At 72.7% G+C, this 57,061-nt stretch carries 50 protein-coding genes and 2 pseudogenes (1 of these 52 running past the window's edge); 20 read left to right on the forward strand and 32 right to left on the reverse strand.

Annotated elements, in window-relative coordinates; translation table 11 throughout:
• Positions 1 to 479 precede the first annotated feature (479 nt).
• Both AB0G63_RS04490 and pdxH read right to left on the reverse strand, forming a co-directional pair.
• The gene (locus tag AB0G63_RS04490; RefSeq protein ID WP_360744102.1) at positions 480 to 1,889 is read right to left on the reverse strand and encodes a PAS domain-containing protein; all 1,410 of its coding nucleotides are present in this window, start codon (positions 1,887 to 1,889) and stop codon (positions 480 to 482) included.
• 468 nt (positions 1,890 to 2,357) lie between these two features.
• Complete coding sequence (pdxH, locus tag AB0G63_RS04495) at positions 2,358 to 2,987, reverse strand: pyridoxamine 5'-phosphate oxidase (RefSeq protein WP_360744496.1); 630 nt, start codon at positions 2,985 to 2,987, stop codon at positions 2,358 to 2,360.
• A 409-nt stretch (positions 2,988 to 3,396) separates the two neighbouring features.
• On the opposite strand from pdxH, the gene AB0G63_RS04500 reads away from it, so the two are divergent.
• A complete protein-coding gene (locus AB0G63_RS04500; protein WP_360744105.1) occupies positions 3,397 to 4,500 on the forward strand; it encodes a citrate synthase 2 in 1,104 nt (367 codons plus the stop codon).
• Positions 4,501 to 4,644: 144 nt separating this feature from the next.
• On the opposite strand, the gene AB0G63_RS04505 is transcribed toward AB0G63_RS04500, so the two are convergent.
• From AB0G63_RS04505 to AB0G63_RS04540, 8 genes are read right to left on the reverse strand one after another with little or no spacing between them, the layout of a single operon-like run.
• Positions 4,645 to 5,262 carry a TetR/AcrR family transcriptional regulator gene (locus AB0G63_RS04505; RefSeq protein ID WP_360744108.1) on the reverse strand — a complete coding sequence of 206 codons (618 nt, stop codon included), beginning with the start codon at positions 5,260 to 5,262 and terminating at the stop codon, positions 4,645 to 4,647.
• Positions 5,250 to 5,984: an enoyl-CoA hydratase family protein gene (locus AB0G63_RS04510; RefSeq protein ID WP_360744111.1), complete on the reverse strand. Its 735-nt coding sequence runs from the start codon at positions 5,982 to 5,984 to the stop codon at positions 5,250 to 5,252. The genes AB0G63_RS04505 and AB0G63_RS04510 overlap by 13 nt, the downstream gene beginning before the upstream one ends.
• Positions 5,981 to 7,549 (reverse strand): 4-coumarate--CoA ligase family protein, encoded by a 1,569-nt coding sequence (locus tag AB0G63_RS04515; RefSeq protein ID WP_360744114.1) that lies wholly within the window; start codon positions 7,547 to 7,549, stop codon positions 5,981 to 5,983. Before AB0G63_RS04515 ends, AB0G63_RS04510 begins: the two co-directional genes overlap by 4 nt.
• A gap of 21 nt (positions 7,550 to 7,570) precedes the next feature.
• Positions 7,571 to 8,731: an acyl-CoA dehydrogenase family protein gene (locus tag AB0G63_RS04520; RefSeq protein ID WP_360744119.1), complete on the reverse strand. Its 1,161-nt coding sequence runs from the start codon at positions 8,729 to 8,731 to the stop codon at positions 7,571 to 7,573.
• Positions 8,728 to 10,704, reverse strand: a complete 1,977-nt coding sequence (locus tag AB0G63_RS04525) for a biotin carboxylase N-terminal domain-containing protein (protein WP_360744122.1) — start codon at positions 10,702 to 10,704, stop codon at positions 8,728 to 8,730. The genes AB0G63_RS04520 and AB0G63_RS04525 overlap by 4 nt, the downstream gene beginning before the upstream one ends.
• A 5-nt stretch (positions 10,705 to 10,709) precedes the next feature.
• Entirely contained in the window at positions 10,710 to 12,308 is a 1,599-nt protein-coding gene (locus AB0G63_RS04530; RefSeq protein ID WP_360744125.1) for a carboxyl transferase domain-containing protein, read from the reverse strand.
• A complete protein-coding gene (locus tag AB0G63_RS04535) occupies positions 12,305 to 13,981 on the reverse strand; it encodes an acyclic terpene utilization AtuA family protein (protein WP_360744128.1) in 1,677 nt (558 codons plus the stop codon). Before AB0G63_RS04535 ends, AB0G63_RS04530 begins: the two co-directional genes overlap by 4 nt.
• Positions 13,978 to 14,772 carry a TIGR03084 family metal-binding protein gene (locus AB0G63_RS04540; protein ID WP_360744131.1) on the reverse strand — a complete coding sequence of 265 codons (795 nt, stop codon included), beginning with the start codon at positions 14,770 to 14,772 and terminating at the stop codon, positions 13,978 to 13,980. Before AB0G63_RS04540 ends, AB0G63_RS04535 begins: the two co-directional genes overlap by 4 nt.
• Before the next feature lie 150 nt (positions 14,773 to 14,922).
• Between AB0G63_RS04540 and AB0G63_RS04545 the strand changes: the two genes are divergently transcribed.
• Positions 14,923 to 15,687, forward strand: a complete 765-nt coding sequence (locus AB0G63_RS04545) for a methyltransferase domain-containing protein (RefSeq protein WP_360744134.1) — start codon at positions 14,923 to 14,925, stop codon at positions 15,685 to 15,687.
• Positions 15,688 to 15,810: 123 nt separating this feature from the next.
• On the opposite strand, the gene AB0G63_RS04550 is transcribed toward AB0G63_RS04545, so the two are convergent.
• A complete protein-coding gene (locus AB0G63_RS04550; protein ID WP_360744137.1) occupies positions 15,811 to 16,737 on the reverse strand; it encodes an EamA family transporter in 927 nt (308 codons plus the stop codon).
• A gap of 138 nt (positions 16,738 to 16,875) precedes the next feature.
• Positions 16,876 to 19,818: an FAD-binding and (Fe-S)-binding domain-containing protein gene (locus tag AB0G63_RS04555; protein WP_360744140.1), complete on the reverse strand. Its 2,943-nt coding sequence runs from the start codon at positions 19,816 to 19,818 to the stop codon at positions 16,876 to 16,878.
• A gap of 471 nt (positions 19,819 to 20,289) precedes the next feature.
• Here AB0G63_RS04555 and serC point away from each other — a divergent pair, with 471 nt between their 5' ends.
• The gene (gene serC / locus AB0G63_RS04560; RefSeq protein WP_360744143.1) at positions 20,290 to 21,408 is read left to right on the forward strand and encodes a phosphoserine transaminase; all 1,119 of its coding nucleotides are present in this window, start codon (positions 20,290 to 20,292) and stop codon (positions 21,406 to 21,408) included.
• Positions 21,409 to 21,478: 70 nt separating this feature from the next.
• Here the strand turns inward: serC and AB0G63_RS04565 are convergent, their stop codons facing one another.
• A complete protein-coding gene (locus AB0G63_RS04565; RefSeq protein ID WP_360744146.1) occupies positions 21,479 to 23,002 on the reverse strand; it encodes a cellulase family glycosylhydrolase in 1,524 nt (507 codons plus the stop codon).
• A gap of 228 nt (positions 23,003 to 23,230) precedes the next feature.
• Complete coding sequence (locus tag AB0G63_RS04570; protein ID WP_360744149.1) at positions 23,231 to 24,202, reverse strand: WD40 repeat domain-containing protein; 972 nt, start codon at positions 24,200 to 24,202, stop codon at positions 23,231 to 23,233.
• 89 nt (positions 24,203 to 24,291) lie between these two features.
• On the opposite strand from AB0G63_RS04570, the gene AB0G63_RS04575 reads away from it, so the two are divergent.
• From AB0G63_RS04575 to AB0G63_RS04585, 3 genes and pseudogenes are all read left to right on the forward strand, one after another.
• Positions 24,292 to 24,966, forward strand: a complete 675-nt coding sequence (locus AB0G63_RS04575; protein ID WP_360744152.1) for a GDSL-type esterase/lipase family protein — start codon at positions 24,292 to 24,294, stop codon at positions 24,964 to 24,966.
• A 105-nt stretch (positions 24,967 to 25,071) separates the two neighbouring features.
• Positions 25,072 to 25,659 (forward strand): Uma2 family endonuclease, encoded by a 588-nt coding sequence (locus AB0G63_RS04580; protein WP_360744155.1) that lies wholly within the window; start codon positions 25,072 to 25,074, stop codon positions 25,657 to 25,659.
• Positions 25,660 to 25,704: 45 nt separating this feature from the next.
• Positions 25,705 to 25,857, forward strand: a pseudogene (locus AB0G63_RS04585) (aldo/keto reductase); the annotation flags it as partial.
• Positions 25,858 to 26,003: 146 nt separating this feature from the next.
• On the opposite strand, the pseudogene AB0G63_RS04590 reads toward AB0G63_RS04585, so the two are convergent.
• The 5 genes and pseudogenes from AB0G63_RS04590 to AB0G63_RS04610 form a co-directional block, all read right to left on the reverse strand.
• Positions 26,004 to 26,995: pseudogene (locus AB0G63_RS04590) on the reverse strand (aldo/keto reductase).
• A gap of 56 nt (positions 26,996 to 27,051) precedes the next feature.
• Positions 27,052 to 27,180: a helix-turn-helix domain-containing protein gene (locus AB0G63_RS04595; protein ID WP_360744158.1), complete on the reverse strand. Its 129-nt coding sequence runs from the start codon at positions 27,178 to 27,180 to the stop codon at positions 27,052 to 27,054.
• A gap of 239 nt (positions 27,181 to 27,419) precedes the next feature.
• Entirely contained in the window at positions 27,420 to 27,620 is a 201-nt protein-coding gene (locus AB0G63_RS04600; RefSeq protein ID WP_360744161.1) for a hypothetical protein, read from the reverse strand.
• A gap of 633 nt (positions 27,621 to 28,253) precedes the next feature.
• Positions 28,254 to 28,604 (reverse strand): hypothetical protein, encoded by a 351-nt coding sequence (locus AB0G63_RS04605; protein WP_232838906.1) that lies wholly within the window; start codon positions 28,602 to 28,604, stop codon positions 28,254 to 28,256.
• A 257-nt stretch (positions 28,605 to 28,861) separates the two neighbouring features.
• Entirely contained in the window at positions 28,862 to 30,493 is a 1,632-nt protein-coding gene (locus AB0G63_RS04610) for a recombinase family protein (RefSeq protein ID WP_360744165.1), read from the reverse strand.
• A gap of 71 nt (positions 30,494 to 30,564) precedes the next feature.
• Here AB0G63_RS04610 and AB0G63_RS04615 point away from each other — a divergent pair, with 71 nt between their 5' ends.
• Complete coding sequence (locus AB0G63_RS04615) at positions 30,565 to 31,413, forward strand: aldo/keto reductase (RefSeq protein ID WP_360744168.1); 849 nt, start codon at positions 30,565 to 30,567, stop codon at positions 31,411 to 31,413.
• A gap of 147 nt (positions 31,414 to 31,560) precedes the next feature.
• On the opposite strand, the gene thpR is transcribed toward AB0G63_RS04615, so the two are convergent.
• The 3 genes from thpR to AB0G63_RS04630 form a co-directional block, all read right to left on the reverse strand.
• A complete protein-coding gene (gene thpR / locus AB0G63_RS04620; RefSeq protein ID WP_360744171.1) occupies positions 31,561 to 32,133 on the reverse strand; it encodes an RNA 2',3'-cyclic phosphodiesterase in 573 nt (190 codons plus the stop codon).
• Between the two features lie 83 nt (positions 32,134 to 32,216).
• Positions 32,217 to 33,572 (reverse strand): MFS transporter, encoded by a 1,356-nt coding sequence (locus AB0G63_RS04625; RefSeq protein ID WP_360744174.1) that lies wholly within the window; start codon positions 33,570 to 33,572, stop codon positions 32,217 to 32,219.
• Between the two features lie 27 nt (positions 33,573 to 33,599).
• A complete protein-coding gene (locus tag AB0G63_RS04630) occupies positions 33,600 to 34,037 on the reverse strand; it encodes a MarR family transcriptional regulator (protein ID WP_360744177.1) in 438 nt (145 codons plus the stop codon).
• 154 nt (positions 34,038 to 34,191) lie between these two features.
• Between AB0G63_RS04630 and AB0G63_RS04635 the strand changes: the two genes are divergently transcribed.
• On the forward strand, positions 34,192 to 34,374 hold the full coding sequence (locus AB0G63_RS04635) for a CopG family antitoxin (protein ID WP_324783433.1): 183 nt from the start codon (positions 34,192 to 34,194) through the stop codon (positions 34,372 to 34,374).
• Between the two features lie 133 nt (positions 34,375 to 34,507).
• On the opposite strand, the gene AB0G63_RS04640 is transcribed toward AB0G63_RS04635, so the two are convergent.
• The gene (locus AB0G63_RS04640) at positions 34,508 to 35,959 is read right to left on the reverse strand and encodes an NCS2 family permease (protein ID WP_360744180.1); all 1,452 of its coding nucleotides are present in this window, start codon (positions 35,957 to 35,959) and stop codon (positions 34,508 to 34,510) included.
• A gap of 123 nt (positions 35,960 to 36,082) precedes the next feature.
• On the opposite strand from AB0G63_RS04640, the gene AB0G63_RS04645 reads away from it, so the two are divergent.
• Complete coding sequence (locus tag AB0G63_RS04645) at positions 36,083 to 36,406, forward strand: DUF2530 domain-containing protein (RefSeq protein WP_360744183.1); 324 nt, start codon at positions 36,083 to 36,085, stop codon at positions 36,404 to 36,406.
• A gap of 217 nt (positions 36,407 to 36,623) precedes the next feature.
• On the forward strand, positions 36,624 to 39,020 hold the full coding sequence (locus AB0G63_RS04650; protein WP_360744186.1) for an HAD-IC family P-type ATPase: 2,397 nt from the start codon (positions 36,624 to 36,626) through the stop codon (positions 39,018 to 39,020).
• 112 nt (positions 39,021 to 39,132) lie between these two features.
• On the opposite strand, the gene AB0G63_RS04655 is transcribed toward AB0G63_RS04650, so the two are convergent.
• The 3 genes from AB0G63_RS04655 to AB0G63_RS04665 all read right to left on the reverse strand — a co-directional run bounded on the left by AB0G63_RS04655 (position 39,133) and on the right by AB0G63_RS04665 (position 43,591).
• Positions 39,133 to 40,044, reverse strand: a complete 912-nt coding sequence (locus AB0G63_RS04655) for a hypothetical protein (protein ID WP_360744189.1) — start codon at positions 40,042 to 40,044, stop codon at positions 39,133 to 39,135.
• 85 nt (positions 40,045 to 40,129) lie between these two features.
• Positions 40,130 to 40,279: a hypothetical protein gene (locus AB0G63_RS04660; protein ID WP_360744192.1), complete on the reverse strand. Its 150-nt coding sequence runs from the start codon at positions 40,277 to 40,279 to the stop codon at positions 40,130 to 40,132.
• 192 nt (positions 40,280 to 40,471) lie between these two features.
• Complete coding sequence (locus AB0G63_RS04665) at positions 40,472 to 43,591, reverse strand: molecular chaperone Hsp90 (RefSeq protein ID WP_360744195.1); 3,120 nt, start codon at positions 43,589 to 43,591, stop codon at positions 40,472 to 40,474.
• A gap of 364 nt (positions 43,592 to 43,955) precedes the next feature.
• On the opposite strand from AB0G63_RS04665, the gene AB0G63_RS04670 reads away from it, so the two are divergent.
• Positions 43,956 to 44,519: a hypothetical protein gene (locus tag AB0G63_RS04670; RefSeq protein ID WP_360744198.1), complete on the forward strand. Its 564-nt coding sequence runs from the start codon at positions 43,956 to 43,958 to the stop codon at positions 44,517 to 44,519.
• Positions 44,520 to 44,717: 198 nt separating this feature from the next.
• On the forward strand, positions 44,718 to 45,674 hold the full coding sequence (locus tag AB0G63_RS04675; protein ID WP_360744201.1) for a fatty acid desaturase: 957 nt from the start codon (positions 44,718 to 44,720) through the stop codon (positions 45,672 to 45,674).
• A 113-nt stretch (positions 45,675 to 45,787) separates the two neighbouring features.
• On the opposite strand, the gene AB0G63_RS04680 is transcribed toward AB0G63_RS04675, so the two are convergent.
• Complete coding sequence (locus AB0G63_RS04680) at positions 45,788 to 45,997, reverse strand: DUF397 domain-containing protein (RefSeq protein WP_360744204.1); 210 nt, start codon at positions 45,995 to 45,997, stop codon at positions 45,788 to 45,790.
• A complete protein-coding gene (locus AB0G63_RS04685; protein WP_360744207.1) occupies positions 45,994 to 46,872 on the reverse strand; it encodes a helix-turn-helix transcriptional regulator in 879 nt (292 codons plus the stop codon). The genes AB0G63_RS04680 and AB0G63_RS04685 overlap by 4 nt, the downstream gene beginning before the upstream one ends.
• Positions 46,873 to 47,033: 161 nt before the next feature.
• On the opposite strand from AB0G63_RS04685, the gene AB0G63_RS04690 reads away from it, so the two are divergent.
• A complete protein-coding gene (locus AB0G63_RS04690) occupies positions 47,034 to 47,471 on the forward strand; it encodes an ATP-binding protein (RefSeq protein WP_360744210.1) in 438 nt (145 codons plus the stop codon).
• Between the two features lie 15 nt (positions 47,472 to 47,486).
• A complete protein-coding gene (locus tag AB0G63_RS04695; RefSeq protein ID WP_360744213.1) occupies positions 47,487 to 48,374 on the forward strand; it encodes a hypothetical protein in 888 nt (295 codons plus the stop codon).
• 57 nt (positions 48,375 to 48,431) lie between these two features.
• Here the strand turns inward: AB0G63_RS04695 and AB0G63_RS04700 are convergent, their stop codons facing one another.
• The gene (locus AB0G63_RS04700; RefSeq protein WP_360744216.1) at positions 48,432 to 49,358 is read right to left on the reverse strand and encodes a DUF3027 domain-containing protein; all 927 of its coding nucleotides are present in this window, start codon (positions 49,356 to 49,358) and stop codon (positions 48,432 to 48,434) included.
• 279 nt (positions 49,359 to 49,637) lie between these two features.
• Here AB0G63_RS04700 and AB0G63_RS04705 point away from each other — a divergent pair, with 279 nt between their 5' ends.
• The 4 genes from AB0G63_RS04705 to AB0G63_RS04720 all read left to right on the forward strand — a co-directional run bounded on the left by AB0G63_RS04705 (position 49,638) and on the right by AB0G63_RS04720 (position 53,286).
• The gene (locus AB0G63_RS04705; protein WP_360744219.1) at positions 49,638 to 51,062 is read left to right on the forward strand and encodes an MFS transporter; all 1,425 of its coding nucleotides are present in this window, start codon (positions 49,638 to 49,640) and stop codon (positions 51,060 to 51,062) included.
• 70 nt (positions 51,063 to 51,132) lie between these two features.
• Entirely contained in the window at positions 51,133 to 51,612 is a 480-nt protein-coding gene (locus tag AB0G63_RS04710; protein ID WP_360744499.1) for a DUF2771 domain-containing protein, read from the forward strand.
• Entirely contained in the window at positions 51,582 to 52,445 is an 864-nt protein-coding gene (locus tag AB0G63_RS04715) for a futalosine hydrolase (protein WP_360744222.1), read from the forward strand. Before AB0G63_RS04710 ends, AB0G63_RS04715 begins: the two co-directional genes overlap by 31 nt.
• Positions 52,435 to 53,286: a 1,4-dihydroxy-6-naphthoate synthase gene (locus AB0G63_RS04720; protein ID WP_360744225.1), complete on the forward strand. Its 852-nt coding sequence runs from the start codon at positions 52,435 to 52,437 to the stop codon at positions 53,284 to 53,286. The genes AB0G63_RS04715 and AB0G63_RS04720 overlap by 11 nt, the downstream gene beginning before the upstream one ends.
• A 95-nt stretch (positions 53,287 to 53,381) precedes the next feature.
• On the opposite strand, the gene AB0G63_RS04725 is transcribed toward AB0G63_RS04720, so the two are convergent.
• Positions 53,382 to 53,765 carry a cold-shock protein gene (locus tag AB0G63_RS04725; protein WP_126393065.1) on the reverse strand — a complete coding sequence of 128 codons (384 nt, stop codon included), beginning with the start codon at positions 53,763 to 53,765 and terminating at the stop codon, positions 53,382 to 53,384.
• Positions 53,766 to 53,931: 166 nt separating this feature from the next.
• On the opposite strand from AB0G63_RS04725, the gene AB0G63_RS04730 reads away from it, so the two are divergent.
• A complete protein-coding gene (locus AB0G63_RS04730; protein WP_360744228.1) occupies positions 53,932 to 54,180 on the forward strand; it encodes a hypothetical protein in 249 nt (82 codons plus the stop codon).
• On the opposite strand, the gene AB0G63_RS04735 is transcribed toward AB0G63_RS04730, so the two are convergent.
• A complete protein-coding gene (locus tag AB0G63_RS04735; RefSeq protein WP_360744231.1) occupies positions 54,159 to 54,800 on the reverse strand; it encodes a haloacid dehalogenase-like hydrolase in 642 nt (213 codons plus the stop codon). The two genes, AB0G63_RS04730 and AB0G63_RS04735, sit on opposite strands and share 22 nt — an antisense overlap.
• A 75-nt stretch (positions 54,801 to 54,875) precedes the next feature.
• On the reverse strand, positions 54,876 to 55,898 hold the full coding sequence (locus tag AB0G63_RS04740; protein ID WP_360744234.1) for a hypothetical protein: 1,023 nt from the start codon (positions 55,896 to 55,898) through the stop codon (positions 54,876 to 54,878).
• A gap of 188 nt (positions 55,899 to 56,086) precedes the next feature.
• On the opposite strand from AB0G63_RS04740, the gene AB0G63_RS04745 reads away from it, so the two are divergent.
• On the forward strand, positions 56,087 to 57,061 hold the 5' portion of the coding sequence (locus AB0G63_RS04745; RefSeq protein ID WP_360744237.1) for a helicase C-terminal domain-containing protein. 1,545 nt of this gene lie beyond the right edge of the window; only the first 975 of its 2,520 coding nucleotides appear in the window; the start codon lies at positions 56,087 to 56,089; its stop codon lies beyond the right edge, outside the window.

A 57,061-nucleotide genomic window follows, 5' to 3' on the forward strand; every position in this document is an offset into this window, starting at 1 on the left:
ACCGTTCAGCCGTTCCGGCCGACGGGCGAGGCCCGTGAGGCCAGTGAGACGGACGGCAGCCCAGCCACCGCCGACCGGTCGACGGCCGACATCGGCATGCAGGACGCCGACCCCCTGGCCCGGCGCCGCCGACAGCTGCCACCGACGGCGGCGCGGGCGCCGTACGGGCCGCCGGCACCGCCCGCGGACGACTGCCGGCTGCGGGGCCGACCGTTCAGCCGTTCCGGCCGACGGGCGAGGCCCGTGAGGCCAGTGAGACGGACGGCAGCCCAGCCACCGCCGACCGGTCGACGGCCGACATCGGCGTGCAGGACGCCGACCCCCTGGCCCGGCGCCGCCGACAGCTGCCACCGACGGCGGCGCGGGCGCCGTACGGGCCGCCGGCGCTGCCGGTAGTCGCCGCAGCGTCGTGCCCGGCCGCGTGCCCTCGCCTGCCCCTTGTGCCCGGCCGCCCTGTCAGTCCCCTGTCGCCCTGTCCCCTACCGCCGCCCCACTGCGTCCGCGAGGTCCAGGGCGGCCGCGATCCGCGCCGCGACGTCCTCGGCGTAGGCCACGTCGGCCCGTTCGAACTGGCTGCGCCCGGCACCGCGCAGAAACGTCACGACACCCAGCGTCCGCCCGCGGCTGCGCAGCACCGCGCACAAGGCGTGCACCGTGTCCGCGGGCCACTGCCGGGACCGCGCCCACTCCCGCGCCTCCTTGGCCGGCACCGAACCGCCGCCCGCCCGCACCGACCCGGTCCGCTCCACGCTCTGCAGCGCCGGATGCCCCTCGGCGTACCGCACGGGCAGTCCGGCCTGCCCGCCGAGCAGGCTCGGCCCCGGCGCCCCGGACGGCGTCGCCGCCACCCGCACCAGCCGCACCGGCCCGTTCTCCGCCCCGTCGGCGAGCGCGCCGCCCGCCACCCGGTCGATCAGCGCGTGGTCGGCGAACCCGGCGAGCGCGAAGTCGAGGTGGACGGTGGCCGCCTCCGCGGGGTCCTCGCACTCGGCGGCGGCGCGCGCCGCCCGGTGCAACTGGTTCGTACGGAACCTGAACAGCGCCGCCGCCTGCTCGCCCTGCTTGGTCTCGGTCACGTCCACGAACAGCCAGCCGACGCCCAGCGGCACCGGTTCCTCCGCGAGCGGCGAGGCCAGCCGGACGAAGCCGCAGCGCCAGCAGCGCCGCCGCTCGCCCTCCGGCGTGCGCACGCTCACCCAGATCTCCGCGGGCGCGGGCGGCGCGCCCTCCGCCAGGACGTGCGTGAGCGCGCTCTCCAGTTCCTCGACGCCCTGGGCGAGCAGTTCCCCCAGCGGCCGCCCCAGCGCGGCCGTGCGCCCGATGCCGAGCGACCGGGCCGCGTGCGCGTTCACCACGGCGGGCCGCAGGTCGGCGTCCACCAGCACGACACCCCAGGAAGCGTCGTCGAACAGCGCCTCGCTCAGCGCGATGGAGCGCTCCAGGTCGATCTGCGTGTGCACCTCGCTGAAGGCGCAGTACACGCCCGCCGGCCTGCCGTCCGGGCCGCGCACGGCGGCCGACTGCGTCCGTACGAGCACCCGTCCGCCGTCCTTGGTCAGCAGCGCGAACTCGTGCACCTGCCGGCCGGGCGACCGCATGGCGGACATCAGCCGCCCCTCGACCTCACCGGCGTCCGCCTCGCGCACGGCCCACCCGGCGAAGCCGGGCCGGCCCACGGCCTCCGCCGCCGTCCAGCCGAGGATCCGCTCCGCCTCGCGGTTCCAGTGGGTCACCACCCCGTCGGCGTCGAAGGCGCACAGGGCCGCGTCCATGCCGTCCAGCAGCGCGGCCAGCAGATCGGAGCCGTCGGGGCCCGCGGCGGCCCCCGACCCCTCGGGCTCGTCCGGCCCCAGCTCGTCGGTGGTCCCACTACGCCGGGAAGCACTCACCTGGACCCCCTCCCAGCTGCGCCCGCAGGCACGGCGCGTCGGTTCACTCACTCGCCATCATCTAACTGGAACGTGATCCAGCACACACCGGGTTCCAGAAGATTGAGGGAATCGTTGCAACCCATCCTCTTCCCCACCTTCTCTACCCCGGCCGGCCGCCTCTCACGAGCCGGAGGATCCGCCGCCGAAAACCTGTTGAACCGCGCGGGACCACTGCCTAATGTGGCGAGCACGTGAGAAGGGAGGTGATCGGGTACATGAGTGAAACCCGGACGCACGAGGTGGCTGCGGGCTAGCGGCCTGCCACCACACACAGTGCGGTGCCGGACCAGCGTGTGCGCGACACACGCAGCCGGCCCAATCCAACGCAGTCACCCGACCCGCGAGCTCGCCGGTACGTCCGGCCGGCTCCCCCGCCACCCGGCGGAGGGACCCGAGTTCGCGGGTCGTCTGCGTTCGCGAGGCCCCTCACGGGCTCAGCCGCTCCACCCGCCATCCGCCGTCCGCGTCCGCGACGTACCTGAGCCGGTCGTGCAGGCGGTTCTCGCGCCCCTGCCAGAACTCGACCCGCTGCGGGGCCACCCGGAAGCCGCCCCAGTGCGGGGGCACCGGGACCTGCTCGCCCTCCGGGTAGCGGGCCTCGAGTTCGGCGTACGCGGCGTCGACCTCGGCGCGGGAGGCGATGACGCTGGACTGGGCGCTGGCCCAGGCGCCCAGCTGGGAGCCGTGCGGGCGGCTGCGGAAGTAGGCGGCCGTCTCGTCGCGGCCGGTGCGGCGCGCGACGCCCGTGACGACGACCTGGCGTGCCATCGGGTGCCAGGGGAACAGCAGCGAGACGTGCGGGTTCTCGGCGAGGTCGTGTCCCTTGCGGGATTCGTAGTTGGTGTAGAAGACGAAGCCGTGCTCGTCGAACTGCTTCAGCAGCACCGTGCGGGAGCTGGGCCGGCCCTGGGCGTCCGCCGTGGAGACGATCATGGCGTTCGGCTCGAACAGGTGGGCCTCCCGCGCGGCCTGCGCGAACCAGCGCGCGAACTGCTGCACCGGGGTGGCCGCCAGGTCGGACTCGGCGAGGCCCTCGGCCCGGTAGTGCTTTCGCATCGCAGCGGGGTCGGGAGCGGCGGCGTCGTGGGCGTTCACGCCGACATCTTGCCGTATCGGTGCGAAGGGCATCCGGGGCATCCCCGCGGACGGCGTCCGCTGGGCGGACACGGCACGGTGTCCTTCGTCACTGTGTGGCACTGAGTGCCGCGAAGCCTCCCCAACGGTGGCACTCAGGGATATCGTGCTGATGCCGTTCCGGTGGGGTGACCGCCCGCCGTTCGGGGCATCACCAGGATGGCCACCGGGGACCGCGAGTCCGGAAGCGACCGAGGATCCGCCGGCCGGACCGCCCTGTTCCGCATCGGCACATGGTCGTCATCCCGTCCTCATCGCACCTCTCCACCGCACGTCCCCACCGCACCTCTCCACCACACCGTCTGTCGCCCACATCACGAGGAGCCGCCTGATGTCCGACTTCGTACCCGGACTCGAGGGAGTCATCGCGTTCGAGACGGAGATCGCCGAGCCGGACAAGGAGGGCGGCGCCCTCAGGTACCGGGGCGTCGACATCGAGGACCTGGTCGGTCACGTCTCGTTCGGCAACGTCTGGGGGCTGCTCGTCGACGGCGCCTTCAACCCCGGCCTGCCGCCCGCCGAGCCGTTCCCGATCCCGGTGCACTCCGGCGACATCCGCGTGGACGTGCAGTCGGCGCTGGCGATGCTGGCGCCGGTGTGGGGCCTGAAACCGCTCCTCGACATCGACGCCGCGCAGGCCCGCGACGACCTGGCCCGCGCCGCGGTGATGGCGCTGTCGTACGTCGCCCAGTCCGCCCGCGGGCAGGGCCTGCCCATGGTGCCGCAGCGGGAGATCGACAAGGCGCAGTCGGTCGTCGAGCGCTTCATGATCCGCTGGCGGGGCGAGCCGGACCCCAAGCACGTCGCGGCCGTCGACGCGTACTGGACGTCCGCCGCCGAGCACGGCATGAACGCCTCCACCTTCACCGCCCGCGTCATCGCCTCCACCGGCGCGGACGTGGCCGCGGCGCTCTCCGGCGCGGTGGGGGCCATGTCCGGCCCGCTGCACGGCGGCGCCCCCTCGCGCGTGCTGCACATGATCGAGGAGATCGAGCGGACCGGCGACGCGGAGGCGTACGTCAGGCAGGCCCTGGACCGGGGCGAGCGCCTGATGGGCTTCGGTCACCGCGTCTACCGGGCCGAGGACCCCCGCGCGCGCGTGCTGCGCCGCACCGCCCGCGAACTGGGCGCCCCGCGCTTCGAGATCGCCGAGGCGCTGGAGAAGGCGGCCCTGGAGGAGCTGCACAACCGCCGCCCGGACCGGGTGCTGGCCACGAACGTGGAGTTCTGGGCGGCCATCGTCCTGGACTTCGCCGAGGTGCCGGCCCACATGTTCACGTCGATGTTCACCTGCGCCCGCACCGCGGGCTGGTCGGCGCACATCCTGGAGCAGAAGCGCACCGGCCGCCTGGTCCGCCCGTCCGCCCGCTACGTCGGCCCGGGCCCGCGCGACCCGCGCCAGGTCGAGGGCTACGAGGACATCGCCGGCCGGTGACCGCCCGGCGCCGGGCTGAGCGGCCGCGGCCGTCAGGCGGCGGCCGGCAGGCCGCGGCCGTCAGGCGGCGACCGTCAGGCCGCGGCCGTCAGGCGGCGACCGTCAGGCCGCGGCCGTCAGGCGGCGACCGTCAGGCCGCGGCCGTCAGCCCAGCGCGCCGTCCAGCAGGTCCGCCCACTGCGCCACGACCCGCTCCCGGCGGCCCGTGTCGTCGGTGAGCAGGTTGGCGAGGCCGAGGCCCCGGGCCATGTCCAGCAGGCCCTGGACGGTCTCGCGGACGCCGGGGCGGGCCTCGTCGGCGCCCAGCAGGTCCACGGCGATGCGGTGGGTCTCGCGGCCGACGCGGGCCTCCAGCTCGGTCACCCGCGGGCGCAGCTGTTCCTCGTTGGAGGCGGCCACCCACAGGTGCAGCGCGGCCCGGAACATCGGGCCGGTGTAGAGGTCGACGAGGGCGGCCACCACGGCCCGGCGGTCGCCCGCCGCACCCTGCGGGAACAGGGCGCGCAGCGCGGTGGAGCGTTCCTCGGCGACGTACTCGACGGCCGCCGTGAAGAGGTCCTCGCGGGTCGGGAAGTGGTGCTGGGCGGCGCCCCGGGAGACGCCGGCGCGTTCGGCGACGACGGAGACCGTGGAGCCCGCCCAGCCGTGCTCGGCGAGGCAGGCCACGGCGGCCTCCAGGAGCCGCTGCCGGGTGGCCCGGCTGCGGTCCTGCTTGGGGACGCGCTCCACGCGGTCCTCCGGGCTCGTGCTCACAGCACCCATGGGGGATCCCGTCGTTCCAGGAAGGCCGTCATCCCCTCGCGGGCCTGCGGGGAGGCGAACAGCCGGGCCGAGAGCGCGGTGAGGTCGGCCGCGTCCCGGTCGAATGACTCCAGCACCTTAGCCGTGAGCAGCCGTTTCGTCTCGGCCAGGGCCTCGGGGGCGGATCTGCGCAGGCCGTCCAGGACGGGTTCCAGTACGGCGTCGACGTCGTCGCCGGCCGCGGTGACGAGGCCGATGCGGGCCGCCTCGGCGGCGTCGAAGCGCTCGCCGGTGAGGTAGTAGCGGGCCAGCGCGCGGGGGTCCGTGCGGGGCAGCAGGGGCAGGGAGATGACCGCAGGGGCCACGCCGATGCGGACCTCCGTGAAGGCGAAGCTGGCGGTGCCGGCGGCGGCCGCGATGTCGCAGCAGGCCAGCAGGCCCAGGCCGCCCGCCCGCACGTGCCCGGTGACGCGGGCTACGACCGGCTTGGGCAGCTCGACGATCTGCCTCAGCAGGGCGACCAGTGCGTCGGGGTGCGGCGGGTCGCGCAGGTCGGCGCCCGCGCTGAAGGTGTTGCCGGTGTGGGTGAGGACGACGGCCCGTACGCCGCTGTCCTTGCCGGCGTCCGTCAGCGCGTCGGCCAGCTCGCCCACCAGAGCGGCCGACAGGGCGTTGCGGTTGTCCGGGGAGTCGAGGCCGAGGGTCTCGACGCCCCGGTCGCGGGTGCGGGTGATCAGCGTCATGAGCGCTCCCTGAGCTGTCGGCGGAGGATCTTGCCGGAGGCGGCGCGCGGCACGGCGTCGAGGAAGGTGACCTCGCGGACGCGCTTGTACGGGGCGACGCGCTCGGCGACGTACGTCATGACCTCCCCCTCGGTCAGGCCGGCCGCGTCGGGCTGGCGGACGACGTAGGCGCGCGGGACCTCGTTGCCGTCGTCGTTGTAGACGCCGATGACGGCCGCGTCCGCGATGCCGGGGTGGGTCAGCAGCAGCGCCTCCAGCTCGGCGGGGGCGACCTGGAAGCCCTTGTACTTGATCAGTTCCTTGACGCGGTCGACGACGAACAGCCAGCCGTCCTCGTCCACCCGGCCGACGTCCCCGGTGTGCAGCCAGCCGTCCTCGTCGATCATCGCGGCGGTGGCGTCGGGGCGGCCCAGGTAGCCCTTCATGACCTGCGGGCCGCGGATGAGGATCTCGCCGGGCTCGCCGACGCCGAGGTCCTTGCCGGGGTCGGCGAGGGAGACGATGCGCATCTCGGTGCCGGCGATGAGCTTGCCGACGGTGCCGGGGGGCGCCTCGTGCATGGCGTCGAGCGGGACGACGTGGGTGCCGGGCGAGAGTTCCGTCATGCCGTACGCCTGGCCGACGGGCGGCAGGCCGAGCCGTTCGGAGCAGGCGGCCGAGAGCTGCGCGTCGAGCGGGGCGGCGGCGCTGACGATGTACTTCAGCGACGACAGGTCGTACTGCGCGACCAGCGGGTGCTTGGCGAGGGCCAGGACGATGGGCGGGGCGACGTACAGGCCGGTGATGCGGTGGTTCTGGACGGCCGCGAGGAACTGCTCCAGGTCGAAGCGCGGCAGCACGACGACCGTGGCGCCCTTGCGCAGCGGCGCGTTCATCAGGGCCGTCAGGCCGTAGATGTGGAAGAACGGCAGCACGGCGAGGATCCGGTCGCCGGGACCGGCGTCGGCGTACGGTTCGAGCTGGGCGAGGTTGGTGGCGATCTGGCGGTGCGTGAGCATCACGCCCTTGGGTATGCCGGTCGTGCCGGAGGAGTACGGCAGCGCCGCGACGTCCTCGACGGGGTCGATGTCGACCTGCGGCTCGGGGGCGTCGGAGGCCAGCATGTCGATGAGGGAACGGTGACCGGGCGCGCTGTCGCAGACGAAGACCTCCTCGACGCCGCCCGCGAGTCCGGCGGCCCGCCGGGCCGTCTCCAGCAGCGGGGAGACGGTGACGATCCAGCGGGCGGCGGAGTCCTTCAGCTGCTTGGCGAACTCCTCGGCGGTGGCGAGCGGGTGCACGGTGGTGACCGAGGCGCCCGCGCGCGTGGCGGCGTAGAAGGCGATCGGGAAGGCGACCGTGTTGGGGCTGTGCAGGGCGAGCACGTCGCCCTTGCGCACGCCCGCCTCGGCGAGCGCGGCGGCGACCCGCCGGTGGAAGCGGTCCACCTGCTCGTAGCTGAGGGTGGTGCCGTCGGTGCCGTCGATCAGGGCGGGCGCGTCGCCGAACTCGGCGGCCCGGCCGAGGACCGCCTCGTGGATGGGCAGCTCCACGGGCGTGACGTCTGCGTACTCACTGCGGAACACGGTTCCTCCTCGCGCGCGGGGTCAGTACGACTTGGGCAGGCCGAGGGTCTGGTGGGAGACGTAGTTGAGGATCATCTCCCTGCTGACCGGGGCGATCCGGGACACCCGCGACGCGGTGACCAGCGAGGCGAGGCCGTACTCGCGGGTGAGGCCGTTGCCGCCGAGGGTGTGCACGGACTGGTCGACGGCCCGCACGCAGGCCTCCGCGGCCGCGTACTTGGCCATGTTGGCGGCCTCGCCCGCGCCGACGTCGTCCCCGGCGTCGTAGAGGTGGGCCGCCTTCTGCATCATCAGGCGGGCGAGTTCGAGCTCGATGTGCACCTGGGCCAGGGGGTGCGCGATGGCCTGGTGGGCGCCGATGGGCGTCTTCCAGACGCTGCGCTCGCGGGCGTACTGGACCGCCCGGGACAGGGCGTAGCGTCCCATGCCGATGCCGAAGGCGGCCGTCATGATGCGCTCGGGGTTCAGGCCGGCGAACAGTTGCAGCAGGCCCGCGTCCTCGTCGCCGACGAGTGCGTCGGCGGGCAGCCGCACGTCGTCCAGGACCAGCTCGAACTGCTTCTCCGCGGCGCTGAGTTCCATGTCGATGGGGCGCCGCTGGAAGCCGTCCGCGTCGCGCGGGACGATGAACAGGCACGGCTTGAGGCGGCCGGTGCGCGCGTCCTCGGTGCGGCCGACGATCAGGGTCGCGTCCGCGATGTCGACGCCGGAGATGAAGACCTTGCGGCCGGTCAGCAGCCAGTCGGCGCCGTCCTTGCGGGCGGTGGTGGTGATGCGGTGGCTGTTGGAGCCGGCGTCGGGCTCGGTGATGCCGAAGGCCATCCGGCGGGTGCCGTCGGCGAGGCCGGGCAGCCACTGCCGCTTCTGCTCCTCGGTGCCGAAGCGGGCGATGACCGTGCCGCAGATGGCGGGCGAGACGACCATCATCAGCAACGGGCAGCCCGCGGCGCCGAGTTCCTCCAGGACGATGGACAGTTCGGCGATGCCGCCGCCCCCGCCGCCGTACTCCTCGGGCAGGTTGACGCCCAGGTAGCCGAGTTTGGCGGCCTCCGCCCACAGTTCGTCGGGGTGCCGGCCCTCCCGGGCGAGGCCGGTGATGTAGTCGCGGCCGTACCGCCGGCCGAGGGCGGCCACCGCCGACCTGAGGGCCTGGTGTTCTTCCGTCTCGAGGGTGGCGCTCACTGGTCCTCCTGTGCGGACTTCTCGGCTCCGGACGCTTCGGGTGGGGACGCTTCGGCTGCGGATGCTCCGGATGCGGACGCTTCGGCTCCGGCCGCTTCAGGTGCGGCCGCTTCAGGTGCGGCCGCTTCAGGTGCGGCCGCTTCGACTACGGCGAGCAGGGCGCCGACCTCGACCTGGCGGCCGGGTGCGGCGTGCAGGGCGCTCAGCGTCCCGGTGACGGGCGCTGTGATCCTGTGTTCCATCTTCATCGCCTCCAGCCAGAGCAGCGGCTGTCCGGCCCGGACCGCGGCTCCCTCGGCCAGCCCCTCGGCCACCCGGACGACCGTGCCCGGCATGGGGGCGAGCAGCGAGCCGGGGGCCCGCTGATCGGCCGGGTCGGGGAAGCGGGGCAGGGCGGTGAGCGTGGTGGCGTTCACGTAGACCCGGTCGCCGTGGCGTGCCACCTCGAACCGGCGCCGTACGCCGTCCACCTCCAGGACCACCAGCCGCGCGTCGGCGTGCGCGATGCGGACGCCGTCGGCGGCCAGGCCCTCGCGGGTGTGCCGGTAGCGGACCTCGTGCTCCTCGCCCGCCATCGCGTACCGCTTGACCTGCGGCTGCGAGGGCAGGTTGCGCCAGCCGCCGAAGCGGGAGCGGCCGTGGGCGTCGGCGAGGGCGGCGGCCAGGGGCGCGTACGGGTCGGGGGCTGGCTCGGTGAGGGCGGCGAGGTGGCGGTCGTAGAAGCCGGTGTCCATGCGGGCGGAGGCGAACTCCTCGTGCCGCAGGGAACGCACCAGCAGGTCCCGGTTGGTGACCGGGCCGTGCACGGCCGCCCGCTCCAGGGCGCCGGCCAGCTTGCGGACGGCCTCGGCGCGGGTGGGGGCGTGGGCGACGACCTTGGCGAGCATCGGGTCGTAGTGGACGCCGATCGTGTCGCCGTCGGTGAAGCCGGTGTCCAGGCGGACGCCGTCGGGGACGGCGAGGCGGTGCAGGGTGCCGGTCTGCGGGGCCCAGCCGCCGGCCGGGTCCTCGGCGTAGAGGCGGGCCTCGATCGCGTGGCCGCGCGCGCGTGGCGGGTCGCCTTCGAGGGCGTGGCCCTCGGCGACGCGCAGTTGCAGGGCGACCAGGTCGACGCCGAACACGGCCTCGGTGACGGGGTGCTCGACCTGGAGGCGGGTGTTCATCTCCAGGAAGTGCGCCGTGTCGCCGTCGACGAGGAACTCGACCGTGCCGGCGCCCACGTAGTCGACGGCGCGCGCGGCGCGCACGGCCAGCGCGCGCAACTCCTCCTCGAGCCGCTCGGAGAGCCCGGGCGCCGGCGCCTCCTCGATCACCTTCTGGTGGCGGCGCTGCAGGGAGCAGTCGCGGGTGCCGAGCGCCCACACGGTGCCGTGCGTGTCGGCCAGCACCTGCACCTCGACGTGGCGGCCGCCCTCCACGTACGGCTCGACGAAGACCTCGCCGTCGCCGAAGGCGCTCGCCGCCTCGGCGCGCGCGCTCTCCAGGGCGTCGCCCAGCTCCTCCAGACGGCGCACGACGCGCATCCCGCGCCCCCCGCCGCCCGCGGCCGCCTTCACCAGCACCGGCAGGTCGGCCTCGGTCACCTCGCCCAGCGGGGCGATCCCCATCAGCTCCTTGGCGCGCGTCTTGGACGCCATCGCCTCGATCGCCTCCGGGGGCGGCCCGATCCACTTGAGGCCCGCGTCGGTGACGGCGCGCGCGAAGTCGGCGTTCTCGGACAGGAAGCCGTAGCCGGGGTGCACGGCGTCGGCGCCGGCGGCGACGGCCGCCTTCACGATCAGGTCGCCGCGCAGGTACGTCTCCGCGGGCGCGGCCCCCGGCAGCCGTACCGCCGTGTCGGCCACGCGCGCGTGCAGGGCGCTCTCGTCGGCGTCCGAGTGCACGGCGACCGTCCGGATGCCCAGCTCGCGGCAGGTACGGAAGATCCGGCAGGCGATCTCGCCCCGGTTGGCGACCAGCAGAGTCTGGATCATGGACCTCACATCCGGAAGACGCCGAAGCCGCCGCGCGCGCCCTCGAAGGGCGCGGTGTGCACGGCGGACAGGCACAGGCCGAGGACGGTGCGGGTGTCGCGCGGGTCGATGACGCCGTCGTCGTACAGCCGCCCGGACAGGAACATCGGCAGCGACTCGGACTCGATCTGCTGCTCCACCATGGCGCGCAGGGCGGCGTCCGCCTCGTCGTCGTAGGGGCGTCCCTTCGCGGCGGCCGACTGGCGGGCCACGATCGACAGCACGCCGGCGAGCTGCTGCGGGCCCATGACGGCCGACTTGGCGCTGGGCCAGGCGAACAGGAAGCGCGGGTCGTAGGCGCGGCCGCACATGCCGTAGTGCCCGGCGCCGTAGGAGGCGCCCATGAGCAGGGACAGGTGGGGCACCCGGCTGTTGCTGACGGCGTTGATCATCATCGAGCCGTGCTTGATGATGCCGCCCTGCTCGTACTCCCTGCCGACCATGTAGCCGGTGGTGTTGTGCAGGAACAGCAGCGGGATGTCGCGCTGGTTGGCGAGCTGGATGAACTGGGCGGCCTTCTGCGACTCCGCGCTGAACAGCACGCCCTGCGCGTTGGCGAGGATGCCGACGGGATAGCCGTGCAGGGTGGCCCAGCCGGTCGTCAGGCTGGTCCCGTACAGCGGCTTGAACTCGTCGAAGTCGGAGGCGTCGACGATCCGGGCGATGACCTCGCGCGGGTCGAAGGGGGTCTTCAGGTCGCCGGGGACGATGCCGAGCAGTTCGTCCTCGTCGTACTTGGGCGGCGCCGCGGGGCCGGGATCGGGGTGGGCCTTGCGGTGGTTGAGCCGGGCGACGACCCGCCGCGCCTGCCGCAGGGCGTCGTGCTCGTCCACGGCGAAGTAGTCGGCGAGACCCGACACCCGCGCGTGCATCTCGGCGCCGCCCAGCGACTCGTCGTCGCTCTCCTCGCCGGTGGCCATCTTCACCAGCGGCGGCCCGCCGAGGAACACCTTGGCGCGCTCCTTGACCATGATCACGTGGTCGGACATGCCGGGCACGTACGCGCCCCCGGCCGTGGAGTTGCCGAAGACGACCGCGACCGTCGGAATGCCGGCCGCCGACAGCCGGGTGAGGTCGCGGAAGATCGCGCCGCCGGGGATGAAGATCTCCTTCTGGGACGGCAGGTCCGCGCCGCCGGACTCCACCAGGCTGATGCAGGGCAGCCGGTTGGCGAGGGCGATGTCGTTGGCCCGCAGGGCCTTCTTCAGCGACCAGGGGTTGCTGGCGCCGCCGCGCACGGTCGGGTCGTTGGCGGTGATCAGGCACTCCACGCCCTCGACGACGCCGATGCCGGTGACGACGGAGGCGCCGACGGCGTAGTCGCTGCCCCAGGCGGCCAGCGGCGACAGCTCCAGGAAGGGCGTGTCCGGGTCGAGCAGCAGCTCGATGCGTTCGCGGGCCAGCAGCTTGCCGCGCTTCCGGTGCCGCTGCACGTACTTCTCGCCGCCGCCCGCGAGCGCCTTGGCGTGCTCGGCGTCCAGGTCGGCGAGCTTGGCGAGCATGGCCTCGCGGTTGGCCCGGTATTCGGGGGCGTGGGTGTCGAGGGTGGTCGGGATGACCGTCACAGCAGGGCCTCCGGGATGTCCAGGTGGCGGGAGCGCAGCCATTCGCCGAGGGCCTTGGCCTGCGGGTCGAAGCGGGCCTGCGCGGCGACGCCCTCGCCGAGGACGCCCTCGACGACGAAGTTCAGGGCGCGCAGGTTCGGCAGGGCGTGCCGGGTGACCGTCAGCGCGCGGCTCTCCGGGATCAGGTCCCGGAACCGGTCGGCGGTCAGCTCGTGCGCGAGCCACCGCCAGGCCGCCTCCGAGCGCGCCCACACGCCCACGTTGGCGTTGCCGCCCTTGTCGCCGCTGCGGGCCCCGGCGACCAGGCCGAGCGGGGCGCGCCGGACGGGTCCCGGCTCGGGCGGCTCGGGCAGCGGCGGCTCGGGCACCTCGTCGAGGGCGAGGGCGTCGGCGGGCGGCGGCACCGGGATCCGGCGTCCGTCGTCGAGGACCGCCTCGTGGCCTACGGCATCCTGCGGGACGTACGCCGCCTCGAAGACGCCGTAGGGCGCGCCCTTGCCCGGCGGGGCGAGCACGTGGAAGCCGGGGTAGCTGGCCAGCGCCAGCTCGATCGCGGCGCCGCTGAGCGCCCGTCCGACCACCTCCGGGTCCGCGTCCCGCACCACCAGCCGGAGCAGCGCGCTCGCGGTCTCCTCGGTCGGCGCGTCGGGCCGGTCGGTGCGCACCAGGTCCCAGCGGACGTCGGCGGGCGGGGCCTTGGCGAGCGCGTCCGCCATCTGCTCCCGCACCAGCGCGGCCTTCGCCTCCACGTCGAGGCCGGTGAGGACGAAGGTCATCTCGTTGCGGAAGCCGCCGAGCCGGTTGCGGCCGACCTTGAGCGTCGGCGGCGGGGCCTCGCCGCGCACCCCGTCGATCCGCACCCGGTCGGGCCCGTCCTGGGTGAGCCGTACGGTGTCCAGGCGGGCGGTGACGTCGGGTCCCGCGTACCGGGCGCCCGCCGTCTCGTACAGCAGCTGGGCGGTGACGGTGCCGACGTCGACGAAGCCGCCGGTGCCGGGGTGCTTGGTGACGACGCAGCTGCCGTCCTCGTGCAGCTCTGCGAGCGGGAAGCCGGGCCGGCGGACGTCGCCGTCGCCGAAGAAGGCGTAGTTCCCGCCGGTGGCCTGCGTCCCGCACTCCAGGACGTGCCCGGCGACGACGGCGCCCGCGAGCCGGTCGTACTCCCCCGGCTGCCAGCCGAAGTGGGCGGCGGCGGGCCCGGTGACCAGCGCCGCGTCCGTCACCCGCCCGGTGACCACGATGTCGGCGCCCTCCCGCAGGCAGGCCGCGATGCCGAAGCCGCCGAGGTAGGCGTGGGCGGCCAGGGCGCCGGGGTGGGCGGCGGTGAGGTCGTCGCCCTCGACGTGCGCGACCCGGACCGGGACGCCGAGCCGTGCGGCCAGCTCCCGCACCCGGTCGGCGAGTCCGGCGGGGTTCAGCCCGCCGGCGTTGGTGACGAGGCGCACGCCCCGCTCGTGGGCGAGCCCGAGACACTCCTCCAGCTGGCGCAGGAAGGTGCGGGCGTACCCGGCGCCGGGGTCCTTCAGCCGGTCCCGGCCCAGGATGAGCATGGTCAGCTCGGCGAGGTAGTCGCCGGTCAGGACGTCCAGCTCGCCGCCGGTGAGCATCTCGCGCACGGCGTCGAAGCGGTCGCCGTAGAAGCCGGAGGCGTTGCCGATGCGCAGCACGCTCACGCGCCGGCCCCCTTCGGCGGGCGGCCCGCGCCGGGCGGCCCCGCGAACGCCTGGGCGATGCCGAGCCAGCGGTCGGCGTCGGGGCCCTCCGCGCGCACGGCGAGGTCGTCACGGTGGGCGCGCTGGGTGACCAGCAGACAGAAGTCGAGCGCGGGACCGGTGACCCGCTGCGCGGCGTCTTCCGGACCGAACGTCCACACCTCTCCGGAAGGCGCGTCGAGCTCGACCCGGAACTCCTCGCCGGGGGCCGGCAGCCCGTGGGCGGCGAAGGCGAAGTCGCGGGCCCGGACGCCGATGCGGACGACGTGCCTGAGCCGGCCGGTGGGGGTGCGGACGACGCCCAGCGCGTCGGCCACGTCCTGGCCGTGGGCCCAGGTCTCCATCAGGCGGCCGGTGGCCATGGAGGCGGCCGACATGGGGGGTCCGTACCAGGGGAAACGGGCGCCGGGCGGGCTCGCGCGCAGCGCCCGGTCGAGCGCGGCGCGTCCCTCGCGCCATTTGCTCAGCAGTTCCTCGGACGGCAGTTTGGCCCCCTCGTCGGCGCCGTCGTCCACGAAGGACTCGGGTGCGGCGAGCGCCTGCTCGACCAGGCCGTGGAACGCTACCGCGTCGGTCACGGCGAGCAGGGCCGAGTGGTCGGTCCAGGCGAGGTGGGCGATCTGGTGGGCGATGCTCCAGCGGGGCGCGGGCGTGGCGAGCGCCCACTGCTCGGGGGTCAACTCGGCCACGAGACGGTCGAGTTCGTCACTCTCGTCACGCAGGTCGTCGATGACGGGCGTCGGATCGGACATGGGGGGAGCATGGCAGCGGCGCCAGAAACAATCAAGCATGCTTGCATGAATAATTTCGCGCGTACGGAGCCGCCCCCGTCGGCCGCGCGAGCGCCGCCGACGCCCGAAATTCACGAGCGCGGCGCGCGTTCACCGCCGTACGGTCGTCCGGTGGCGAACGAGAACGAGGACGAGAACGAGGACGAGGACGGCTACTTCGGGGAGTCCGTCGCGGCGGACTACGACGAGTCGACGGCGGAGATGTTCGACCCACGGATCGTGGAACCGGCGGTCGACGTCCTGGCGGAGCTGGCCGGCCACGGCGGCCGGGCGCTGGAGCTGGGGATCGGCACCGGACGGATCGCGCTGCCGCTGGCCCGGCGGGGCGTCGAGGTGCACGGCATCGACCTGTCGCGGGCGATGGTGGCGCGGCTGCGGGCCAAGCCGGGCGGGGACGCGATCGGCGTGACGGTCGGGGACTTCGCGACGACGCGGGTGGACGGCGCCTTCTCCGTCGCCTACCTGGTCTTCAACACGATCATGAACCTCACCTCGCAGGACGCCCAGGTGGAGTGCTTCCGCAACGCCGCGGCCCACCTGGAGCCCGGCGGCTGCTTCGTGGTCGAGGTCACCGTCCCCGACCTGCGCAGACTGCCACCGGGACAGAACGCGGTGCCGTTCCGGGTGGACGGGTCGCGGCTGGGCTTCGACCTCTACGACGTGGCGACGCAGTCGATGAGCTCGCACCACGTGCGCGTCGCGGACGGACGGGGCTCCTACCTGGCGGTCCCGTTCCGCTACGTGTGGCCCGCGGAGCTGGACCTGATGGCCCGGCTGGCGGGGATGCGGCTGCGTGACCGGTGGGACGGCTGGACACGGGAGCCGTTCACCGGCGAGAGCCGGCAGCACGTGTCGGTGTGGGAGAGGCCCGCCTGACGGTCGCCAGGCGGGCGCCGCGACGGGCGCGCTACGACGGGCGGCGCGGGCGCGCTACGACGGGCGGCGCGGGCGCGCTACGACGGGCGGCGCGGGCGCGCTACGACGGGCGGCGCGGGCGCGCTACAACGAGCTTTTCGGGCCCGTCTGGGTGCGTACCGCGCCCATGCTGGCCGCGATGACCAGGGCGACGGCCGCCGCCTGCGCCGCGGACAGGGTCTGGCCGAGGATCAGGAAGCCGGCCGTGGCGGCCAGGGCCGGCTCCAGGCTCATCAGGACCGCGAAGGTGGAGGCGGGCAGGCGGCGCAGCGCGAGCAGTTCCAGGGTGTAGGGCAGGACGGAGGACAGCAGCGCCACGGCCGAGCCCAGCCCGATCGTCACCGGGTCGGTGAGCTTCGCGCCCGACTCGGCGATCCCCAGCGGCAGCATCAGCAGCGCCGCCACGCCCATGGCCAGCGCCAGCCCGTCGGCCTGCGGGAAGCGCCGGCCGGTGCGGGCGCTGAAGACGATGTACGCCGCCCACATGGCGCCCGCGCCCAGCGCGAAGCCGGCTCCCGCCGGGTCGAGGCCGCCGAAGTCCCCACCGCCGAGGAGGAAGACGCCGGCGAGGGCGAGCCCGGCCCAGACCATGTTCACCGCGCGGCGGGAGGCGAGGACCGACAGGGCGAGCGGGCCGAGTACCTCCAGGGTGACCGCGGCGCCGAGCGGGATGCGGGCGACCGCCTGGTAGAACATGGCGTTCATCGCGCCCATGACGACGCCGAAGACGACCACCGTCCCCCAGTCCGTGCGCGAGTGGCCGCGCAGCCGGGGCCGGCAGACCAGCAGCAGGATCACCGCCGCCGCCACCAGCCGCAGGGTGACGACGCCGAGCGCACCGGCTCGCGGCATCAGGCTCGCCGCGAGCGCGGCGCCGAACTGCACCGAGACACCGCCGGCCAGCACCAGGCCGACGGGGCCGAGTGAGCCGCGGCGGTGCGGGACGCCGCCCGCGGGCACGGGACCGAGCCCGGTCGGCGAGGGGGTTGCGGCGGGGGAAGGGGCGGTCACGGGCGGTCCAGGGGCTCGGGTTCGTTCATTCATCACGATGCACTACGGAGTCCACGGTAATGGACTCCGTCAGGTGTGTGAACCTGGGACGCGACTGTCTCGGTGGGCGGACGCCGGGCGATGTGCCCGAGGACTCCCTCATGAGGTCCGGCGGTCCCGGGGCCCGGAGGCCTCCGGCGCCTCACCCTCCTCCAGCGCGTCCGCCAGCACCTCCGCGAGGTGCCGCCCGCGGGCCCCCGCCAACTGCCCCAGCTGCGTACGGCAGGAGAACCCGTCGGCCAGGATCACCGCGTCCTCCCCCGCCTCCCGCACCGACGGCAGCAGCCGTTCCTCGGCGCACGCCACCGACACCTCGAAGTGCCCCCGCTCGAAACCGAAGTTGCCCGCGAGCCCGCAGCAGCCGCCGGACAGCTCGCCCGTCAGTCCCGCCGCTTGCCGCAGCCGGCGGTCGGCGTCGTCGCCGAGGACCGCGTGCTGGTGGCAGTGGGTCTGGCCGACGGCGGGGCGGTCCAGGCGCGGCGGCGTCCAGTGCGGCGCCAGGCGTTGCAAGGCCTCCGCGAAGGTCAGCACCAGGGAGGCCAGGCGGGCGGCACGCGGATCGTCGTGCAGCAGCTCGGGCAGGTCGCCGCGGAGGGCGGCCGCGCAGCTCGGCTCCAGCACGACGACCGGGACGGCGGCCTGAAGGACCGGTTCCATCAGGTCGAGGGTGCGGCGCAGCACCGCGCGGGCCCGGTCGAGCTGCCCGGTGGAGACGTATGTCAGCCCGCAGCAGACGCGGCCCCGGCCGCGCAGCACCTGGAGGGGGTTCAGGACGGTGGACGTGCCGTCGCCCACCGGCGGCCGGGTGAGCCGCAGCGTCGGCGGGAGCGCCACCCGCAGCCCGGCCGCCTCCAGCACGCACACCGCCGCCCGCCCCACCTCGGGCGAGAAGTGCTCGGTGAAGGTGTCCGGCCACAGCACGACCAGTTCCCCGGGGCCGGAAGCCGCTCCGGCCCGCCCGCGCCACCACCGGGTGAACGTGCGCGTCGCCAGCCGCGGAATCCGCCGTTCGGGCGCGATCCCGCCGAGCCGTTTCGCCGCCCACGCCAACGGCGGTACGGCGGCGAGGGCGTTGACGAGCCCGGCGGTGCGGGTCCGGGCCGTCCAGCGCAGCCACTCCGGCAGCCGGCCCATGCTGTGGTGGGCGGCCGGGCGGCGCCGGCCGGCGTAGTGGTGGTGCAGGAACTCCGCCTTGTAGGTGGCCATGTCCACACCGGCCGGGCAGTCGGAGCGGCAGCCCTTGCAGCCCAGGCACAGGTCCAGGGCGTCGCGGACCTCCGTCGACCGCCAGCCGTCGGTGACCAGTTCACCGGCCAGCATCTCGTGCAGCAGCCGGGCCCGCCCGCGCGTGGAGTGCTCCTCCTCGCCGGTGACCCGGAAGGACGGGCACATGACGGCCGGTCCGGACGCCGTCTGCGTACGGCACTTGGCGACGCCGACGCACCGCCGTACGGCCGCAGTGAAGTCGCCGCCGTCCGCCGGGTAGCCGAAGGCCACGTCGACCGGCTCGCGCGGCAGGACGGCGAAGCGCAGGCCGGAGTCCAGCGGGGCCGGGCGGACCAGCATGCCGGGGTTGAGCAGGCCGTCGGGGTCCCAGACGCCCTTGACCCGCTCGAAGAGGGCGACCATCTCCTCGCCGTACATCCGCGGCAGCAGCTCGGCCCGCGCCTGCCCGTCACCGTGCTCCCCGGACAGCGAGCCGCCGTGCGCCACCACCAGGTCGGCGAGTTCCTCCGAGAAGCGCCGGAAGCGGCCGACGCCGGCCGGCGTCAGGAGGTCGAAGTCGATGCGGACGTGGATGCAGCCGTCCCCGAAGTGCCCGTACGGCGTGCCGCGCAGGCCGTGGGCGGCCAGCAGTCCCCGGAAGTCCCGCAGGTACGCCCCGAGCCGGGCGGGCGGCACCGCGCAGTCCTCCCAGCCCGGCCATGCCTCGGTGCCGTCCGGCATCCGGGTGGCGGTGCCCGCGGCGTCCTCCCGGATGCGCCACAGCGCCCGTTGCCCGGCCTCGTCCGTCACCACCAGGGAGTCCACCACGTCGGCGGCCCGCACGACCGCCTCCGCACGCGCGCGTGCCTCGGCTTCCGACTCGCCGCCCGTCTCAACGAACAGCCAGGCGCCGCCCCGCGGCAGCTCGGCCGCCGTCGGCACCAGGTCGGCCGCCATCCCCTCCAGCGTGAGCGGCCCTCCGCCGCTCCCGGCTCCGCCCGGACGGGTCGACGCCCATGCCCGCAGCCCGGCCGCGGCCTCGGCGGCGGCGCTCTCGTCGGCGTACCCGAGGACGGCGAGCGCACGCGCGCGTGGCGCCCCGACGAGCCGTACGACCGCCTCGGTCAGCACAGCCAGCGTGCCCTCCGAGCCGCACAGGGACCGGGCCACGTCGGCGCCCCGCTCGGGCAGCAGCGCGTCCAGCGCGTACCCGGAGATACGGCGGGGCAGCTCCGGGAACCCGGTCCGCAGCCGCGCCCGCTCCGCCTCCACCAGGCCGCCCAGGCCCTCCGGCGCCCCGGCCCAGCCCGGCCCGGGCCGCAGCCGCTGCCCGCGCGCGGTGACGACGGCCAGCTCCCGCACGTTGTCGGCCGTCGTCCCCCAGGCCACCGAGTGCGCGCCGCAGGAGTTGTTGCCGATCATGCCGCCGAGCGTGCAGCGGCTGTGCGTGGAGGGGTCGGGTCCGAAGCGCAGCCCGTGCGGGGCGGCGGCCTCCTGGAGCCGGTCGAGGACGAGGCCGGGCTGTACGAGGGCGGTACGGGACTCCGCGTCGAGGGAGACCAGCCGGTTCATGTGCCGGGTGAAGTCCAGCACGACCCCCGCGCCGGTCGCCTGCCCGGCGATCGAGGTGCCCCCGCCCCGCGCGACGACGGGCACCCCGTACGTCCGGCACACCTCCAGTACGGCGGCGACGTCGTCGGCGTCGTACGGCGCGACGACCCCGAGCGGGACCCGGCGGTAGTTGGAGGCGTCCATGGTGACGAGCGCGCGGGCGGTGACGTCGAAGCCCACCTCGCCCCGCACGGCGGAACGCAGCTCGCTCTCGAGATCGCTCATCCCCCCAGCAAACCAGCCACCGCCCCCGAAGCGGCCCCGCCCGGCGAAGCGGCCCCGCCCGGCGAACCGGCGGACGCTCGACGAACCGGCCGCGCCCGACGCCCCCGGACACCCGGCAAACCGACCGCCGCCCGGCGAACCGGCGAGCGCCAGGCAAAGCAGCCACGCCCGCCGAACAGACGTGTGTCCAGCGAACCGGCCGGCATCCGGCGAACCGGTCACCTCCAGCGAACCGGCCACGTCCAGCGGACAGGCCGCCGCCCGCCAGCAGGCCACCGCCCGGCGGACCAGGCGCGTCCGCCGGACCACCCGCGCCCGGCGAACCGGCAAGCGCCCAGCGAACCGGCGGGTGTCCGGCGGGCCGCCCGCCATCCGGACGCCCGCCGCCCCCCGGGGACGCCCGCCGAGACACGCGTCTCATCCGACGGACGACGTTTCGCCCAGGTTTCCCGCAGCGGATACCCTCCAGTCGTGGCTGAGATCCAGATTCCTTCTGACATCAAGCCCGCGGACGGACGTTTCGGCGCGGGTCCCTCCAAGGTGCGGACGGAGGCGCTGGACGCCCTCGCCGCGACCGGCACCTCCCTCCTCGGCACCTCCCACCGTCAGGCTCCGGTGAAGAACCTGGTCGGCAAGGTGCGCGAGGGCATCTCCGAGCTGTTCCAGCTGCCCGACGGCTACGAGGTCATCCTCGGCAACGGCGGCTCGACGGCCTTCTGGGACATCGCGACCCACGGCCTGATCGAGAACAAGTCGCAGCACCTCAGCTTCGGCGAGTTCTCCTCGAAGTTCGCCAAGGCCGCCAAGCTCGCCCCGTGGCTGGCCGAGCCCACCGTCATCGCCGCCGACCCGGGCACGCACCCCGAGCCCGAGGCCGAGGCGGGCGTGGACGTCTACGCCTTCACGCACAACGAGACCTCGACCGGCGTCGCCATGCCGATCAAGCGGGTGGCCGGCGCCGACGAGGGCGCCCTGGTCCTGGTCGACGCCACCTCCGGCGCCGGCGGCCTGCCGGTCGACATCGCCGAGACGGACGTCTACTACTTCGCCCCGCAGAAGTCCTTCGCCTCCGACGGCGGCCTGTGGATCGGCGTCTTCTCCCCGGCCGCGATCGAGCGGGCCGAGCGCGTGCACGCCTCCGGCCGTCACGTCCCGGAGTTCTTCAGCCTGCCGACGGCGATCGACAACTCCCGCAAGAACCAGACGTACAACACCCCGGCGCTCGCCACCCTCTTCCTGCTGAACCAGCAGCTGGAGTGGCTCAACGGCCAGGGCGGCCTGGACTGGGCGGTCCGCCGCACCGCCACCTCCGCGCGCACGCTGTACGGCTGGGCCGAGGACATCAAGTACGCGAACCCGTTCGTCGCCGACCCGGCCAAGCGCTCGCAGGTCATCGGCACGATCGACTTCTCGGACGAGATCGACGCCGCCGCCGTCGCCAAGGTCCTGCGCGCCAACGGCATCGTCGACACCGAGCCGTACCGCAAGCTCGGCCGCAACCAGCTGCGGGTGGCGATGTTCCCGGCGATCGACCCGGCGGACGTCGAGGCGCTGACGAAGTGCGTCGACTACGTGATCGAGAAGCTCTGACCGCTTCCCTCGCTTCGTTCGCTCGCGTACGCGGCTGAAGGGCGCCCGGTGTCCACCGGGCGCCCTTCTGTCATGCGGCCGTGCAGCTCACGTTCGGCACGGTGCCGCCGCCGGGCGCGCCGCCGAACCCGAAGGTCGCCGAAGCGCCCGCGGCCAGGCTGCCGTTGTGCGCGGCGTTCACCGCGGTCACGGTCGAACCGGACTGCGTGTACGAGGCGTTCCACATGCTCGTGACCTGCTGGGAGCCGCTCCACGTCCAGGTCACCTTCCAGGACGACAGCGCGGTCGTCCCGGTGTTGGTCACCTTCACCTCGGCGTTGAAGCCGCCGCCCCAGTCGCTGCTGACGGTGTAGGCGGCGCTGCAGGCGGCCGTCGAACCGCCGCCTCCCGTGCCGCCACCGCCGCCGCTCCCGCCGCCGCTGCCCGGGAACCCGGACGCCTTGATGCTCGCCAGGTAGCCGTCCTTGACGGTGTCCACGGTGTTCCAGTCGTCCTTCAGGATCCCGCCGGTGTCACCGGAGTTGGGATTCCAGGACCAGAACGTCCACTGGAAGGAGTCGGCGCCGTACGTCGACGTCGGCCGCAGGTAACTCACCAGCGCGGCCAGCCACTTCTGGTCCACCGTCGACTGGAGCGTGGTGCCGAACTCGCCGATCCACACGGGCGCGATGTTCTGCTTGAAGATGTAGCCCCAGTACTTGTCCCACACCCCGGGCATGTTGGCGGGGAACGACGGATCGCTGAACCAGCTCTGCTGGGCGACGCTGGTGGCGTAGTCGTGGGCGGAGTACACGACCCGGTTCGCCACGTCGAGCTGCACCGGGTACTGCGCGACGCCCATCAGGTTGCCGCCCCACCAGCCGGAGACGCCGTCGTAGGTCTGCACGCCCTCCACGAAGATGAGCAGTTCGGGGTTGACGGAGAGCACCGCGTTGCCGCCCCGCTGGGCGGCCAGGCGCCAGTCCTTCGTCGTGTCCCCGCAGCCCCAGCAGGCGGGGTCGTGCGGCTCGTTGTGCAGGTCGATGCCGATGACGGTGGAGTTGCCGGCGTAACGGGAGGCCAGGGACTTGAGGTTGGCGATCCAGGTCGACTCCGGCACCGACGCCGTGTACCAGAGCGCCGACTGGCCGCCGGAGTCCGGGCGGTGGCGGTCGAGGATGACCTTCATCCCGTCCTGGCCGGCGTAGGCGACGAGCTTGTCCATGACCTGGAGGGAGGTGAGGCCCTGCAGGTCGGCGTTCTTGCCGCCGGAGAAGTCGATGCTGTCGGGGGCGGTCCCGGACTTGAGGATGTCGTCGCTGTAGGGCAGCCGGATGGTGTTGTAGCCCAGCGACTTCATCTGGTCGATCATGCTCTTGTAGTCGCGGGACCACAGGCCGTGGACGACGTGGTTGCCGGTCTCGAAGCCGAACCAGTTGATGCCGGCGATCCGGACGGGCTGCCCGGCCGCGTCGAGGATCTGCCGGCCACTGGTGTGCCAGTAGCCCGCACCGGCCGTGTCGGCGGTGCCGGCGGCGTGCGCGGTGTGCGCGCCGGCCAGCGGTAACAACAGCGCCGCGGCGGCGCACAGCGCTCTTCGCAAGCTGCGGAACATGTGCCTGGGTCCTCTCGACAGGCGCGGGCCCGGAACCGATGGGAGCGCTCCCACCACACCACGCACCCCCCAGGAAACTGACACACCATGCCCACGTCAAGACATCGCACAGCGCTCGGACGCGAACTTCCGCGAAGCTGCCCGGACTTCCGCGAAGCTCCCCGGACTTCCGCGGACTTCCGCGAACTTCCGCGAACTTCCGAGGACTTCCGTCAACTTCCGAGGACTTCAGCGGCGACGCACCAGCCGCCGGAGGCCGAAGAGGGCCGCCGCGGCGACGGCCACGGCGAGGGCGCCGGTCTTGAAGGTGGAGCCGAGGCCGTCGCCGCTGTCCCCCGCAGCACCCGAACCGGCGCTTCCCGAGGGGGACTTGCCGCTGCCGGCGCCGGGCGCGTCCTCCGCCTGCACGGAACTGCTCGCGCCCTCGCTGCCGTACAGGAGCTTCGATCCGTCGGCGGAGTAGCTGACGGACTCGCCCTGGCCCTGGAGGGGCACGTCGAGGCGGCCCTCCCGCTTGATCCGGCCGGCGTCGAAGTCGTACCAGATCCCGCCGAAGTAGCCGCGCACGGCGAGCCGTTTGCCGTCCGGGGAGAGGGCCGCGTCGGTGGCCCACAGGTCGACGGTGGCGACCGGGCGGAAGACGTTCGCGCCGGACGGCGACAGGGTGGCCGGGCCCTGGTAGAGGTGCCCGCCGTCCTCGTTCTTGTCGATGATGTAGGCGCGGCCGGTCTTCGGGTCGACCACGAGCGACTCGGCGTCGCGGGCGCCGTCCGCGTACTTCACCACGTACTGCGTGGCCCGCACGGTCTGGTCGGTCAGCTTCTTCGGCTCGGGCAGCCGGTAGATCCACACGTACGGCCACTTGCCGCCGAGGTTGTCGCCGATGTCGCCGACGTAGATCTGGTTGCCGGGGCCGATGGAGATCGCCTCGACGTCGCGCGGCGAGCCGACGCCGGTCAGGGTGACGCGGGCGACGGTCCGGCCGGTGGCGCTGTCCACCGCGTACAGGTAGGGGCCGTCGTCGCTGTCGTTGTGGGTCCAGTAGATGCCGGGGTGCAGGCGGGAGGCGGCGAGGCCGCTGGACTCCGTGATGCGCGGGTCCTTGATGGTGAACGACTGGTCGCCGCCCGCGGCGGCGGCGGGCAGCGCGCAGGCACCCGTGAGCAGGATCCCGGCGAGGAGAGCGAACGATCGGCGCATGGCCCAAGACTGCCATCCCCGCGGCCCGTTCACGCAGGCGTGTCCGGCCTCACATCCCACCCGCCCCGCTGATCGTCCATCATGAGCGGATGCTCAGGCTCATGCCCGTCGGCGACTCCCAGACGATCGGGAGCGCGGGCGAACACACGTGGCGTTACCGGATGTGGCGGCACCTGTGCGAGACGTACGGGGGCCCGTTCGCCCTCGTCGGACCGCGCGAGACGCTGTACGACAAGGCGGCGGACGCGCCCGTGTCGTACGCCTACGCCGAACCGGACTTCCCGCGCGCCCACCTGGCCGGCTGGGGTGAGGGCTGGCTGCACATGGCGCCCCTGGTCGGCGAGGCGGTCCGCGCGCACCGGGCCGACGTCCTGCTGGTCGCCCTGGGCCTGATAGACCTGGGCTTCTACACGAACGCGGAGCAGACGGCGGACAACGTGCGCCGGTTCGTCGCCGAGGCCCGCACCGCGAACCCGCGCGTCCGGATGGCCGTACTGCCCGTCATACCCAACGTCCGCGCGCTGTCCGACGCCCCCTTCGGCGCGCAGGTCGCCCGTTTCAACGAACTGCTCGCCAAGACCGTGGCCGACCTCGACGACGCCCGCTCCCCCCTCCTGCTGGCCTCGCCCCCGCCCTCGTACGACATCGACCGCGACACCTATGACGGCACGCACCCCAACGCGAGCGGCGAACACAAGATCGCGGCGGCCTTCGCGGACGCCATGCACCAGGCCTGGGGCCTGGGCCGCCCCTACGGCGACTGACCCGGAGGGCCCGGCGGCGTTCCGCCGCGTGTCCCGGTCACCGTGCGTATCGTTGTACCGCGCGGCTGTACTCGTGTGTCGGGGCAGCCGGGGCGGAGCGCCACGATGACCGTCCTGGAGGACAGGATCGAGATGGCCGAGGAACGCGGCGAGCTGACGCCGGACGTGATGTTCGAGTCGCTCGAGAAGATGCCCATCCCCGAGGGAACGAAGGTCGAGATCGTCGGCGGAGACATCTTCATGTCACCGCAGCGGCAGACCCGCTGGGAGATCGTCTTCAGCATTCTGGAACAGCTGCGCGCCAGGTATCCGATCAAGCGGCTCGCCTCCGACGTCCGGATCGACTTCCCGGGGCGCCTGAACGGTTTCGCCTGTGACGTGGCCGCTCTGGCCGAGCGTTCCGTGAAGGACGACAACGGCCGCTGGCGCCACCAGGACGTCGAGTTCGTGGCCGAGGTCATCTGCAAGGACACGGCTGCGAACGACTACGGCCCCAAGAAGCTCGCCTACGCGGTCGCCGGGGTCCCCGTCTATCTCATCGTCGACCCGTACCAGGGCAAGTGCCGCCTCCACACCCAGCCGAAGGAAGGCGAGTACGTCAGCGAGCTCTCCATCACCTTCGGCGCGGACGTAGACATGACCACCACCCACCTCGGCCTCGTCCTCAGGACCGACGGCTTCCCCCGCGACTGACCGGTGCTTGCCTAGAGCGCACTCCAAGCCGTTGGCTTGGGGACCATGGAGTACACGCAGCTGGGACGCACGGGACTCAAGGTCAGCCGCCTGGTCCTCGGCACCATGAATTTCGGACCGCAGACCGACGAGGCGGACAGCCACGCCATCATGGACGCGGCGCTGGACGCGGGCATCAACTTCTTCGACACAGCAAACCGGCAACTTTGACGCCAGGTTGCACAGTAGCGCATCGCTGACGCTCACCGCTCCTGCGGACCCCGAGTGGAAACGACGAAGCCGCCGCCTCCAACTCGCTTCGAACGCAAGCAGAAGGCGACGGCCCCTCACACAGACCCGCTACCTCACCATGCGAAGGCCTCGGGAGACGGTCCGGGACCGGGGAAGATCTCGTCCAGAGACGTCAGCAGTTCCTCGCTCAGCTCCAGCTCCAGGGCGCGCAGCACCGAGTCCAGCTGCTCCTGCGTGCGGGGGCCGACGATCGGGCCGGTGACGCCGGGGCGGGTCAGCAGCCAGGCGAGCGCCGCTTCACCGGGCTCCAGGCCGTGCTTGTCGAGGAGGTTCTCGTACGCCTGGATCTGCTCGCGTGTCTTGGTGTCCTTGAGCGCGTCGGCAGCGCGGCCGCTCGCCCGGCGCCCCTCCGTGGCCTCCTTCTTGAGGACTCCGCCCAGCAGTCCGCCGTGCAGCGGCGACCAGGGGATGACGCCGAGCCCGTAGTCCTGCGCCGCAGGGATGACCTCCATCTCGGCGCGGCGCTCGGCGAGGTTGTACAGGCACTGCTCGCTGACCAGGCCCATGCGGCCGTGCCGGGCAGCCAGCTCGTTGGCCTGGGCGATCTTGTAGCCGGGGAAGTTGGACGACCCGGCGTAGAGGATCTTGCCCTGCTGGACCAGGACGTCGATCGCCTGCCAGATCTCCTCGAACGGCGTCGACCGGTCGATGTGATGGAACTGGTAGATGTCGATGTAGTCGGTCTGCAGCCGCTTGAGGGAGGCGTCGACGGCCCGGCGGATGTTCACCGCGGAGAGCTTGTCGTGGTTGGGCCAGACGGAGGAGTCGTCCGGGGCCATGTTCCCGTCACCTTGGTGGCGAGGACCGTCCTGTCGCGCCGCCCGCCACCCTGGGCGAACCAAGTACCGATGATCTCCTCGGTGCGGCCCTTGTTCTCACCCCACCCATAGACGTTGGCCGTGTCTACAAAGTTCAGACCCGCGTCGAGAGCGGCGTCCATGATGTCGTGGCTGGTTGATTCGTCTGTCTGCGGACCGAAGTTCATCGTACCGAGAACGAGTCGGCTGACCTTGAGTCCGGTGCGTCCGAGCTGCGTGTACTTCATGGACCACAAGCCAACTGCTTCGAGCCCGCTCCAGGCAAGGGCATCAGGTGCCGCCGTCAGGAGTCGTCTCCGAGGTGCCGGTACAGCGTGGCCCGGGAGACGCCCAGAGCCTTGGCGACGGCGCTGACACTCTCTCCCTTCGCCTTCCTCGCGCGGGCCACGGTCAGCACGTCCTCATACGTCAAGCTCGAGACGGGAGTTTCGAGACGGGTTTTGAACAGCGCTACACCCCCTTCAGGGACGCTTGCCATCTCGTCTCACAAACCTTGGTTTTCGAGACGGTCCATGCTGGCCTGTGTGGGACGACTGCCGCACCCCTCGGGACGCTTGCCCGTCTGTACGCCTTCTTTTTGGGACCAGGGTTCCAAGTTCTACTGGCCCACTCTGATCGGGTGACTCCACTGGCAGGGGGCGGAGTGTCTCGCTAATCCTCCTTGCCCTGGTCAGCTTCATCGTCCGCCCAGGGGTACAGGGTGGCGAAGTGACGGATTCGCTCCTGCTCGGCGGCTTCGTCGGCGGCGTCGTAGTGCCGTATCTGCTTCCACCAGCGGCCGTAGTCGTAGCCGTCGCAGTGGTTGAAGTCGAGGGCAGTGCAGTGCGTACAGACACGCACCCCTTCAGACACTTGCCCCTTCGTCCACAGCAAGGCTCTTCGCGCCCGTCTCGCGGCCTGCCCGGTGTCCGACCGGCAAGGCCAGGCGTGCACCCCGCTCGTCGATGGCAGGCAGACGTGACGGCAGGGGCAGGGGGTGGGGGCATGACCCCCGAAGGGGGCAAGCCAGACCGCCATGTCACAGCAGCCAAGATTCCGCCACGGTTCCAGGGGCCGTCTGCCCTCCCCGCAGGCTGCCACGGCGAGAGCGTATGGCCTGGTCACAGGCCTACCTTGCCTTGCTCGCAGCGGCGGAAAGCCGCAAGGAACAGGGCCTAACGACTGCACCTGCGGGGCGCGGCAGCGCCCCCTAGGGCTTGCACCTGTCGGCCCCCTCCGGGGCCGCACTGTCGTTGAGCACTGCGACTGTGGCGGCCGGTAGGCCGCCCCTTGCTGCCTTTCTCTGCGCCGTTGTCCCTCCCTAGGGGGGCGCTGCCGCGCCCCTACTTGCCCTCGCCTTGAAGCAGGCTGCTTCCTTCAGCCGACCCCGACAGAGGCTCGACTGCACTTGGGCCAAATAGATAAGAGAGGACGCGAGCGTTCCCGCAGTTCGGATGCTGTTTGGGTACACGCCAGGCGTGCTCTGACTACACGGACAGCGTGTACTTACCGGTCCTGGTGGAGACGGCAGGGAACTGGCGCACCCTTGCCCTTCTGGAACAGGTGGGGAGGGAGCACGAGGCAAGCGGCCCCGGAACGGGGCGACACAAGGTCCAGCTCCTTGGCGCGGGCCACCGCGTTGCGGGTGCTCTGCTCGGACAGTGGCTTACCTTCCTTGCCCAGCAGTGCGGCCAGCCGGCCGGGGGCGAAGCCCGCGTGTCCGTGCCGGTCTGCCCATCCGATGGCGGCGAAGTGGACGCGGTAGGCGAGCTGGTGCGCAGGGTTCTGCGCCATGCGCCGGTACTCGTGCTGAGAGACACCGCCCCACGGGCGGTCATGGCCGAAGCTGATAGCCACCGGGTGTGGCTCCTTCCTGTGAGGCGCACACGCGTGCGCCAGTCCCCCGCCGGATGGCGGGACATGTGCCTCCCTTTCTTCGCGGGGGTGGACCGTGCACGGATGGCGCGGTCTCTCTTCACAGGTGGACGCCCAAGCCTTCGGGCCTGGACTCGGTCTCGTGCGGTCGGGAGCGACGGCGGCGACCTGCCGGGCATCTTACAAACGCGCAGAAGGACCCCGACCACAGGACCCTCCTCGTCACCTGCAGTTGTCGGTCATCCTTCGCTGTGGACCGCCGCCATGTTGCGCAGACGCTGCTTGAAGTCCATCGGGATCAGAACCTGAACCCTCCCGACTGGGTGTTGCCACATCCCGTCATGGCCATCGGGAGCCATGAGCTGCGTGGCGGTCATCCCAGGAATCGGCTCGGCATGGATGACGGCCTTGACCCCTGCGGCGCGTAGCTCCCTGCCCTTTTCGTGCTGGGTCGACAACGTGCTCCACCGTTCCCGGTAGGTCTCCCCTGTCGGAATCTCCTCCCAGGTGTCCGGACGCGTGGGCTGCGCGATGAGCTGTTCACGTCGCGCGTCCAACCGCTTGTACGCCTCCCGGTACTCCTGCTTGCCCAGCTCACTGGAGTAGAGGCCCGCCTCGCGATCCTCCCTCAGGTCCGACAAGGCGCGGTTCACTTCCTCGATGTCACGCGTGTAGTCCACGCCCGGCCGGAAGACCTTCCGGACGATCTCGACATCCCCGGCAGCGAGGAGGAACGCCTGTTCCACGGCGCCCTCCAGCGTGTGCGCCGCGATGCCCTTGCTTCCGGTCGGACACGGCTTGTGCGTGGTACGGGAGGCGCAGCGGTAGTAGGGCCAGTTACGGCCAGGGCCGAGATATGCCGGCTCCCCACATGTGCAGAACGCGACCCGGAGCAAGGGCGACCCACCCTTGCGGTTGCCGTTGCGCTTGCTGGTGTTCTCGTCCAGCTTCTTGTTGGCCAGCTCCCACTCCTCGTGCGTGATCAGCGGCTCCGCGCGCTGAAGGGGCTGGCCGTCAGCGTCCCGGACGACCCGGCGTCGTGTCGTCTTCTTCCCGTCGACCATCACCTCCTCAGACACCTCCATCTGCCCCAGGATGCAGCGGGAGCGTACGACCTTGGCCGTGTTCGCGGCGGTCCAGCGGCTGCCCTTCGGGGTCTTGCCGCTGCGGATCATCTGAGCGTCGAGTGACGTCGGGGTCTTCGACACGTCCTCGTTGAGCCACTGCGCGATGCTGTTCGCCGACTCGCCCGCGATGAGACGGCGGACGATCTCACGGAGTGTCCCGGCCGTGTCGGTCCCGTAGTCGTCAGGGACGAGCTTCCACCCCTCGCCGGTCTCCTGCTTCTCCTCGCGGTAGCCGTACGGAGTGCGGCCGCCACGCCAGCGACCCTCCTTCACCAGGTGGTTGTACGAGGACTTGGCCCGCGCCTTGATGGCTTCGAGCTCCCCTTCCGCGAAGGACGCGATCAGGCTCAGGAGGAGCTTCCCCATCTGCGTGTTGAGGTTGATCCCGTCCTCGACGGTCGCGACCTCCTTGCCGTTCTTCTCGCACCACTCCAGGAGGGTGTGCACGTGCAGCACGCGCCGCGAGAGGCGGTCGATCTTCAGCGCGCAGAGGATGTCGTACTCATCGGCGCGCGACTCCTCCATCGCGATCCGGTGCTCGATCGCGCTGACCTCCTTTCCGATCGTCGAAGGCAACCACTTGCCGAACTCTGGGCGCTTCCACGGCTCTACCCTGCCGGACACGTCGATGTCCTCGACCCACCCCACGACGACGTGCCCCTCCAGATCGGCCCATCGCTGGATGGACCGACGCTGACGCTCCGGCGATGTGGTCTCGTCCGACACCCTCGACAGACGGACCACACCCAGAACTCTCGCCATGCTCGTCCTCCCTCTCCCCTGTGGCACGCATCGCGCACAAGGGGTGACGGTATGTGGTTCGGGTCTACGGGTGGGGCGAGAACAATGGCCGCACGGAATCGATCATCGGCAACTGGTTCGCGAAGGGCGGCGACCGGCGCGACAAGGTCGTCCTCGCCACCAAGGTGTACGGCAACATGGGCCCGGACGGCGAGGCGTGGCCCAACCACGACAAGCTCTCCGCGGTCAACATCCGGCGGGCCGTGGACGCCAGCCTGAAGCGGCTGCAGACCGACTACATCGATCTCTACCAGTTCCACCACATCGACCGGAACACTCCCTTCGAGGAGATCTGGCAGGCCATCGACGTACTGGTGCAGCAGGGCAAGATCCTCTACGTCGGCTCCAGCAACTTCCCCGGCTACAAGATCGCCCAGGCCAACGAGATCGCCGCCCGCCGCGGCGGCACCATCGGCCTGGTCAGCGAGCAGTGCCTCTACAACCTCGCCGAGCGCCGCGCCGAGATGGAGGTCATCCCGGCAGCGCAGGACTACGGGCTGGGGGTCATCCCCTGGTCGCCGTTGCACGGCGGACTGCTGGGCGGGGTCATCAAGAAGCAGGTGGAGGGCGGGCGCCGCGCCTCCGGGCGGGCCCCCGACACCCTCGCCGACCCCGGTAAGCGCGCACAGATCCAGGCGTACGAGGACCTGCTCGACAAGCACGGCGTGGAGCCCGGCGAGGCCGCCCTGGCCTGGCTGCTCACCCGTCCGGGCGTGACCGGCCCGATCGTCGGCCCGCGCACCTCCGGGCAGCTGGAGTCCGCGGTGCGCGCGGTCGAGCTGGAGCTGAGCGAGGAGCTGTTGGCCGGCCTGGAGGAGATCTTCCCGGGTCCCGGGCCGTCTCCGGAGGCCTTCGCCTGGTGACACGGTGAGGGCGGCGCCCCAGGGCGCGGGGAGCCGTGCGGCTCCCCGCGGCTACCTGACGGCCGCCGCGACGGCCACCACCACGAGCAGGAGAACGAGCGCACCGGCCATGATCCGGTTCCGGGTCTTCGGGTCCACGCGACGAGCCTAACCGGCCCCGCCGAGCGGCCAGCAGGCGACCGCCTCGTACCGCGGCTGTTCGCCCGGCACGCCCGACCGGGGCAGGTTGCTGCGCACCAGCGCCAGCTCCGCCACCGTCCAGGTGCGGCTGGTGAAACCGCGCAGGGCCGCCACGTACGGCCGCACGTCGACCGTCTCCCGGCCGCGGGCCACGGTCAGGTGGGCCTTGTAGTGGCGGTGCTCCTCCATCGGCAGGCCCGCCCTGCGAGCCGCCGCCTCCGCGCGCTCGGCCAGCAGCCGCAGGGTCGTCAGGTCGCCCTCCGCGCCGGTCCACAGGGCGCGCCCACGCCCGAACTGGCCGCCGCCGTGCAGCGCCAGCGGGAACGGGCCGGTGCGGTGGGCGGCGCGCGCCAGCCGCGCCGACAGGTCGGGGACGAGGTCCTCGCCGACCTCGCCGTAGAACGCGAGCGTGAAGTGCCAGGCGGGCGGGCCGGTCCAGCGCAGGGCGTCCGCGCCGGGCAGCTCCCGCAGGGCGGCGAGCTGCGAGGCAAGTTCACCGGCGATGTCGTCCGGGGGCACTACGGCGGTGAAGAGTCTCATGTCTTCCAGCCTGACACCGCCCCCCGGCCTGCCTCATCATGCCCTCATCATGCCCCCCGGCCCGGCATCCCCCGCGAGGGATCTCACGCGGCCCGCGCCAGCTCCTCCCGTCGCTCGCGGGGCACCAGGTCCAGGCGCGGGTGACCGTGGTTCCAGCCCATCGACAGCCGCAGGTTGCCGATGCGGGCCAGCACCAGGCCGATCCCGGCCGCCGCGCCCGCGGCGATCAGGCCGCCGACGGCGAGGCCCGCGCGGACGCCGTAGGTGTCGGTGATCCAGCCGGCGATCGGCGCGCCCACCGGCGTGCCGCCCAGGAAGACCATCATGTACAGCGCCATGACGCGGCCGCGCATGGCCGGGTCGGTGGCGAGCTGGATGCCGGAGTTGGCGGTGACGTTGACCGTCATGCCGAACATCCCGATCGGGGCCATGAGCAGGGCGAACAGCCACAGGGACGGCGCCGCCGCGGCCACCAGCTCCATCGTGCCGAAGGCCATCGCCGCCGCGATCAGCACCCGCATCCGGGCGGTGCCCCGGCGGGCGGCGAGCAGGGCGCCGGCCAGCGAGCCGATCGCCATCAGCGTGTTGAACAGGCTGTAGGAGCCCGCGCCGGCGTGGAAGACGTCGTCGGCGAAGGCGGAGAGGTAGACGGGGAAGTTGAAGCCGAAGGTGCCGACGAACCCGACGAGGACGATCGTCCAGATCAGGTCGGGGCGGTCGGCCACGTAGTGCAGGCCCTCCCTCAGCTGGCCCTTGCCGCGCGGGGCGCGCTCGACGACGTGCAGCTCACGCGCGCGCATCAGCAGCAGACCGGCGATGGGGGCCACGAAGGACAGGCCGTTGAACAGGAACGCCCAGCCGGTGCCCACGCCGGTGATCATCAGGCCGGCGACGGCGGGGCCGACGAGGCGGGCGGACTGGAAGTTCGCGGAGTTGAGGCTGACCGCGTTCTGCAGCTGGTCCGGGCCGACCATCTCGGAGACGAAGGACTGGCGGGCCGGGTTGTCGACGACCGTGGCGAGGCCGACGGCGAAGGCGGCCACGTACACGTGCCACACCTGCACGTGACCGGTCAGGGTCAGCAGGGCCAGCACGATGCCGGTGACGGCCATCGCGGACTGCGTGACGAGCAGCGCGCGGCGCTTGGGCAGCCGGTCGACGAGGACGCCGCCGTACAGGCCGAACAGCAGCATCGGCAGGAACTGCAGGGCCGTCGTGACGCCGACGGCGGTCGCGGAGCCGGTGAGGCTGAGCACCAGCCAGTCCTGGGCGATGCGCTGCATCCAGGTGCCGATGTTCGAGACGACCTGTCCGATGAAGAACAGGCGGTAGTTCCGGATCTTCAGGGAGCTGAACATCGTGGAGCGGCGCTCGGGGACGGGCGGGGAGTCGGGGGTGGTCGGTGCGGGGGCGGAATCTGCTCCGGGTCCCGTACTCAAAAGGGTTCGCCTCCTCGATACTGCTGCTTACAGGTGCGCGAGCTTCTCCAGCACGGGCGCGGCGGCGCGCAGTGCGGCCCACTCGTCCTCGTCGAGACCCTCGACCAGGTTGGCCAGGAACGCGTTGCGCTTGCGGCGGCTCTCCTCGAGCATCGCCTCGGCCTGCTCGGTCTTGGTCACGACCTTCTGGCGCCGGTCCTCGGGGTGCGGCTCCAGGCTGACCAGCCCCTTGGCCTCGAGCAGCGCGACGATGCGGGTCATCGACGGCGGCTGCACGTGCTCCTTGCGGGCTAGTTCGCCCGGCGTGGCGCTGCCGCAGGTGGACAGGGTGCCCAGCACCGACATCTCGGTGGGGCTCAGCGACTCGTCGACCCGCTGGTGCTTGAGCCGACGGGACAGCCGCATGACGGCTGATCGAAGGGAGTTCACGGCGGCAGCGTCGTCGCCATGGCTTAGGTCCGGCATGTTCTTTAGCCTAACTCATTACTCTGGCTAAAGACCACTGCGGGGACGGAGGAGTGCCCGTGATTCCGGCCACTGTGCCGTATGCGCCACTCGTTCGGGTGGCAGCACGCCGAACGCGGCACAGCCGCCGGTCTCTGCCGCGACCCTTTGCGTCATGGAGACCAGCGTGCTCAGCCTGCGCATCGACGCAGAGCTGCTCGAGCGGCTCCGGCAGCATGCCGCCAGAAGAGGAATGAGCGTCCAGGACTACGTGGTCCGGACGCTCATTCGCGACGACTTCGACGAGCGGTTCCAGACCGCCGTCGAGGAGACGGAGAAGTTCTACGGGGTCACCTGAGCGCGGCTCAGGACGGGCCGGGCGCCGCTCAGGACGGGCCGGGCGTGGCTCAGGACGGGCCGGGCGTGGCTCAGGACGGGCCGGGCGCCGCTCAGGTCAGGCCGAGCGTGGCTCAGGTGACGCCGAGCGCGGCTCAGGTCAGGCCGAGCGCGGGCATCAGGTAGTAGAAGCCGAACACCGCGGCGACGACGTACATCGGCACCGGCACCTCCCGGCCCCGCCCGGCCACCAGGCGCAGCAGCACGAAGGTGATGAAGCCCATGCCGATGCCGTTGGTGATCGAGTAGGTGAACGGCATCATCACCATGGTCACGAAGGCCGGGATGGCGATCGTGTGATCGGCCCAGTCGATCTCCCGGACCGAACCCGCCAGGATCAGGAAGCCGACCGCGAGCAGGGCCGGAGTGGCCGCCTGCGACGGCACCATCGTGGCGACCGGGGTGAGGAACAGGGCCACGGCGAACAGCGCGCCGGTGACGACGTTCGCGAAGCCGGTGCGCGCGCCCTCGCCGACGCCGGCCGTGGACTCCACGAAGGCGGTGGTGGCCGAGGAGGAGCTGGCGCCGCCCGCGGCGACCGCGAGGCCGTCGACGAACAGGACCTTGTTGATGCCGGGCATCTCGCCCTGGGCGTTGGTCAGCTTCGCCTCGTCGCCGACGCCCATGATCGTGCCCATCGCGTCGAAGAAGCACGACAGCAGCACGGTGAAGACGAACAGCACGCCGGTCAGCACGCCGACCTTGCCGAAGCCGCCGAACAGGCTGACCTTGCCGATCAGGCCGAAGTCGGGCGTGGCGACCGGGTTGCCCGGCCACTTCGGGGTGGTCAGGCCCCAGCTGGGCACCGTGGCGACCGCGTCCACGACCACCGCGAGGACGGTCATCGTGACGATCGAGATCAGGATCGCGCCGGAGACCCGGCGGACGATGAGCGCGAGGGTGAGCAGCGCGCCCAGGATGAAGATCAGCACCGGCCAGCCGTTGAGGTGGCCGTCGCCGCCGAGCTGCACGGGGACGGTGGTCTGGGCGGCGTCCGGGATGCGGGAGACGAAGCCGGAGTCGACCAGGCCGATCAGCATGATGAACAGGCCGATACCGATGGAGATCGCCTTGCGCAGCCCGTAGGGCACCGCGTTCATCACGCGCTCCCGCAGACCGGTGGCGACCAGCAGCATCACCACGAAGCCCGCCAGCACGACCATGCCCATCGCGTCCGGCCACGACATCCGCGGGGCGAGCTGGAGCGCGACGACGGAGTTCACGCCGAGACCGGCGGCCAGCGCGATCGGGACGTTGCCGATCACGCCCATGAGCAGGGTGGTGAACGCCGCCGTCACGGCGGTCGCGGTGACCAGCTGGCCGTTGTCCAGGTGGTGCCCGTACATGTCCTTCGCGCTGCTGAGGATGATCGGGTTCAGCACGATGATGTACGCCATCGCGAAGAAGGTGGCGAAGCCGCCGCGCACCTCGCGGGCGAGGGTGCTGCCGCGCTCGGTGATCTTGAAGTAGCGGTCGAGCGCTCCGGTTGCGGGCGACTGCCCCGGCTCTCCGGGGGCGGGGACCTTGGCGGGGGCCGAGGTGGACATGGGATGTTCCTACGAGCAGAAGTGGACAAGCGCAAACCGTTTCAGTATGAACATATGATTCCGGTAAACGCCATCTCCGCGCGTAGACCTGATCGTTTCCCAAGCCGCCCGTAAGCTGTCCCCATGGCCGGTCTTTTCTCGGGAACCTTCCAGCACGAGGCGCCGGAGCCCCTGGAGGGGCCCGTGGTCGCCACCGTCACCGGTGGCACGATCGTCTGGTTCGTCCTCTTCCTGGTCCAGCTCCCCTTCTACGGCTGGTTCGCCGACCACGGCCACACCTGGTGGCTGTGGACCTGCCTGGCCGGCGGCGGCCTGGGCCTGATCGGCATCTGGTACGTCCGCAAGCGGGACGCCGCGATCAAGCGGGCCGCCGCGGAGCGGGACCCGGCCGGGCAGGACGCGGCGGCCGGGCAGGACGCGGCCGAGAAGGGCACGACGACGGCTTGATGCCCTGCGTCCGTGACACCCGTGCCGCGTTCGGGTCGTCCCGGCGTCGGCCAGGCGCCATGCGACCAGGCCGTGCGACCAGGCCGTGCGACCAGGCCGTGCGACCAGGCCGTGCGACCAGGCCGTACAACCAGGGCACTACCCGCGGTCCTCCCCAGGTCGGAACTTCCCCTCACTCGGCGGGTGAAGCCGTACGCGCCCACGTACCGTCGAAGACATGACGCACCTCGACGCGGGCGCCGGGTCCGGAGCGGCTCGTCCCCCCGCGGCCGGCCCGCCGGCGGTCCGCGGACTGAGCGCGGCGGAAGTCGCCGAACGGGTCGCGCGGGGGCAGGTCAACGACGTCCCGGTGCGCAGCAGCCGGTCGCCGGGCGAGATAGTCCGGGCCAACGTCTTCACCCGGTTCAACGCGATCATCGGCCTGCTGTGGCTGGTCATGCTGTTCGTCGCGCCGTTCCAGGACAGCCTCTTCGGCTACGTCATCCTCGCCAACACCGGCATCGGCATCGTCCAGGAATGGCGGGCGAAGAAGACGCTGGACTCCCTCGCCGTGATCGGGGAGGCCCGGCCCACGGTACGGCGGGACGGCGCCGCCGCCGAGGTCGCCACCTCGGAGATCGTGCTGGACGACGTGATCGAGATCGGGCCCGGCGACAAGGCCGTCGTCGACGGGGTGTGCGTGGAGGCCGACGGGCTGGAGATCGACGAGTCGCTGCTCACCGGCGAGGCCGACCCGGTGCCTAAGAAACCCGGCGACCGGGTCATGTCCGGCAGTTTCGTGGTCGCCGGCGGCGGCGCCTTCCAGGCGACCAAGGTGGGCCGCGAGGCCTACGCCGTCCAGCTCGCCGAGGAGGCCTCCCGCTTCACCCTGGTCCACTCCGAGCTGCGCAGCGGCATCTCCACGATCCTCAAGTACGTGACGTGGATGATGATCCCGACCGCGATCGGCCTGGTCGTCAGCCAGCTCGTGGTGAAGCAGCACGGCTTCAAGGACTCCGTCGCGCGGACGGTCGGCGGCATCGTGCCCATGGTCCCGGAGGGGCTGGTGCTGCTGACCTCGGTCGCCTTCGCGATCGGCGTGATCCGGCTCGGCCGCAGACAGTGCCTGGTGCAGGAGCTGCCCGCCATCGAGGGCCTGGCCCGCGTCGACACCGTCTGCCTCGACAAGACCGGCACCCTCACCGAGGGCGGCATGGACCTCACCGAGCTCCGGCCGTTGCAGGGCGCCGACGAGACGTACGTACGCAAGGTGCTCGGCGCGCTCGGCGAGGCCGACCCGCGCCCGAACGCGTCCCTCCAGGCGATCATCGACGCCTTCCCCGACGTGGAGGACTGGCGCTGCACCCAGGCCCTGCCCTTCTCCTCCGCCCGCAAGTACAGCGGCGCCGCCTTCAGCGAGGGCGACGGGCAGAGCAGCACCTGGCTGCTCGGCGCGCCGGACGTCCTGCTGGACGCCGACGACCCCGCCCTCGCCGAGACCGGACGGCTCAACGAGCAGGGCCTGCGGGTGCTGCTGCTCGCCCGCACCGACCACGGCCTCGACGATCCCGGGGCCGTGCGGGGCGCCCGTCCCACCGCCCTGGTCGTCCTGGAGCAGCGGCTGCGGCCGGACGCGGCCGACACCCTGCGCTACTTCGCCGAGGAGGAGGTGCGCGCCAAGGTCATCTCCGGCGACAACGCGGTGTCGGTGGGCGCGGTGGCCGCGAAGCTGGGCCTGAACGGCACCGTGGTGGACGCCCGCGGGCTGCCCGCCGAGCGGGAGGCGATGGCGCGGGCCCTGGACGAGGGCACGGTGTTCGGGCGGGTCACCCCGCGGCAGAAGCGGGACATGGTGGGCGCCCTGCAGTCCCGCGGGCACACGGTGGCGATGACCGGCGACGGCGTGAACGACGTGCTGGCGCTGAAGGACGCCGACATCGGCGTGGCCATGGGCTCCGGATCCGAGGCCAGCCGGGCGGTGGCGCAGATCGTGCTGATGGACAACAGCTTCGCGACCCTGCCGTCGGTGGTCGCCGAGGGCCGGCGGGTCATCGGCAACATCACCCGGGTCGCCACGCTGTTCCTCGTGAAGACGGTCTACTCGGTGCTGCTGGCCCTGCTGGTGGTGTGCTGGCAGGTCGAGTACCCCTTCCTGCCCCGGCACCTGACCATGCTGTCCACCCTGACCATCGGGATCCCGGCGTTCTTCCTCGCCCTGGCCCCCAACCGGGAACGGGCCCGGCCCCGCTTCGTGCGCCGGGTGATGCGGTACGCGATCCCCGGCGGGGTGGTGGCCGCGGCCGCGACCTTCGCGACGTACCTGATCGCCCGGCACCACTACACGGGGCCGGGCTCGCTGGAGGCCGAGACCAGCGTCGCGACCCTCACCCTGTTCCTGATCTCCATGTGGGTGCTGGCGATCGTCGCCCGCCCCTGGACCTGGTGGCGGCTGACCCTGGTCGTCTCGATGGCCGCGGCGTTCCTGCTGGTGCTGGCGGTGCCGTCGCTGCAGCGCTTCTTCGCGCTGAAACTGGTCGGCCTGCAGCTGCCGTGGATCGCGGTCGGCATCTCGGTCGTGGCGGCGGCCGCCCTGGAGGCACTGTGGAAATGGGCCGGCCGCCGCTTCCCCGCCTGAGGGAGCCGGACGCTACTTCACGTCGACGTGCGGATCCCTTGCGAAGTGCGAAAAGGCGGCCGCCCCCGGGGTCCCCTTCCGGGTGCGGCCGCCTCTCGGGTCGTGCCGGTGCTTACTGCACGTCGACGTAGTCACCCGTGGCGCTGACCGCCGGGGTGGTCGTGGTGCCCGCGAAGCTGTAGCGGTAGTAGCCGTCGACCGTCGCCGTGGTCGTCGTCTTCAGGGTGCCCGTGGAGCTGGACTTGATGGTCTTCAGCGTGGTGTAGGTGCTGGAGGTCTTCTTGCGGAACTGCAGCTGCACCGACTGGTTGGCGTAACCCGAGTACTTGCCGGTGTCCCAGTTGGCACGGGTCAGGCTGCCGGTGACCGTGACGGTCTTGCCCTTCTTCACCGGCTCCGGGGCGGCGTTGACCGTCAGCTTGGAGAAGCGCTGCAGCTTGAAGGCCCCGACCGGGTCGGTGACGGCGACGCCGACGTTGTCCAGGTTCGGGTTCTCCTGGTCCTCGCCGTTGAACGCGACCGCGAAGCCGGCCACCTTCCAGGAGCCCGCGTCCTCGTTCAGCAGCTCCGCCGGGTCGACCTCGACCGTGGCGGTGCAGGAGGCGACGGTGGCGGAGGTGTCCGTGCAGGCCGCGTTGTTGCTGTCGAAGTACCAGATCGGGTCCTCGAAGGACGGGCCCCGGTACAGGTCGATGGCGGACACGAAGTCGTCGGCGTGGATGTTGACGTCCGCGCCGTGGGTCAGGGTGAAGGACACCGGCACCTTGACGACGTTGGTGGTGCCGACGGCGATGTTCTTGCCCTTGTTGACCTTGACGTTCGAGAAGGAGGCGTCGAGGAGGTACGGGGTGCCGGTCGCGGCGGCGCTGAGGGCGCTCTTGCCGGAGGTGGCGTGGGCGGCCTTGGAGGCGGCGGCGACGCCCGCCGGGACCTTGGGGGCGTCGGCGGCCAGGGCGGCCGGCGCGGCGAGGGCGGACAGGGCCAGGGCGCCGGAGACGGCGGCCGTGGTGGCGCGAATACGCATGTGTTTCCTCGGGTGGGAAAGTGGGATGCCGGAACCGGTACGTGCGGGGTGCCCGGCGAAGGGAAGAGCGGGGTGACCGCCGCGGCTACCGCACGTCGGAGTGGCCGTCGCCGTCCACGACGACCTCGATGGCCGTGGTGTCGCCGGACTCGCCGTCGATGTGCGCGGCCGGCACGGTGACGGCGGAGCGAGCAGTGGCGCCCAAGGCGCCGGCTCCGATGGCTCGTGTGCGCATGCGATCCCCGTTGGTGAAGAAAAGGGCCCCGACGGTGGTCGTCCCCCACGGCGCGTCGTCCCGCCGAGGCCCAAGCGATCGTCGAGCCTGCTGGCTCACATGATCAGACATGGGATCGACGGAAAAGGTTGTACGGCAAGAGGAGAAATTACTCAGAAAGTTTGGAGACAGTCATGTCATGACTCCCCGCGGTCAGTCGAACCACCGGTCCCTGGCCAGTTCCTGAGTGCGTGACGGGTCCTCCAGCAGGGCCGCGACCTCGAAGCGGCGCGGCCACTGTCCGGCCGCCCAGGCGAGGCCGGCGGCGACGCCTTCCAGCGTCGCGGCGTGCAGGACGCCGTCGTTCGTCAGCCGCCAGTCCAGCTCGATCCCGTCGACCACGAGTTCGTCGTGCTCGACGTACGTCCCGGGCGTCCGCGCCCCGAGCAGCACCCGCACCGCCTCCGGCACGTCGTGCTCGGCGCCCTCGGAGTCGACCTCGCCGGTGACCGACTCGCTCAGCCGCCGCACCTGGAACAGCTCGGCCAGCTCGGCCGCCCGCGCCGGCCGTACCGGCAGCAGCGGGACGCCCTGCGTGAAGGGCAGCAGGTCGGGCGAGTCGCAGACCACGGCGTCGGCGGCGTCCACCACCTCCACCCGCCCGTCGACGACGGCCCGCACCTCGTCCGGCAGCGTCACCTGTTCCGGATCGAGCTCGGCCAGCTCACCGTAGAGCGCGTGCAGTTGGGCGCCGGTGACCTCGCGGTCGGGGTCGGCGAGCCGGTCGAGCAGTTCGGCGGCGCCGCCCGGCTCGGCCAGCAGCGCGGCCACCGACGTCCGTACGCCGAGCGCCCGCAGCACCTGCTCGTCGTCGAAGCCGGTCGCGTCGGCCTCGTCGTACAGCCCGCGCAGCAGCGGGTCGCCGCCGGCCGCGAGGAGGCCGGCGGGCCGCCGCCCGTCGATCACCGGGTGCCCGCGCAGCCACCATGCCGTGTACGGCCGTACGATCTCGTGCGTGCCGTCCGGCAGCAGGACGCGCACCGGCTGGACGATCGCGTCGCGCAGCGGCGGCCGGGACAGCAGGGCGAGCGCCTGCGGCCACCGGTCGTCGTCCACCAGGTCCAGGTCGCGCACGGCGACCAGTTCCGTGGCGACCGGGGGCACGGGCGAGTCGGGGAAGCGGTCCAGGACGTCCTCGCACCACACGTCGACGGCGTCCAGCAGCCCGGCGTCGTCGGGCTCGGCGAAGTCCCCTTCGCGGGGCTCCAGTTCGTCCGGGTCGAGGACCACGTCCGTGGCGCGGACCAGCGCGAAGTCGGCGAGCACCCCGCAGGCGGCGAGCGGCTGTTCGCCCCACTTCTCGGCCAGTTCGGCGTCCACGGCGGCGAGTTCGCCCTCGCGGACGACCTGGGCGAAGGGGCTGCCGGGCAGGACGAGTTCGCCGGCGGGGGCGAGTTCGCCGTCCTCGTCGGGCAGCGCGAGGGCGCCGAGCCAGGGCTCGTCGCCGGGGAGCAGGCCCGCGTCCCGCACCAGCGCCAGGACGAGGTCGGCCAGTTCCTCCGCGTCGGGCGCGTCCCGCTCCCAGTCCAGCCCGCCCTCGTCGTCGAGGGAGGCGGCGACGGCGGCCCGCACCTGCGGCGTGGTGAGGACGGCGCGCGGCGTCGCGGGCAGCGCGCCGAGCTTCTCCAGCAGGGGGTGCGCGGCGTCCGGGTGGGCGACCTTCAGGCCGAGCCGGGCGAGCACCTCCGGGTCGATGCCGGCGACGTCCGGGACGGGCAGCAGGACCTGCCGGGGCCCGATCGTCGTGCGCCCGTCGGCGAGCGGCACGGGCAGGCCGGAGAGCCGGTCCGGGTCGACTCCGGCCAGGCTGTCGTACAGCCGCCACCACCAGCCGGGCTCCTTCTCCAGTCCCGCCAGCCGGTCGACAGCGTCGGTCAGGGGCACCCTCGCCACGCCCAGCGTGCGCAGTTCCACGCGCCGCTCAAGGCCGGCGGGCAGCAGCGTCGGCAGCACCTCGGCGAGCACCCGCACGGTGTCGCCGCCCGCACCCTCGACGACCTCGGCGTCCCGGGGACGCAGGGCCTCGGGAAGCTCGGGTTCGTGGTCTTCGGCGGGTGGGGCGGCGGGCGGCAGGAAGGCGGTGCGCGGGAGGCGTTCGAGGATCGCCGCGCGCAGCGCCCCGTCCAGCTCCCCCTTGCCCAGCGGGCCGGGCACCAGCCCGATGACGCCCTCGCCCACCGGGCGCCACTCGGCGAGGAGCCCGGCATAGGCGTCCGCCGCGCGCTGCACCAGGAAGTCGGTCAGCGGACCGGGGGCCGCGTGCCGGCGGGTGCTGTCCAGCGGGAAGGAGGCGATCAGCAGGGCGGGGACGCCGAGCGGCTCGTCGCTGGGGGTGGGCGCGTGCACCACGGGCGCGGTGCGCGGGCGGGCCGGTGCGCCGTCGGACTCCGCCGGGACGGCCCAGGTGACCGACCAGTGCGGGCGCAGGCGCTCCTCTACGGGGCGGTCGGCGAGCAGGTCGGCGGTGAGCGGGCCGTTCGCCACGGCGGTGCGCCAGCGGGTCGTGCCGTGCACGGAGTCCTCGACGACGGTGAACGGGCCGTCGTCGGTCCGGCTCAGGGTGCGCACGGTGTCGTTCGTCTCGACGACGACCTCCGCCAGACCGGGCAGGGCGAGCAGCAGGGCGTCGTCCACGGCCTCCAGCAGGCGCTCGGCGAGGGCGGCGGCGGCCGCGTCGCGCAGCGGCAGGACGACGACGGTGTCGTACGGGCCGGGCGCGCTGCCCTCGGCGGCGAACGGCAGCCGCAGCAGCGGCACGTGGCCGTCCCGGCGCCGGATCTCGTCCCCGAGCCCTGGGCTGTGGCGCGCGACGTCCTGGGCCAGGTCGCGGGCCTCGGCGAGGGACCAGCGCACCCCGCCGTGGCGGCCGAGGACCGCGGGTTCGTCGGTCACGGCGAGGACGGCCGCGAAGCCGACGCCGAACCGGCCGACCGACGGGGTGTCCCGCTTGGCGGAGGCGCGCAGCGTGGCCAGCGACTCGACGCCGGCCGCGTCGAGGGGGGCGCCGGTGTTGGCGGCGGCGAGGACGCCGTCGCGGAGGGTGAGGCGCAGCCGGCCCGGCACGCCGGCCCGGGCGGCGGCGTCGGCGGCGTTCTGGGCGAGCTCGACGACGAGCCGGTCCCGGTAGCCGCCGAGGACCAGCTCCTCCTCGGCGTTGGCGTCCTCGCGGAACCGGGCGGGACTGGTGGCCCAGGCGTCGAGTACACCGCGGCGCAGACGGGCCGTACCGAACGGATCGGCCCCCTCGGCCGCCGGCCGCACGAACTTGCTCACGTTCACTCTCCATCGTCGGCGTGACCACGAAGGTACCGCCCACGGAGCACGGACGCGCCGCCCGCCCGAAGCGCGGGCGGACGGGGCCGGATCAGCCCCTGGACTCACCGAAAACGGCAGTCGCCGCCCGGGGCTCGCTCCCTGCCGGAATCACCGGCCAGGGGTACCAGGCAACCGGGGCGCCGTCACTGACTGCAAAGAGCCCTTGCCTTTCCGTAATCAGAGCACCGAAGATGTAGGGCGACTGTGCACTCGCCTGGGGGATGGAGCGCATGACAACCACCACACAGCCACGCCGGGACCTCAGTGCGCGTGTGGCGGAGGCATTGTCGTCCCAGGTGCTGAAGGACCGCACGGCGAGTACGTGGACCGGCTGCTCCCGGCCTTCCACCCGTCGCGCCACGTGACGGCGGTCGCGGTGCCGAACTCGCACCTGATCACGGTGATCGACGCGTACGACGAGGCCGAGCTGATCGAGACCGGCCGGCGCGTCGCCGGATCACCGGAGGTGTTCCCGATCGGTGCCAATCTCTCCTTCGTGCTGCCGCTGTCGGACGACGAGGTGTTCATCCACACCTACGAGCGGGGGGCCGGGCTGACGCCGTCGTGCGGCTCGGGCATCGCGGCCTCCCGTGCCACCCTGTCCCGGCTTGGGCTGGTCGATCCCGAGCGGCCGGTGACCGTGCGCAGCCCCGGAGGTGTCGCCCGGAGCTTCCTCCAGACGACCGGGGGTGTGTGGCAGCCGGTGCTGGAGGGGAACGCCACCGTCGTGTACGAGGCGGAACTCGACCCCGCCGTGCTGCTGGGTGACGGCCCGGTGGAGTACGCGGGTGCCGCGCACATGGCGGAAATCAGCGCGTTCGCGGAGCTCAGCCGGGAAAACCTGAAGGTGCTGCACGAGGCGGGGATCCACCCGACCGAGATCTGACCGTCGGCCCGACGCTGTCCCGACGGCCGTCTCCGCCCCGTGCCGCTCCCGGTGGGGGACGAGGGGAAGGGGACGACGTTGGGGGCGCTGTCGGCCGGTCTGTTGGCAGTCACGGTGGGGATCGCTCTGCGGCAGGCGGACCGGTGGTGGTTCAGCCCGGCGCGGGGACGGCACACACCGGAATCGCTCCGTTCGGTGATGCGGCTCCAGCGTGAGCGGCTGAACGACGTCACGCCCGTACTTCTACTGCTCGGGCACTGGCTGGAGTTCGCCGGATGGTGCGGGGTGGCCGCGCGCGGTGGCCCCTGGGGCTGCGCGGCCGCCGCGCTCGCGGGTGCGGTGAAATTCCGTCACCTCCAGGAGGTCAGCCACTTCGCGGTGCACGGCGTACTGGTACGGAGCGGCCGGCTGAACATGCTGCTCGCCGAGACGGCCGTCCACATCCCTCTGGGCTTCGTCCCCGTGTCCGTACGCCGGCGTCGGCACGTACGCGAGCACCATCCGAACGCAACGGTCGCCGGAGCCGATCCCAACCTGGCCGAACTCCACGCGGCCGGCCTGCGGCCCGGGGCCACGACGGCGCGGTGCCTGCTCGGCATGATTCACCCGCTCACCCCGTCCGGCGCCTACGGCACCCTGCGCGGCCTGGCCGCCCTCCGGCGGGAGCCCGGCGCCGGACGGCTGCGAGCGGCCGGGCCGGCGGCGGTGACGGCGGCTGCGGTCCTCGCCTTCGGCTGGGAGGCGGCCGTGTTCGCCCTGGTGCTGCCCCGGCTGCTGCTGTACCCGCAGCTCGCGTGGATGTCCCTGCTCGTCGAGCACCGCTGGTTCGACCCGGAGCCGGTGACCGGACCGCCCGTCGTCGTGGAGGCGGGCCGCTGCCTGCGGCTGTACCCGCGCAACGCGCTCCTCGCCCTGCTCGCCCGCGGCACCTGGCTGCCGTACGGCGACCTGTACCACTTCGCGCACTCCGCGCACCCGGCGGTGCGCTGGAACTACCTCCCCGCGCTGGAGCGCTCCCTCAACGGCCCCGCCTACCGGCCGCGCTCCCTGCTGCTGGGCGAGTCCGCGGTGCTCCGCCGTCACCGCCGGGCGCTGGCATCGGCCGCTGTCCCGACGGCCCTCCTACGGCTCGACAGCGCCCCCGGACGCAGGTGAGGCGGGCTCCCCCGCCCCGTCCTCCAGCGGCTTCCCGGGAACGCCCGGCACACCGGGCCGAGGATCAATTGGTTCGCCTGCTGGTGGAGTAGCAGGCGAACCGAGCGGTGTGGTCAGGCTCCGGACGCGTACGGGACGAATTTCTCCCACGCGTCCGGGGCGAAGGCGAGCCGGGGACCCGTGACGTTCTTGGAGTCGCGGACGTGGACGGTGCCGGGAACAGTGGCGATCTCGACACAGGACTCGCCGTTGGTACCACCGCTGTAGCTGCTCTTGAACCACGCCAGTTCGGAGGTTCCCCCGGCGGAGGCCTTGCGCATCATGTCTCTCCCAGCAGTTTCTCGATGAAGGCGAACGACTCCCGCGGCGGGAGGGCTTGTGCCCGGATGGTGCCATATTGCAGCTCCAAGATACGGAGCTGCCTGGGGTCGGAGACTGGGCGACTGTTGAACAGGCCGTCGGCACGTCCCACAGCTGTGCCATCCGGGAACTTCAGCAGCTCGATCCGGCCGTCCAAGCCCGGGTGGGCTTCGGTGTTCGTCGGCATGACCTGAAGCGTGACGTGGTTCAACCGCCCCACCTCCAGCAGATGTTCGAGTTGCTGTCGCCACGCCATTGTGCCCGCAATCTGTCGTCGCAGGGGCGCCTCTTCCACCACGAAGTGGATGGAGGGAGCGGGATCGCGTTCGAAGACCGATCGCCGGGCCAATCGCGCGGCCACCATGCGTTCCACGTCATCGGGCGAGTACGGCGGCTGTGCTGCCGTGATCAGAGCCCGCACATGCTCCGGCGTCTGCAACAGACCCGGGATGATGTTGCACTCGTACAGGCCGATCTCAACCGCTTGCGCTTCCAACTTGCCCAGTGCCCGCACTTTCTTCGGGTACCGGACCTTTTTCACGTCCTCCCACGTCGCCGCGATCAGCCCGCCCGCCTCCAGGACCTCGTCCGCCTTGTCCAGGAACTCCTGCCGGGGGATCCGCTTGCCGCCCTCGATCTTGTAGACCATGTCCTCGCCGTAGCCGACCGCTCTCCCGAACTCGGCGGCCCTCATCCCCACCGCCTCGCGCCGCAGCTTCACCTGCCGCCCCACCGTGGTGATGACCGCGACGCCCCACTCGTCGTCCGGGTCGACCTCCCAGCCCGGCTCGTCCGCCTCGTCCTTGAGCCGCCCCGCCTCCGCCTCGACTGCCGTCATGCCGCACCTCTCCCTCGGAACCGTCCGTGACGCGCACCCGGCGCCCTACCCGTACCAACCGTCGGCACAGCCCCGACAGCACCGGACAAGCTCCGGACAGTGACCGTACGTACTCATTGAGTCACTATCCACGATGAGCAGACACCGCCACGCTGAGTGACGTGAATCAGCGAACCGCCGAACCCGCCGCCCCCGTACGCAACTTCAGCCTGCAGCTCTCCCCGACGCCACGCGGCGCCCGCCTCGCCCGGCTGCTCGGGGTGGAACAACTCCGTTCCTGGGGCCTGCCGCTGGACCCCGCCCGCCAGATCATCGCGGAGCTGGCCGTCAACGCGGCGACCCACGGCCGCGTAGCGGGACGGGACTTCCGGCTCACGCTCCACGTCGTGGCCGGCACGCTCCGCATCGAGGTCACCGACACCCGGGGCGACGAACTGCCCCGGCCCCGGCCCGCCTCCGCCGACCCTGAATCCGAATCCGGCCGGGGCCTGTTGCTCGTCGAAGCGCTCGCCGACCGCTGGGGCGTGTCCGACGGGCGCTTCCCGCGCAAGACCGTCTGGGCCGAGGTACGCCTCTCGGCGCCGGAACCCACCTTCTGAAGCTGAGGAGACCCCATGGTCGGTTCGTCCCACGAGGCGATGCACCGCATCTTCCAGGACCACCCGCGGCTGTTCTCCCGGGTGTCCGACGTGCTGGGCATCGACTTCACCCCACCCACCTCGGTCACCATCCTGCCCACCGACGTCACCGAGGCGGCCCACCCGTTGGAACGCCGGGCCGACATTCTGCTCAGGCTGGAGACGGAGCACGACGAGCCGCTGCTCCTGGCGGTCGAGGCCCAGGGCTCGAAGGACCCGGAAAAGCCCGCGAGCTGGGCGCACTACGTGTCCTACCTGCTCATGAAGTACCGATTGCAGCCGATGCTGCTGGTCCTCTGCCAGGATCCCGCCATCGTGGCATGGGCGGCGCGCCCGGTGGTCTTCGGGCATCCCCAGTCGCCCCTGCTCACCCTGCATCCGCTGGTCACGGGACCGCGCAGCATGCCGGTGCTCACCGACCCGGCCGAGGTCCGCGAGGACCTCGCACTCGCCGCACTGTCCGCCATCACCCACGCCGCGAATCCGGCCATCGAGACCATGCTCAAAGCGATGACCGCAGCTCTGCGGGACGAGCCCGCGGCGCTCGCCAACCCGATCGTCGGACTCGTTGCACAAGGGCTTGGCAAAAACCCCGCCGCAGATATCTGGAGGCAGCTGGTGGCCGTGGACCTCTCCTTCTGCAAATTGCCCCCATCCCGAGAAATCCGGGAGGAGGGCCGCGTCGAGGGGCAGGCTCAGCGGGCCGCCTGGGACGTCCTGGAGGTGCTGGAGGTGCGGGGCATCGATGTCCCCGGAGCCGTCCGCGAGCGGGTCATCGGGTGTGACGACTCCGAGACCCTGAGCCGCTGGCTCCGGCGTGCCGTGATCGCCCCCACCGCCGAGGAGATCTTCACGGAGCGGTGAGCCGTGCCCGGGCCCGGGTGGGCGCGGGCCCGCCGGGGCCCGGCGGGCCGCCGGGGGCTAGGAGTGGCCCAGTTCCGCGGCGGCCTCGTCCGTGACGGACGGGACCGAGCCGGAGTCCGGGGCCGGGCGGAGGGGGAAGACGTCGACCTTGGTCTCGTCGATCACCGGCGGGGCCGGCTGCGGGGTCTTCGGCATGATCGCCGCCTCGGAGTGGCCGCCGCAGCCGTAGGCCAGGGAGACCACGCGGCCGTCGGCCGGGGAGAACTCGTTGGCGCAGACGCCGAAGGCCTGCCCGAGGGAGCCGCCGATGCGGACGAGGAAGCCGCAGCTGACGCAGGACGCCGGGGCCGCCTGGGCCATCGGGGTCTTGGAGCCGTACGCGTCCTCCCAGCGGTCCGCGGCGGTGTGCAGGCCGTACCGGGACAGGACGCGGGCGCGGCGCATGCCCAGTTCCTCGGCGACGGCCGCGATGGAGCCGCGGGACGGGACGACGGGCAGGGTGGCCGGGGCGCCCGCCGTGACCTCCGCGTCCTCCGCCTCGGCCAGCTCGGCCATGTCCTCGGAGACGGCGGCGTTCGGCGCCGGCTCGTCCTCGCCGGTGAAGCCGGGCTCCAGGCGCAGGTCCTCGGCGTCGGTGGGCAGCAGGTCGCCGGGCCCCATGTCGCCGGGGCGCAGCCGCTCGCTCCACGGCACCCACTCCGGCGCGAGCACGGCGTCCGGGCCGGGCAGCAGCACCACCTCGTCGACGGTGACGACCTTGGCGCGGGAGGCGCGGGCCACGGTCACCGCCCAGCGCCAGCCGCGGTAGCCGAGTTCCTTGCAGGCGAAGAAGTGCGTGACGACGCGGTCGCCCTCGGACACGAGTCCCTCGTGTTCGCCGACGATCCCCGGCGCGGCGGCCTCCTCGGCTGTGGCGCGGGCGAGGTCGACTGCCTCGGCGCACAGGCGGTCGGGGGTGCGGCTTCGCGTGGTCGCTGCGCTCACAGGTATCGCTTCTCTCCTACGCCGTCTCACAGGTGCGGCTGCCTGGCGGCGGCGGGGCGGACGGAGCGGACCCGGGGACCGCGTCGACGTCCGCGCCCGATCGCGCTCGGGCGCACCTCTGCCATCCATTCTGCGGGATGGCTGAGATAGGCACGCTACCTTCTCGCGTGCGCGCGGCCTACACCGACGGGTCGGAAAAGGTCCCTCTCCACGAGTCCGGTCGGCTCCATACGCGCGGTAACCGCACTACGCACACCGTTATCGGGGCACTATTGCGTCGTGGCAGCCGCAAGGACGCCCCAGGGAACCGCCGGTGTGGGCGGGGTCAGGGGGAAGGGCCGAAGTGGCGGTTCGGGCCGGTTCGGCGGGTCCGTCCGCGCGGTCGGCCGTGCCCTGCACTTCCCGTTCACCGGGACCGTGCGCGGGATCAGGAAGGCCACCCACGCGCACGGCGCGGGCGAGTCCGGCCTGGGCAAGCTGATCGAACTGCACGGCGTGAACGGCGCCGGCGACGTGATGATCACGATCGCCCTCGCCTCCACCGTCTTCTTCTCCGTGCCGACCGACGAGGCGCGCGGACGGGTCGCGCTCTACCTCGCGATCACCATGGCGCCCTTCACCGTCCTCGCGCCGGTGATCGGGCCGCTGCTCGACCGTCTGCCGCACGGCCGCCGCGCCGCGATGGCGGGCGCGATGCTGGCCCGGGCGCTGCTCGCGCTGATCATCGCCGGTGCCGTCTCCACCGGCAGCCTCCAGCTGTATCCGGCGGCGCTGGGCGTGCTGGTCGCCTCGAAGGCGTACGGCGTGGTCAGGAGCGCCGTCGTGCCGCGTCTGCTGCCGCCGAAGTTCTCCCTGGTGAAGGCGAACTCGCGGGTCACCCTCGGCGGGCTGCTGGCCACCGCGGTGGCCGCCCCGGTCGGCGCCGGGCTGCACGCGGTCGGTCCGCGCTGGCCGCTCTACGGCGCCTTCGTGATCTTCGTCGTGGGCACGTTCCTGTCCTTCTCACTGCCGCCGAAGGTGGACTCGGCCAAGGGTGAGGACGTGGCCCTGCTCGCCGCGGACGAGGCGCATCTGCACGGGCCGCACCTCAAGCCGGTCAAGCGCCCGGGCCTCAGGACGGTCGGTCTCGCGGTCACCCACGCGCTCGGCGCGAACGCCGCCCTGCGCTGGCTGTCGGGCTTCCTGACGTTCTTCCTCGCCTTTCTGCTGCGCGAGCACCCGCTGACCGGCTCCAGCGCGGCCGTGTCGCTGGGCATGGTGGCCGTCGCGGCGGGCGCGGGCAACGCGCTCGGCACGGCGGTCGGGGCGTGGCTGCGCGCCCGGGCGCCGGAGATCATCATCGTGACGGTGCTGGCGGTCGTGCTGGGTGCGGCGATCACGGCGGCGGTGTTCTTCAGCGCGTTCCTGGTGGCGTGCCTGGCCGCGGTCGCCGGGTTCTCGCAGGCGCTGGCGAAGCTGTCGCTGGACGCGCTGATCCAGCGGGACGTGCCCGAGCTGGTGCGCACCTCGGCGTTCGCCCGCTCGGAGACGCTGATGCAGGTGTCGTGGGTGCTGGGCGGCGCGATAGGCATAGTGATGCCGCTGAACGGCACGGCGGGCCTGTGCGTGGCCGCCGCGGTCCTCGCCCTGGGGTGGCTCGCCACCTTCCGCGGGCTGATCGGGTCGGCCCGGCACGGCGGCTCCGCACGGCCCCGCGTGGCGTAACGCACGGGCACGTCGTACCCCGCCTGGTCGCGGCACCGGGGCCGCCCGATAGCCTTCGGCCATGACCTCGATGCAATCCGCTGTGCGACGCCGCCGCGCCGTCGCCGCCGCCGGCGCCGTTTGTGCCGGACTGCTCGTCCTGTCGGCCTGTGAGAAGCCGACGCCGCTGTCGACGATCACGGTCGGCTCCTCCTCGGTCAGCGAGGAGGCCACCTGCGGCGGCGAGGGCAAGGGCCTGAGCGTCGCGGACCTGACGAAGTGCCTGAAGGACAAGGACATCAAGTCCATCAAGGTCGACCCCGACGAGACCGTCCGCTTCGGCGTCGACCCCGACACCGCCGACAAGCGGTGGACGATCCTGATGAACGGCCAGCCGCTCACCGAGGACAGCACCAAGACCTACCGCACCATCCCGGGCAGCGTCTTCTTCAACGCCCAGTACGGCGCCCAGGGCAACTCGACCCTGGTCTCCATCAAGGCGGGCAACGGCAAGAAGGGCAGCAACACGGTCACCGGGCTGTGGTCGTTCAAGCTGAAGAAGGACGCCTGATCGCTGCCGCTGCCGTCGGGCTCCGCGTGCTGGTGGCCACCGCCGTCCCCGCCGAGCGGGACGCGGTGGCGCGGGCGTTCGCGGGGTCCTTCCGGGAGCTGCGGCTCCCGGGCGCGGTCCTGCACCGGCTGTCACCGGCGGCCGGTGAGCCTACGCCCGGCCGGTCGGCGGCCGATCCGACGGCGGCCAGCCAGTCGGCGGCCGACGTGACGGCGGCCGGTGAGGCGCCGGCCGGTCCGGCGGCGGTCGATCTGACGGCGGTCGGTGTGGGGCCGGCGCTCGCGGGGGCCCGTACCGCCGCCGCCCTGACCGCGGCGGCCCTCGACGGCGCCCCGTACACCCTGGTCGTCTCCGCCGGGATCGCCGGGGGCTTCCAGCCCGCCGCGCCCGTCGGCTCGCTCGTCGTCGCCGACCGGATCACCGCGGCCGACCTGGGCGCCGAGACCGCGCAGGGGTTCGTGCCGGTCACCGAGCTGGGCTTCGGGACCGTCACCCACAGTCCACCCGATTCACTCGTACGAGACCTCGCGCGCGTGACCGGGGCCCGCACCGGAGAGGTACTCACCGTCTCCACGGTGACCGGCACCGCCGAGCGCGCCGAGCGGCTGCGCGCCCGCCATCCGCGCGCCCTCGCCGAGGCGATGGAGGGCTTCGGGGTCGCCGAGGCGGCCGCGGCGCACGGCGTGCCCGTCGTGGAGATCCGCGCGGTGTCCAACCCGGTGGGCCCCCGCGACCGCGCCGCCTGGCGCATCGCCGACGCCCTCGCCGCCCTGACCGACGGCTTCGGGAAGCTCCTGCCCGTACTGGAGAGTTGGAACAAGCATGACCAGTGAGCAGCCCCTGCGGATCGCGTACTCGCCCTGCCCCAACGACACCTTCGTCTTCGACGCCCTGGCCCACGGCCGCGTCCCGGGCGCGCCCGCGCTGGACGTGACGTTCGCGGACATCGACATCACCAACGGCATGGCCGAGCGCGGCGAGTTCGACGTGCTGAAGGTGTCGTACGCCGTCCTGCCGTACGTCCTCGACGAGTACGCGCTGCTGCCGTGCGGGGGCGCGCTGGGCCGGGGGTGCGGGCCGCTGGTGCTCACGCGTGACCACGGCGTCGACCTGACGGGCCGTACGGTCGCCGTCCCCAGCGAGAAGTCGACGGCGTATCTGCTGTTCCGGCTGTGGGCCGCGGACACCGTCCCGGGGAAGGTCGGGGAGATCGTCGTGATGCCGTTCCACGAGATCATGCCGGCCGTGCGGGACGGGAAGGTCGACGCCGGGCTCGTCATCCACGAGGCGCGCTTCACGTACCACCACTACGGCCTGCACAAGCTCGCGGACATGGGCGAGCACTGGGAGCGGACCACCGGCCTGCCCATCCCGCTGGGCGCGATCGTCGCCAAGCGGTCCCTGGGCGCCGGGGCGCTGACGCTGCTGGCCGACTCCGTCCGCGCGTCCGTCCGCGCGGCCTGGGCCGACCCGGCGGCCTCCCGCCCGTACGTCATGGAACACGCCCAGGAGATGGACCCGTCCGTCGCCGACCAGCACATCGGCCTGTACGTCAACGACTTCACGGCCGACCTGGGCGACGACGGCTACGCGGCCGTCCGCGGGCTGCTCACCCGCGCGGCGGCCGAGGGGCTGGTGCCGCCCCTCGGCGCGGACGCGCTGGCGTTCCCGTGACGCTCGTGCTCGCGTAGCGGACGGTCTGCCCGCGGCGGACGGGCTGCCGCAGGCGGACGATCTGCTGCGGCGGGCAGGGTGCCGCGGCGGAGGGGTCAGACGTCGAGCTGGTCGGCGACCGCGCGGAGCAGGCCGGCGATCTTCTTACCGGACGCCTTGTCGGGGTAGCGGCCCTTCTCGAGCATCGGGGTGATGTTCTCGAGGAGGGTCGTCAGATCCTGGACGATGGAGGCCAGTTCGTCCGGCTTCTTGCGGGTGGCGGCCGCGACCGAGGGGGTCGGGTCGAGGACGGTCACCGAAAGGGCCTGGTCACCGCGCTGCCCGGCGACGACGCCGAACTCCACGCGCTGGCCCGGCTTGAGCGTCTCGACTCCGGCGGGGAGGACCGAGGAATGGACGAAGACGTCACCGCCGTCGTCGCGGGAGAGAAAGCCGAAGCCCTTCTCACTGTTGAACCACTTGACCTTGCCGGTAGGCACGTCTGTCCTCGTCCTCGTACTCGTCGGGAAAACTGCTTCTGGAAACGGCTCTTGATAGCACTAGAGCGGGTCGTCCGTGACCCGCCGCTACCAAGGCTAATGGTCTTCAGGCCGGTGACAAGACGTCTCCCGGTTGTTCCTTCGGGCTGGGAACTACCCTGGTGGGGTGCGTGACAAAACCCAAACGAATTCCGCCGCGCCCGGTGACCGACTGATCCGTGCCGGTGCCATCGTGTTCTTCGCCGGTGCGGTGGCCACACTCGTCACAGTTGCTCCGCTGTTCCTCCACGCGAAGCCTTTTCCGCCGTTCATGTTCGGCCTGAGCATGCTCATGGGCGTCGGCTTCCTCATCGCCGCCGCCGGCGTGCTCCGGTCGATCGCGGTGGCGCGCCGTCAGGCGCGGACGGGACGGTAGTCCGCCAGCCACCCGGGGAACTCCGTCAGGTCCCCGAGCACGACGTCCGCACCGGCCGTCGTCAGCTCCTCGGTGCTGCACGGCCCGGTCGCCACGGCGACGGACACGGCGGCGGCCGTGCGCGCGCCCCGCACGTCGCCCGTGTGGTCGCCGACGTAGACGGCGGCGCCGTGCTCGCGCAGCGCCAGCGCCTTCTGCTCGGCCCACAGGTCGCCGATCACCGCGTCGGGCTCCATGCCGAGGTGCTCCAGGTGCAGCTTGGCGTTCGGCTCGTACTTGGCGGTGACGACGATCGCCCGCCCACCGGCGGCCCGCACCGCGTCGATCGCCTCCCGCGCGCCCGGCAGCGCGGGCGTGGCGGCCACCGCGATCGTCGGGTACATCGACCGGTACAGCTCGCCCATGGCCGCTATCTCGTCCTCGGGGAACCAGTGGACGAGTTCGTCGGCGAGCGGCGGCCCGAGCCGCGTGACCGCGAGATCGGCGTCGATGTACACGCCCGTCCGCTCCGACAGCGCCTGGTAGCAGGCGCGGATGCCGGGGCGCGAGTCGATCAGGGTCATGTCCAGGTCGAAGCCGACAGTGAGCGCGGAAGAGGCGGAAGAGGTCGCGAAGGCCATACCGCCCATTGTGCCCACCGGCCCCGCCGGACAGACGGCCAGCGTACGGACGCCCGCCGGACACGACCGCGCGGCCTACGTCCGGCGTTGTGAGCGCCAGGTCAGGTACAGGGCCGACAGGAGTGCGGCGGCTCGTACCACCCATGGCCAGGTCTGGGCGATCGCGTCGTTGAGGTGGCCGTCGGCGATGGGGTCGCCCCAGCGGCCGTTCGCCCGGCCCCACAGCCACCCGGCGCCGGCCGCCAGCGCCAGTCCCGGCATGCCCATGACGGCCACCTTGGACTCGTTCTGCGTCAGGCGGCGGGAGGCGTAGGCGATGGCCCAGCCGAGCAGCAGGGCGACCCAGTTGCCGAGGAGCGCGCCGGCGACGAGCAGCCCGGCGGCGATCAGCAGCAGCGGGTTGCGCCGGCCGGAGAGCGGCAGGGCGAGGCGGCGGCGGGCGGCGGGAGCGTCCGTGGCCTCGGTGGCATCGGTGGCGTCGGCGGCGGCTTCCCCGGCGGGACCGCCCTTCGTGGGACCGGCCTTCGCGGACCCGGTCTTGTCGGCGGCGGGGTCCGCCTCGCCCTGTGGCTCCCTCGGGCGTGGGGGGCGCAGCAGTTCCGGGATCTCGATGCCTCCCGTGAAGCCCGGCACCTCGCTCTCCACGAACGGCCTGCCCTCCACCCGCCACCAGTCGGCCGGCGCCGCTCCGGCGCCGGCTTCCCGCGCGCCCGCCGGGGGCGCCGCCTCGGGGGCGGCGGGCGGCTCGGGCCGCGGGCGCGGCACCACGCGGCGCAGCCCCTTGCGCCGGCCGCCGTCTCCCGCGTCGCCGGCGGTCCCGCCGTCCCGCTGCACGGGCACGCGCGTCGGGGCCGGTTCCGGCCCGGTGCCGGTGCCGCCCGCGGCGGCGACGACCTCGTCGGGGCTGCCGATCCGGTCGATGATGCGGCGGACGGCGGCCGGGGAGTCGGCGGTGGCCTTGGCCCGGCGCCGGTCGATCTCGTTGCGCAGTTCGGACACCAGCCGCATGCGCGTGGCGGACGGCAACTGCTGCTGGTGCGCCACGTCGCCGACGCGGCTCAGATACTCGTAGACGACCTGGTCGCTCTCGATCCCCAACGAAGTCCCCTCCGGGGCGGGCGTGTTGGATACCACGTGGGCACGAAGGTAGCGCAGATCGGCACAGACCGGCCCGGTGGCGGGCGCCGCGCGGGGCCGTGCCGCGGCCGGAGCGAGGACGTCCGGGCCGGTCGGCGTGGGCCCGGGGGCCCGGGCCGGCGGGCCGGGCACCCGCTACCGTGGGTCGGATGAGCACCCCGGCCGCCCCGCGTTCACTCGCAGAGGCCCTCCGTGTCAGGGACGACGCCTCCCTGGCCGCACTCCTGCGCGCCCGCCCCGATCTCGTCACCCCCGTCCCCACCGACCTCACCCAGCTCGCCACCCGGGCCGGCACCCGGGCGTCCGTGGTCCGGGCGCTGGAGCGGCTGGACCGTTTCGCCCAGCAGACGGCCCAGGCCCTGGCGGTGGCCTCGGACCCGGCGGCGTACGAGGAGCTGCTCGGGCTGATGGCCGGCGACGCGGGCGACCCGGCGGTCACCGCCGCGCTGCCCCGCGCCCTCGGCACGCTGCGCGAGCTGGCGCTGGTGTGGGGCGGCGACGACCGGCTCCGACTGGTGCGCACGGCCCGCGAGTTGCTCTCGCCGTCGCCGCAGCACCCGTCCCCGACGGGGCTCGGCCCCACCGTGCGGGAGGCGACGTCGGGCATGTCGCCGGGGCGCATCCAGGAGATCGTGACGGCGGCCGGGCTGGCCTCGACGCACGACTCCGTCTCCGCCGTGGCCTCGCTGACCGGACTGTTCACCGACCGCACCCGGATGGCGGCGCTGCTCGACGCGGCCCCGCCCCCGGCACGTGAGGTGCTGGACCGGCTGGTCTGGGGGCCGCCGTACGGCCAGGTCACCGCGGATCCGGCGGCCCACCTGCGCTGGCTGCTCGACCGGGGCCTGCTGCTGCCGACGGCGCCCGGCACGGTCGTACTGCCCCGCGAGGTGGCCCTGCACCTGCGCGGCGGCCGGGCGCACCGCGCCGTCGAGCCGCTGCCGCCCGCGCTGGAGCCCACCGCCACGCACCGTCCGCAGGTGGTGGACGCGACGGCGGCCGGGCAGGCGTACACGGCGCTGGCGACGGTGGAGGAGCTGCTGAAGGACTGGGACGAGGGCGGGCCCGCGGTGCTGCGGGCGGGCGGGCTGAGCGTGCGCGACCTCAAGCGCACCGCGGTCGCC

Source organism: Streptomyces sp. NPDC020996, assembly GCF_040641355.1.
Lineage (GTDB): Bacteria > Actinomycetota > Actinomycetes > Streptomycetales > Streptomycetaceae > Streptomyces.

Bases quoted from the DNA above. Each gene is read 5' to 3' on its own strand.
- AB0G63_RS04500 (WP_360744105.1), top strand. From the start codon at position 3,397: ATGTCCGACTTCGTACCCGGACTCGAGGGAGTCATCGCGTTCGAGACG.
- AB0G63_RS04720 (WP_360744225.1), top strand. From the start codon at position 52,435: ATGACCAGTGAGCAGCCCCTGCGGATCGCGTACTCGCCCTGCCCCAAC.
- AB0G63_RS04645 (WP_360744183.1), top strand. From the start codon at position 36,083: ATGGCCGGTCTTTTCTCGGGAACCTTCCAGCACGAGGCGCCGGAGCCC.
- AB0G63_RS04660 (WP_360744192.1), bottom strand. From the start codon at position 40,279: ATGCGCACACGAGCCATCGGAGCCGGCGCCTTGGGCGCCACTGCTCGC.
- AB0G63_RS04555 (WP_360744140.1), bottom strand. From the start codon at position 19,818: ATGAGCGATCTCGAGAGCGAGCTGCGTTCCGCCGTGCGGGGCGAGGTG.
- pdxH (WP_360744496.1), bottom strand. From the start codon at position 2,987: ATGCGAAAGCACTACCGGGCCGAGGGCCTCGCCGAGTCCGACCTGGCG.
- AB0G63_RS04565 (WP_360744146.1), bottom strand. From the start codon at position 23,002: ATGTTCCGCAGCTTGCGAAGAGCGCTGTGCGCCGCCGCGGCGCTGTTG.
- AB0G63_RS04570 (WP_360744149.1), bottom strand. From the start codon at position 24,202: ATGCGCCGATCGTTCGCTCTCCTCGCCGGGATCCTGCTCACGGGTGCC.
- AB0G63_RS04540 (WP_360744131.1), bottom strand. From the start codon at position 14,772: ATGTCCGATCCGACGCCCGTCATCGACGACCTGCGTGACGAGAGTGAC.
- AB0G63_RS04650 (WP_360744186.1), top strand. From the start codon at position 36,624: ATGACGCACCTCGACGCGGGCGCCGGGTCCGGAGCGGCTCGTCCCCCC.
- AB0G63_RS04675 (WP_360744201.1), top strand. From the start codon at position 44,718: ATGCGGCTCCAGCGTGAGCGGCTGAACGACGTCACGCCCGTACTTCTA.
- AB0G63_RS04575 (WP_360744152.1), top strand. From the start codon at position 24,292: ATGCTCAGGCTCATGCCCGTCGGCGACTCCCAGACGATCGGGAGCGCG.
- AB0G63_RS04655 (WP_360744189.1), bottom strand. From the start codon at position 40,044: ATGCGTATTCGCGCCACCACGGCCGCCGTCTCCGGCGCCCTGGCCCTG.
- AB0G63_RS04630 (WP_360744177.1), bottom strand. From the start codon at position 34,037: ATGCCGGACCTAAGCCATGGCGACGACGCTGCCGCCGTGAACTCCCTT.
- AB0G63_RS04510 (WP_360744111.1), bottom strand. From the start codon at position 5,984: ATGACGCTGATCACCCGCACCCGCGACCGGGGCGTCGAGACCCTCGGC.
- AB0G63_RS04505 (WP_360744108.1), bottom strand. From the start codon at position 5,262: ATGGGTGCTGTGAGCACGAGCCCGGAGGACCGCGTGGAGCGCGTCCCC.
- AB0G63_RS04735 (WP_360744231.1), bottom strand. From the start codon at position 54,800: ATGGCCTTCGCGACCTCTTCCGCCTCTTCCGCGCTCACTGTCGGCTTC.
- AB0G63_RS04525 (WP_360744122.1), bottom strand. From the start codon at position 10,704: ATGATCCAGACTCTGCTGGTCGCCAACCGGGGCGAGATCGCCTGCCGG.
- AB0G63_RS04685 (WP_360744207.1), bottom strand. From the start codon at position 46,872: ATGACGGCAGTCGAGGCGGAGGCGGGGCGGCTCAAGGACGAGGCGGAC.
- AB0G63_RS04640 (WP_360744180.1), bottom strand. From the start codon at position 35,959: ATGTCCACCTCGGCCCCCGCCAAGGTCCCCGCCCCCGGAGAGCCGGGG.
- AB0G63_RS04710 (WP_360744499.1), top strand. From the start codon at position 51,133: ATGCAATCCGCTGTGCGACGCCGCCGCGCCGTCGCCGCCGCCGGCGCC.
- AB0G63_RS04580 (WP_360744155.1), top strand. From the start codon at position 25,072: ATGACCGTCCTGGAGGACAGGATCGAGATGGCCGAGGAACGCGGCGAG.
- AB0G63_RS04680 (WP_360744204.1), bottom strand. From the start codon at position 45,997: ATGATGCGCAAGGCCTCCGCCGGGGGAACCTCCGAACTGGCGTGGTTC.
- AB0G63_RS04695 (WP_360744213.1), top strand. From the start codon at position 47,487: ATGGTCGGTTCGTCCCACGAGGCGATGCACCGCATCTTCCAGGACCAC.
- thpR (WP_360744171.1), bottom strand. From the start codon at position 32,133: ATGAGACTCTTCACCGCCGTAGTGCCCCCGGACGACATCGCCGGTGAA.
- AB0G63_RS04635 (WP_324783433.1), top strand. From the start codon at position 34,192: ATGGAGACCAGCGTGCTCAGCCTGCGCATCGACGCAGAGCTGCTCGAG.